The organism is Pantoea sp. Sc1 (genome assembly GCF_000255315.1).
In the GTDB taxonomy this organism is placed as follows: domain Bacteria; phylum Pseudomonadota; class Gammaproteobacteria; order Enterobacterales; family Enterobacteriaceae; genus Pantoea; species Pantoea anthophila.
Genome location: NZ_AJFP01000001.1, coordinates 3,446,679 through 3,503,042 on the forward strand (window position 1 = coordinate 3,446,679; position 56,364 = coordinate 3,503,042).

56 protein-coding genes, 3 tRNA genes and 2 pseudogenes (2 of these 61 running past the window's edge) are annotated in these 56,364 nt (G+C 57.9%); 35 read left to right on the plus strand and 26 right to left on the minus strand.

The genetic code is table 11. The features are described 5' to 3' along the window. From S7A_RS15985 to ettA, 8 genes are all read left to right on the plus strand, one after another. Nucleotides 1-565 carry the 3' portion of a GntR family transcriptional regulator gene (locus S7A_RS15985; protein WP_009092249.1) on the plus strand. Its footprint begins 137 nt before the window's first position, so only the last 565 of its 702 coding nucleotides appear in the window; the start codon falls outside the window, past its left edge; the stop codon is at nt 563-565. 27 nt (nt 566-592) lie between these two features. Further along, nucleotides 593-1,861, plus strand: coding sequence for an urea ABC transporter substrate-binding protein (gene urtA / locus S7A_RS15990; protein WP_009092250.1), 1,269 nt, complete (start codon nt 593-595; stop codon nt 1,859-1,861). A 91-nt stretch (nt 1,862-1,952) separates the two neighbouring features. Next, a complete protein-coding gene (gene urtB, locus S7A_RS15995) occupies nt 1,953-3,518 on the plus strand; it encodes an urea ABC transporter permease subunit UrtB (RefSeq protein WP_009092251.1) in 1,566 nt (521 codons plus the stop codon). Then, the gene (urtC, locus tag S7A_RS16000) at nt 3,518-4,591 is read left to right on the plus strand and encodes an urea ABC transporter permease subunit UrtC (protein WP_009092252.1); all 1,074 of its coding nucleotides are present in this window, start codon (nt 3,518-3,520) and stop codon (nt 4,589-4,591) included. The genes urtB and urtC overlap by 1 nt, the downstream gene beginning before the upstream one ends. After that, nucleotides 4,588-5,379 carry an urea ABC transporter ATP-binding protein UrtD gene (gene urtD, locus S7A_RS16005; RefSeq protein WP_009092253.1) on the plus strand — a complete coding sequence of 264 codons (792 nt, stop codon included), beginning with the start codon at nt 4,588-4,590 and terminating at the stop codon, nt 5,377-5,379. The genes urtC and urtD overlap by 4 nt, the downstream gene beginning before the upstream one ends. A 1-nt stretch (nt 5,380) precedes the next feature. Then, complete coding sequence (gene urtE, locus S7A_RS16010; RefSeq protein ID WP_009092254.1) at nt 5,381-6,079, plus strand: urea ABC transporter ATP-binding subunit UrtE; 699 nt, start codon at nt 5,381-5,383, stop codon at nt 6,077-6,079. 211 nt (nt 6,080-6,290) lie between these two features. Further along, the gene (gene deoR / locus S7A_RS16015) at nt 6,291-7,055 is read left to right on the plus strand and encodes a DNA-binding transcriptional repressor DeoR (RefSeq protein ID WP_009092255.1); all 765 of its coding nucleotides are present in this window, start codon (nt 6,291-6,293) and stop codon (nt 7,053-7,055) included. A 189-nt stretch (nt 7,056-7,244) separates the two neighbouring features. After that, the gene (gene ettA, locus S7A_RS16020) at nt 7,245-8,912 is read left to right on the plus strand and encodes an energy-dependent translational throttle protein EttA (protein WP_009092256.1); all 1,668 of its coding nucleotides are present in this window, start codon (nt 7,245-7,247) and stop codon (nt 8,910-8,912) included. 45 nt (nt 8,913-8,957) lie between these two features. Here ettA and S7A_RS16025 read toward each other — a convergent pair whose 3' ends face one another. After that, nucleotides 8,958-9,854: a LysR family transcriptional regulator gene (locus S7A_RS16025; protein WP_009092258.1), complete on the minus strand. Its 897-nt coding sequence runs from the start codon at nt 9,852-9,854 to the stop codon at nt 8,958-8,960. Between the two features lie 218 nt (nt 9,855-10,072). Between S7A_RS16025 and S7A_RS16030 the strand changes: the two genes are divergently transcribed. Beyond that, the gene (locus S7A_RS16030) at nt 10,073-11,074 is read left to right on the plus strand and encodes a zinc-binding alcohol dehydrogenase family protein (protein ID WP_009092259.1); all 1,002 of its coding nucleotides are present in this window, start codon (nt 10,073-10,075) and stop codon (nt 11,072-11,074) included. A gap of 94 nt (nt 11,075-11,168) precedes the next feature. Here the strand turns inward: S7A_RS16030 and nadR are convergent, their stop codons facing one another. From nadR to serB, 3 genes are all read right to left on the minus strand, one after another. Then, complete coding sequence (gene nadR / locus S7A_RS16035; RefSeq protein ID WP_009092260.1) at nt 11,169-12,410, minus strand: multifunctional transcriptional regulator/nicotinamide-nucleotide adenylyltransferase/ribosylnicotinamide kinase NadR; 1,242 nt, start codon at nt 12,408-12,410, stop codon at nt 11,169-11,171. 75 nt (nt 12,411-12,485) lie between these two features. Beyond that, a complete protein-coding gene (radA, locus tag S7A_RS16040; RefSeq protein ID WP_009092261.1) occupies nt 12,486-13,868 on the minus strand; it encodes a DNA repair protein RadA in 1,383 nt (460 codons plus the stop codon). Nucleotides 13,869-13,881: 13 nt separating this feature from the next. Next, nucleotides 13,882-14,859, minus strand: a complete 978-nt coding sequence (gene serB / locus S7A_RS16045) for a phosphoserine phosphatase (RefSeq protein WP_009092262.1) — start codon at nt 14,857-14,859, stop codon at nt 13,882-13,884. A 107-nt stretch (nt 14,860-14,966) separates the two neighbouring features. Here serB and S7A_RS16050 point away from each other — a divergent pair, with 107 nt between their 5' ends. Next, entirely contained in the window at nt 14,967-15,617 is a 651-nt protein-coding gene (locus tag S7A_RS16050; RefSeq protein ID WP_009092263.1) for a YtjB family periplasmic protein, read from the plus strand. 90 nt (nt 15,618-15,707) lie between these two features. Here the strand turns inward: S7A_RS16050 and yjjG are convergent, their stop codons facing one another. Genes yjjG through S7A_RS16065 form a run of 3 tightly spaced genes read right to left on the minus strand, consistent with a single transcriptional unit; the run spans nt 15,708 to nt 17,229 of the window. Beyond that, nucleotides 15,708-16,388, minus strand: a complete 681-nt coding sequence (yjjG, locus tag S7A_RS16055; RefSeq protein ID WP_009092264.1) for a pyrimidine 5'-nucleotidase — start codon at nt 16,386-16,388, stop codon at nt 15,708-15,710. An 18-nt stretch (nt 16,389-16,406) separates the two neighbouring features. Next, a complete protein-coding gene (gene rimI / locus S7A_RS16060) occupies nt 16,407-16,847 on the minus strand; it encodes a ribosomal protein S18-alanine N-acetyltransferase (RefSeq protein WP_009092266.1) in 441 nt (146 codons plus the stop codon). Continuing rightward, nucleotides 16,819-17,229 (minus strand): DNA polymerase III subunit psi, encoded by a 411-nt coding sequence (locus tag S7A_RS16065; RefSeq protein WP_033736409.1) that lies wholly within the window; start codon nt 17,227-17,229, stop codon nt 16,819-16,821. Before S7A_RS16065 ends, rimI begins: the two co-directional genes overlap by 29 nt. Nucleotides 17,230-17,334: 105 nt before the next feature. On the opposite strand from S7A_RS16065, the gene rsmC reads away from it, so the two are divergent. From rsmC to S7A_RS16085, 4 genes are all read left to right on the plus strand, one after another. Then, the gene (rsmC, locus tag S7A_RS16070) at nt 17,335-18,366 is read left to right on the plus strand and encodes a 16S rRNA (guanine(1207)-N(2))-methyltransferase RsmC (protein WP_009092268.1); all 1,032 of its coding nucleotides are present in this window, start codon (nt 17,335-17,337) and stop codon (nt 18,364-18,366) included. A gap of 151 nt (nt 18,367-18,517) precedes the next feature. Then, nucleotides 18,518-18,604 (plus strand) — tRNA-Leu (locus S7A_RS16075). Between the two features lie 30 nt (nt 18,605-18,634). Next, a tRNA-Leu gene (locus tag S7A_RS16080) sits at nt 18,635-18,721 on the plus strand. Nucleotides 18,722-18,749: 28 nt separating this feature from the next. Then, nucleotides 18,750-18,836, plus strand: a tRNA-Leu gene (locus S7A_RS16085). A 125-nt stretch (nt 18,837-18,961) separates the two neighbouring features. On the opposite strand, the gene S7A_RS16090 is transcribed toward S7A_RS16085, so the two are convergent. After that, the gene (locus S7A_RS16090; protein WP_009092269.1) at nt 18,962-19,246 is read right to left on the minus strand and encodes a DUF1435 domain-containing protein; all 285 of its coding nucleotides are present in this window, start codon (nt 19,244-19,246) and stop codon (nt 18,962-18,964) included. A gap of 232 nt (nt 19,247-19,478) precedes the next feature. On the opposite strand from S7A_RS16090, the gene S7A_RS16095 reads away from it, so the two are divergent. The 3 genes from S7A_RS16095 to S7A_RS16105 all read left to right on the plus strand — a co-directional run bounded on the left by S7A_RS16095 (nt 19,479) and on the right by S7A_RS16105 (nt 22,114). Then, entirely contained in the window at nt 19,479-20,576 is a 1,098-nt protein-coding gene (locus S7A_RS16095; protein WP_009092270.1) for a diguanylate cyclase, read from the plus strand. Between the two features lie 184 nt (nt 20,577-20,760). Beyond that, nucleotides 20,761-21,555, plus strand: a complete 795-nt coding sequence (fhuF, locus tag S7A_RS16100; protein ID WP_033736411.1) for a siderophore-iron reductase FhuF — start codon at nt 20,761-20,763, stop codon at nt 21,553-21,555. 94 nt (nt 21,556-21,649) lie between these two features. Beyond that, the gene (locus S7A_RS16105; RefSeq protein WP_009092273.1) at nt 21,650-22,114 is read left to right on the plus strand and encodes a YbaK/EbsC family protein; all 465 of its coding nucleotides are present in this window, start codon (nt 21,650-21,652) and stop codon (nt 22,112-22,114) included. 14 nt (nt 22,115-22,128) lie between these two features. Here the strand turns inward: S7A_RS16105 and S7A_RS16110 are convergent, their stop codons facing one another. From S7A_RS16110 to S7A_RS16120, 3 genes are all read right to left on the minus strand, one after another. Beyond that, on the minus strand, nt 22,129-23,115 hold the full coding sequence (locus S7A_RS16110) for a nucleoside hydrolase (RefSeq protein WP_009092274.1): 987 nt from the start codon (nt 23,113-23,115) through the stop codon (nt 22,129-22,131). 11 nt (nt 23,116-23,126) lie between these two features. Continuing rightward, complete coding sequence (locus tag S7A_RS16115) at nt 23,127-24,149, minus strand: LacI family DNA-binding transcriptional regulator (protein WP_009092276.1); 1,023 nt, start codon at nt 24,147-24,149, stop codon at nt 23,127-23,129. 65 nt (nt 24,150-24,214) lie between these two features. Next, a complete protein-coding gene (locus tag S7A_RS16120) occupies nt 24,215-25,606 on the minus strand; it encodes an MFS transporter (protein ID WP_009092278.1) in 1,392 nt (463 codons plus the stop codon). 581 nt (nt 25,607-26,187) lie between these two features. Here S7A_RS16120 and S7A_RS16125 point away from each other — a divergent pair. Then, on the plus strand, nt 26,188-26,742 hold the full coding sequence (locus S7A_RS16125; RefSeq protein ID WP_009092279.1) for a histidine phosphatase family protein: 555 nt from the start codon (nt 26,188-26,190) through the stop codon (nt 26,740-26,742). Here the strand turns inward: S7A_RS16125 and S7A_RS16130 are convergent. Beyond that, the gene (locus S7A_RS16130) at nt 26,724-27,689 is read right to left on the minus strand and encodes a hypothetical protein (RefSeq protein WP_009092280.1); all 966 of its coding nucleotides are present in this window, start codon (nt 27,687-27,689) and stop codon (nt 26,724-26,726) included. The genes S7A_RS16125 and S7A_RS16130 overlap by 19 nt on opposite strands. 493 nt (nt 27,690-28,182) lie before the next feature. Here S7A_RS16130 and S7A_RS16135 point away from each other — a divergent pair, with 493 nt between their 5' ends. Next, on the plus strand, nt 28,183-29,196 hold the full coding sequence (locus S7A_RS16135; protein ID WP_033736412.1) for a capsular polysaccharide synthesis protein: 1,014 nt from the start codon (nt 28,183-28,185) through the stop codon (nt 29,194-29,196). On the opposite strand, the gene S7A_RS16140 is transcribed toward S7A_RS16135, so the two are convergent. Next, complete coding sequence (locus tag S7A_RS16140; protein WP_033736620.1) at nt 29,173-30,090, minus strand: LysR family transcriptional regulator; 918 nt, start codon at nt 30,088-30,090, stop codon at nt 29,173-29,175. The two genes, S7A_RS16135 and S7A_RS16140, sit on opposite strands and share 24 nt — an antisense overlap. A 101-nt stretch (nt 30,091-30,191) precedes the next feature. On the opposite strand from S7A_RS16140, the gene S7A_RS16145 reads away from it, so the two are divergent. Then, nucleotides 30,192-30,581, plus strand: a complete 390-nt coding sequence (locus S7A_RS16145) for a tautomerase family protein (RefSeq protein WP_009092284.1) — start codon at nt 30,192-30,194, stop codon at nt 30,579-30,581. A gap of 223 nt (nt 30,582-30,804) precedes the next feature. After that, a complete protein-coding gene (opgB, locus tag S7A_RS16150; protein ID WP_009092285.1) occupies nt 30,805-33,096 on the plus strand; it encodes a phosphatidylglycerol--membrane-oligosaccharide glycerophosphotransferase in 2,292 nt (763 codons plus the stop codon). Nucleotides 33,097-33,159: 63 nt separating this feature from the next. Here the strand turns inward: opgB and S7A_RS16155 are convergent, their stop codons facing one another. After that, a complete protein-coding gene (locus S7A_RS16155) occupies nt 33,160-33,873 on the minus strand; it encodes a GNAT family N-acetyltransferase (protein WP_009092286.1) in 714 nt (237 codons plus the stop codon). A gap of 123 nt (nt 33,874-33,996) precedes the next feature. Further along, entirely contained in the window at nt 33,997-35,067 is a 1,071-nt protein-coding gene (locus S7A_RS16160) for a LacI family DNA-binding transcriptional regulator (protein ID WP_009092287.1), read from the minus strand. A gap of 193 nt (nt 35,068-35,260) precedes the next feature. Between S7A_RS16160 and S7A_RS16165 the strand changes: the two genes are divergently transcribed. The 4 genes from S7A_RS16165 (at nt 35,261) to S7A_RS16180 (ending at nt 38,821) form a co-directional block, all read left to right on the plus strand. Next, a complete protein-coding gene (locus tag S7A_RS16165; protein ID WP_009092288.1) occupies nt 35,261-36,073 on the plus strand; it encodes an ABC transporter substrate-binding protein in 813 nt (270 codons plus the stop codon). A 61-nt stretch (nt 36,074-36,134) separates the two neighbouring features. Next, nucleotides 36,135-36,944 carry an amino acid ABC transporter permease gene (locus S7A_RS16170; RefSeq protein ID WP_009092289.1) on the plus strand — a complete coding sequence of 270 codons (810 nt, stop codon included), beginning with the start codon at nt 36,135-36,137 and terminating at the stop codon, nt 36,942-36,944. Further along, nucleotides 36,937-37,689 carry an amino acid ABC transporter ATP-binding protein gene (locus S7A_RS16175; RefSeq protein ID WP_009092290.1) on the plus strand — a complete coding sequence of 251 codons (753 nt, stop codon included), beginning with the start codon at nt 36,937-36,939 and terminating at the stop codon, nt 37,687-37,689. Before S7A_RS16170 ends, S7A_RS16175 begins: the two co-directional genes overlap by 8 nt. 19 nt (nt 37,690-37,708) lie before the next feature. After that, a complete protein-coding gene (locus S7A_RS16180) occupies nt 37,709-38,821 on the plus strand; it encodes an FAD-binding oxidoreductase (protein WP_009092291.1) in 1,113 nt (370 codons plus the stop codon). A 33-nt stretch (nt 38,822-38,854) separates the two neighbouring features. Here S7A_RS16180 and S7A_RS16185 read toward each other — a convergent pair whose 3' ends face one another. Both S7A_RS16185 and S7A_RS16190 read right to left on the minus strand, forming a co-directional pair. Continuing rightward, entirely contained in the window at nt 38,855-39,367 is a 513-nt protein-coding gene (locus S7A_RS16185; protein ID WP_033736413.1) for an RcnB family protein, read from the minus strand. Between the two features lie 94 nt (nt 39,368-39,461). Continuing rightward, on the minus strand, nt 39,462-40,742 hold the full coding sequence (locus S7A_RS16190) for a serine hydrolase (RefSeq protein WP_009092294.1): 1,281 nt from the start codon (nt 40,740-40,742) through the stop codon (nt 39,462-39,464). Nucleotides 40,743-40,980: 238 nt separating this feature from the next. On the opposite strand from S7A_RS16190, the gene S7A_RS16195 reads away from it, so the two are divergent. From S7A_RS16195 to S7A_RS16235, 9 genes are all read left to right on the plus strand, one after another. Continuing rightward, the gene (locus S7A_RS16195; protein ID WP_009092295.1) at nt 40,981-41,649 is read left to right on the plus strand and encodes a YecA family protein; all 669 of its coding nucleotides are present in this window, start codon (nt 40,981-40,983) and stop codon (nt 41,647-41,649) included. A 181-nt stretch (nt 41,650-41,830) separates the two neighbouring features. Beyond that, complete coding sequence (gene uhpA / locus S7A_RS16200; protein ID WP_009092296.1) at nt 41,831-42,424, plus strand: transcriptional regulator UhpA; 594 nt, start codon at nt 41,831-41,833, stop codon at nt 42,422-42,424. Then, entirely contained in the window at nt 42,421-43,920 is a 1,500-nt protein-coding gene (gene uhpB / locus S7A_RS16205) for a signal transduction histidine-protein kinase/phosphatase UhpB (RefSeq protein WP_009092298.1), read from the plus strand. Before uhpA ends, uhpB begins: the two co-directional genes overlap by 4 nt. Nucleotides 43,921-43,929: 9 nt before the next feature. Beyond that, nucleotides 43,930-45,258: an MFS transporter gene (locus S7A_RS16210; RefSeq protein WP_009092300.1), complete on the plus strand. Its 1,329-nt coding sequence runs from the start codon at nt 43,930-43,932 to the stop codon at nt 45,256-45,258. A gap of 151 nt (nt 45,259-45,409) precedes the next feature. Then, entirely contained in the window at nt 45,410-46,801 is a 1,392-nt protein-coding gene (uhpT, locus tag S7A_RS16215; RefSeq protein WP_009092301.1) for a hexose-6-phosphate:phosphate antiporter, read from the plus strand. Nucleotides 46,802-47,178: 377 nt separating this feature from the next. Beyond that, nucleotides 47,179-48,690 (plus strand): transcription antiterminator, encoded by a 1,512-nt coding sequence (locus tag S7A_RS16220; RefSeq protein WP_255348912.1) that lies wholly within the window; start codon nt 47,179-47,181, stop codon nt 48,688-48,690. Nucleotides 48,691-48,705: 15 nt separating this feature from the next. Beyond that, complete coding sequence (locus tag S7A_RS16225) at nt 48,706-49,179, plus strand: PTS sugar transporter subunit IIA (protein WP_009092303.1); 474 nt, start codon at nt 48,706-48,708, stop codon at nt 49,177-49,179. 114 nt (nt 49,180-49,293) lie between these two features. Further along, entirely contained in the window at nt 49,294-50,718 is a 1,425-nt protein-coding gene (locus tag S7A_RS16230; protein WP_009092304.1) for a PTS fructose transporter subunit IIC, read from the plus strand. 5 nt (nt 50,719-50,723) lie between these two features. Next, nucleotides 50,724-51,584 (plus strand): ketose-bisphosphate aldolase, encoded by an 861-nt coding sequence (locus S7A_RS16235; protein ID WP_009092306.1) that lies wholly within the window; start codon nt 50,724-50,726, stop codon nt 51,582-51,584. A gap of 34 nt (nt 51,585-51,618) precedes the next feature. On the opposite strand, the gene S7A_RS16240 is transcribed toward S7A_RS16235, so the two are convergent. The 5 genes from S7A_RS16240 to S7A_RS20965 form a co-directional block, all read right to left on the minus strand. Continuing rightward, nucleotides 51,619-52,419, minus strand: coding sequence for a CDP-diacylglycerol diphosphatase (locus S7A_RS16240; RefSeq protein WP_009092307.1), 801 nt, complete (start codon nt 52,417-52,419; stop codon nt 51,619-51,621). Next, on the minus strand, nt 52,416-52,841 hold the full coding sequence (locus tag S7A_RS16245; protein ID WP_009092308.1) for a hypothetical protein: 426 nt from the start codon (nt 52,839-52,841) through the stop codon (nt 52,416-52,418). The genes S7A_RS16240 and S7A_RS16245 overlap by 4 nt, the downstream gene beginning before the upstream one ends. Before the next feature lie 131 nt (nt 52,842-52,972). Further along, a complete protein-coding gene (locus tag S7A_RS16250) occupies nt 52,973-53,329 on the minus strand; it encodes a putative T6SS immunity periplasmic lipoprotein (RefSeq protein WP_009092309.1) in 357 nt (118 codons plus the stop codon). Nucleotides 53,330-53,469: 140 nt separating this feature from the next. Then, nucleotides 53,470-53,730, minus strand: coding sequence for a hypothetical protein (locus tag S7A_RS16255; protein ID WP_009092310.1), 261 nt, complete (start codon nt 53,728-53,730; stop codon nt 53,470-53,472). After that, nucleotides 53,699-54,226, minus strand: a complete 528-nt coding sequence (locus S7A_RS20965) for a DUF2778 domain-containing protein (protein WP_071987819.1) — start codon at nt 54,224-54,226, stop codon at nt 53,699-53,701. The genes S7A_RS16255 and S7A_RS20965 overlap by 32 nt, the downstream gene beginning before the upstream one ends. 466 nt (nt 54,227-54,692) lie before the next feature. Between S7A_RS20965 and S7A_RS16260 the strand changes: the two genes are divergently transcribed. Further along, a complete protein-coding gene (locus tag S7A_RS16260) occupies nt 54,693-54,965 on the plus strand; it encodes a hypothetical protein (protein ID WP_009092314.1) in 273 nt (90 codons plus the stop codon). A 374-nt stretch (nt 54,966-55,339) separates the two neighbouring features. Here S7A_RS16260 and symE read toward each other — a convergent pair whose 3' ends face one another. The 4 genes and pseudogenes from symE to S7A_RS20585 all read right to left on the minus strand — a co-directional run. After that, nucleotides 55,340-55,669, minus strand: coding sequence for an endoribonuclease SymE (symE, locus tag S7A_RS16265; protein ID WP_009092316.1), 330 nt, complete (start codon nt 55,667-55,669; stop codon nt 55,340-55,342). A 164-nt stretch (nt 55,670-55,833) separates the two neighbouring features. Continuing rightward, nucleotides 55,834-55,968 (minus strand): annotated as a pseudogene (locus tag S7A_RS21830) (hypothetical protein); the annotation flags it as partial. Nucleotides 55,969-56,128: 160 nt separating this feature from the next. Then, a pseudogene (locus tag S7A_RS21670) lies at nt 56,129-56,323 on the minus strand (transcriptional regulator); the annotation flags it as partial. Further along, nucleotides 56,295-56,364: the end of a DDE-type integrase/transposase/recombinase gene (locus tag S7A_RS20585; RefSeq protein ID WP_009092317.1), read on the minus strand. 332 nt of this gene lie beyond the right edge of the window; only the last 70 of its 402 coding nucleotides appear in the window; its start codon lies off the right edge, out of view — the gene reads right to left on this strand; the stop codon is at nt 56,295-56,297. The pseudogene S7A_RS21670 and the gene S7A_RS20585, both read right to left, overlap by 29 nt.

Genomic DNA, 56,364 nt, shown 5'->3' on the forward strand with positions numbered 1-56,364 from the left:
GCTGGCGGTAAGCCGCACACCGGTGCGTCAGGCGTTGTTCCGGCTGGAGCGCGAAGGCTTTGTGGAAGTGTGGTTCCGCAGCGGCTGGCAGATCCGAAACTTCGATTTCGCCTGGTTTGAATCGCTCTATGACCTGCGCACCGTGCTGGAGTGCGAGGCGGTAAAACGCCTCTGCGCCCTGCCCGCCCCGCAGTGTACAGCCCTGTTAGCGGAGCTGAACCAGTTCTGGTGTGAGGCAGAGGCGCTCACCGAGGGGCTGGTGGTTTCGCAGCACGATGAGGCGTTTCACATGACGCTGGTGGCAGCAGCGGGCAACCCGGAGATGGCCCGCATCCATGCCGAACTCACGGAGAAGATCCGCATTATCCGGCGGCTCGACTTCACCCGCGACGACCGTATCTGCGCGACCTATCAGGAACATGCAGAGATTTTACAGGCGATTTTTCAGCAACAGACCACCGAAGCGCAACGCATGCTGACCGACCATATCGCCGTCAGCAAGGCGGAAGTCAGGAAGATCACGTTGCATCGCCTGCAGCAGGCCCGGCTCCAGACCATCGAATAACACAACAACCACTCAGGGGTTCAGATGATGAAAAGACGTTCGTTGATCAAAGCTTTTGCGCTCTCCGCCACCGTTGTCAGCATGGGATTTGCCTGGAGTGCGCAGGCGGCTGACACCATCAAAGTGGGGATCATGCATTCCCTCTCCGGCACCATGGCGATTTCTGAAACGCCGCTGAAAGATGTGGCGCTGATGACCATTGATGAGATCAATGCCAAAGGGGGCGTGCTGGGGAAAAAGCTGGAGCCGGTGGTGGTAGACCCCGCCTCTAACTGGCCGCTGTTTGCCGAGAAGGCGCGGCAGCTGCTGACGCAGGACAAAGCGGCGGTGGTGTTTGGCTGCTGGACCTCAGTGTCACGTAAATCGGTGCTGCCGGTATTTGAAGAGCTGAACGGCCTGCTCTTCTATCCGGTGCAGTATGAAGGCGAAGAGATGTCGCCTAACGTCTTCTACACCGGTGCGGCGCCAAACCAGCAGGCGATCCCGGCGGTGGAGTATCTGATGAGCGAAGATGGCGGCAGTGCTAAACGCTTCTTCCTGCTGGGCACCGACTATGTCTATCCACGCACCACCAACAAGATCCTGCGCGCCTTCCTGCACAGCAAAGGCGTGGCGGACAAGGATATCGAAGAGGTCTATACGCCGTTTGGTTACAGCGACTACCAGACCATCGTGTCGAATATCAAAAAGTTTGCGGCTGGCGGCAAAACTGCGGTGGTCTCGACCATCAACGGCGACTCCAACGTGCCGTTCTACAAAGAGCTGGCCAACCAGGGGATCAAAGCCACCGACATTCCGGTGGTCGCCTTCTCGGTGGGTGAAGAGGAGCTGCGCGGCATTGATACCAAACCGCTGGTCGGCCAGTTAGCCGCCTGGAACTACTTCGAGTCGATCGACAACCCGACCAACGCGAAGTTTGTCGCGGACTACCGCGCCTACGCCAAAGCGCACAATCTGCCGAACGCCGCCACTGTGGTCACCAACGACCCGATGGAAGCGACCTATGTGGGCATCCATATGTGGGCCCAGGCGGTGGAAAAAGCGGGCACCACCGATGTCGACAAAGTGCGGGCCGCAATGGCCGGTCAGACCTTTAACGCCCCGGATGGCTTTACCCTGACCATGGACAAAACCAATCACCATCTGCACAAGCCGGTGATGATTGGCGAAGTGGAAGAGAACGGCCAGTTCAGCGTGGTGTGGCAGACCGACAAGCCTGTGCGCGCGCAGCCGTGGAGCCAGTACATTGCCGGTAACGACAAAAAGCCCGATTACCCGGTAAAAACCGCGCAGTAAGCGCGCGGCAGACAGGCAGCGTCCATCGCTGCGAAGCGGCAGCACGGCTGTGTAATCCGCCGTGCTGCCTCCCCCTGACGAGGCTCTCTTTATGACTCTATGCCGCTGCTTATTCAGCCTGCTGCTGCTGATGCCGCTGCTGGCCAGCGCCGGACCGGCGGCTGACTTTGCCGCCGCCAGCCGCAGCCAGCAGGCCACCCTGCTGCAGCAATGGGCCGCCGCGCCGGACAGCCTGCGCCTGCCGCTGCTGGAAGCGCTGCACGCCGAAACGGTCGTCATCGACCAGAACAAACAGCCCTTCAGCCAGCAGGGTACACAGCTGACACCGCTGGAGGGTGCGGCCCGGCCCGCCGGTAACCTGAAAAAACTCTTTATGAACAACCGGCTGCGCGTGCTGGTCAACAATGCGCTGGCCGCCCACCAGCTGGTGAGCAGTGATGCCGCGCTGCGCCTGCGTGCCGCGCAGCAGTTGCAGAATGGGGGGGTTGCCGACCAGCTGCCGCTGCTGACGCAGCGCCTCGCCGCCGAGCAGGATAGCCGGGTTCATGCTGCCTTAGCGCTGGCGCTGGCCAACCTGCAACTGGCAGACAGCAATCCGATGGTGCGCCTGCGTGCGGTCAATCTGCTGGGCGAGTCCAGCGATCCCGACACCCAGGCCAGCCTGCAACGCCTGACTCAGCCCGCGAATGAACCGGATGCCACGGTGCGGGCCGCGGCGGCGGACAGCCTGCAACAGATTCAGCAGCGGCTGAGATGGGGCGATCTGCTGGGTCAGGCCTTCAGCGGCCTGTCGCTGGGATCGATCCTGCTGCTGGCCGCGCTGGGTCTGGCGATCACCTATGGCCTGCTCGGGGTGATCAATATGGCACACGGCGAAATGCTGATGCTCGGCGCGTACGCCACCTGGTGGGTACAGAGCCTGTTTCAGCAGTTTGCGCCGCACTACCTGGCCTGGTATCCGCTGCTGGCGCTGCCGGTCGCCTTCCTGGTCACCGCCGCCGTCGGTATGGCGCTGGAGCGCACGGTGATCCGCCATCTCTATGGCCGCCCCCTGGAGACGCTGCTCGCCACCTGGGGGATCAGCCTGATGCTGATTCAGCTGGTGCGGGTGCTGTTCGGGGCGCAAAACCTGGAGGTGGCGAACCCGTCATGGCTGTCAGGAGGATTACAGGTGCTGCCTAATCTGGTGCTGCCGTGGAACCGCATCGCGGTGATCCTGTTCGTGGTATTTGTGCTGGCGCTCACCTGGCTGCTGCTGAACCGCACCCGCCTGGGCATGAACGTGCGCGCCGTGACGCAGAATCGCGCCATGGCGGAGTGCTGCGGCGTGCCGACCGGCCGCGTCGATATGCTGGCATTCGGGCTCGGCTCCGGCATTGCCGGGCTGGGCGGCGTGGCACTGTCGCAGCTGGGCAACGTCGGCCCGGAACTGGGTCAGGGCTATATCATCGACTCGTTTCTGGTGGTGGTGCTAGGTGGCGTCGGCCAGCTGGCGGGCACCGTGGTCGCCGCCTTCAGTCTGGGCATTCTGAACAAAGTGCTGGAGCCGCAGATTGGCGCGGTCCTGGGCAAGATCCTGATTCTGGTGCTCATCGTACTGTTCATTCAGAAACGTCCGCAGGGGCTGTTTGCGGTGAAAGGAAGGGTGACTGACTGATGACGCAACCTATCACGCTTCGCGTGGCGCGCACCGCCCCACGCGTGACCCTTACCCTTGGCCTGGTCATCACCGTGGCGCTGCTGCTGATGCCGTTTCTGGCGCTGCTGCCCGCTACACATCCGCTGGCGATCTCCACCTATACCCTGACGCTGGTCGGCAAAATCCTCTGCTATGCGGTGGTCGCCGTGGCGCTGGATCTGGTGTGGGGCTACGCCGGCCTGCTGTCGCTGGGCCACGGCCTCTTTTTTGCCCTGGGCGGCTACGCCATGGGCATGTACCTGATGCGCCAGGCCGCCGGGGAAGGCTTGCCCGCCTTTATGTCCTTTCTCTCCTGGCGTGAGCTGCCCTGGTTCTGGGCCGGCACCGACTCCTTCGCGTGGGCGCTCTGTCTCAGCATGCTGGTGCCAGGCCTGCTGGCGCTGCTGTTTGGCTTTTTCGCCTTTCGCTCAAAAATCAAAGGCGTCTACTTTTCGATTATGACCCAGGCGCTGACCTACGCGGGCATGCTGCTCTTCTTCCGTAACGAAACCGGTTTTGGCGGCAACAATGGCTTTACCGGCTTCACCACTCTGCTCGGCTTTTCGGTGACGGCGACCCCGACCCGTATCGGACTGTTCGTCGCCACGGTATTGCTGCTGCTGCTGAGCCTGGCGATCGGCTTCGCCCTGGCGCGCAGCAAATTCGGCCGGGTGCTGACCGCCGTGCGGGATGCGGAGAACCGCCTGACCTTCTGCGGTTACGATCCGCGCGGCTTCAAGCTGTTTGTCTGGACGCTCTCCGCGGTGCTGTGCGGCCTGGCCGGGGCGCTCTATGTGCCGCAGGTCGGCATCATCAACCCTGGCGAGATGTCCCCTGCCAACTCGATCGAAGCGGCGATCTGGGTGGCGCTGGGCGGACGCGGCACGCTGATTGGCCCGCTGCTGGGCGCAGCGATCGTTAACGGCGCACGCAGCTTCTTCACCGTCGCCTTCCCGGAATACTGGCTCTTTTTCCTGGGCCTGATGTTTATCCTGGTCACGCTGTTTCTGCCGCACGGCGTGATTGGCCTGCTGCGCCGGAGAAAAAAATGAGTGATGCCCTGTTTACCCAACCCCAGTTAGCGGATCGCCACCGGGTGCAGCGCGATCCGGTGCTGCAGCTCGATAAGATCAGCGTCTCCTTTGAAGGCTTCCGGGCGCTGACCGATCTCTCGCTGCAAATCGGCGTCGGTGAGCTGCGCTGCGTGATCGGCCCCAACGGCGCGGGCAAAACCACGCTGATGGATGTGATCACCGGTAAAACCCGGCCGGATGCGGGCCGGGTGATCTACGACCAGGACAGCGATCTGACCCGTCTGTCTCCGGTGGCGATCGCCCGCGCCGGGATTGGCCGTAAGTTCCAGAAACCCACGGTTTTTGAAGCGCTGACCGTGTTCGAGAATCTTGAGATCGCCCTCAGGGCCGACAAATCGGTGTGGGCCTGCCTGCGCGCCCGCCTCAACAGCGAGCAGCGCGACCGGATTGATGAGGTGCTGAAGCTGCTGCGGCTGGGCGGCGAGCGCCAGCGCCGGGCGGGTCTGCTGTCGCACGGCCAGAAGCAGTTTCTGGAGATTGGCATGCTGCTGGTGCAGGAGCCGCATCTGCTGCTGCTGGATGAACCGGCGGCGGGCATGACCGATGCGGAAACGGCCTACACCGCCGAGCTGTTTCGCAGTCTGGCGGGGAAACATTCACTGATGGTGGTGGAGCACGACATGGGCTTTGTGGAGACCATCGCCGACCACGTTACGGTGCTTCATCAGGGACAGGTGCTGGCGGAGGGATCGCTGCGCGAGGTGCAGGCTAACGAGCAGGTTATCGACGTTTATCTGGGGCGCTGAGATGTTACAGGTTACTGAACTGAATCAATACTATGGCGGCAGTCACATCCTGCGCGGCCTCTCGTTTGAGGTCAGGATTGGCGAAATCACCTGCCTGCTGGGGCGCAACGGCGTGGGAAAAACCACGCTGCTGAAGTGCCTGATGGGCCTAATCCCGGCGAAGTCGGGGGAGATTCACTGGCAGCAGCAGCGGATGAATGGCCGCAAACCGCATCAGCGGGTGCAGGCTGGCATCGCGTATGTGCCGCAGGGGCGGGAAATTTTTCCGCGCCTGACGGTGGAGGAGAATCTGCTGATGGGCCTGTCACGCTTTCCGGCGGCAGAGGCACGGGCCGTCCCGGAGGAGATCTATCAGCTCTTCCCGGTGCTGCAGGCGATGAAGTCACGCCGGGGCGGCGACCTCTCTGGCGGCCAGCAGCAGCAGCTGGCGATCGGCCGGGCGCTGGCCTGTCGGCCGCAGCTGCTGATCCTGGATGAGCCGACCGAAGGGATCCAGCCATCGGTGATCAAAGAGATCGGCGCGGTGATCCGCCAGCTGGCGCAGCGAGGCGATATGGCGATCCTGCTGGTTGAGCAGTTTTATGATTTCGCGGCCGAACTGGCGGACAGCTATCTGGTGATGTCCCGCGGTGAAATTGTGCAGCGAGGCCGCGGCGACGCCATGGAGGCAGAAGGCGTGCGCGGCCTGGTGGCGATTTAACGCCCGGCTTACAGTAAGCCAGTCTCTACTGAGCAGTGGCGCGATTCCCCCGCGCGCCAGAGGTTTGCGGCCCTCACGGATTGCGGGTAAGATTGAGTGCCAGCCTGGCGGATGAGACGCAACTCATTCAAATCTGTGAGGTTTGTCGCGTATCGACGCCGATTCCGGCGTCCTTCCTCCGCACTGCAGGATAGGGAACAGAGAGATGACCATGGAAACCCGGCGCGATGAACGCATCCAGAAACTGACGCAGGCGCTCAAACGCACCGATAAACTCCATCTGAAAGATGCGGCCCGGCTGCTGGGCGTCTCTGAGATGACGGTTCGCCGCGATCTGACCGAGCCGGGCTCCAGCGTAGTGCTGCTGGGCGGCTATATCGTCAGCGATCCCAAAAGTCATGCCGGTCACTATTTTGTCAGCGACCAGCACGGGCAGAACGCCGCCAGAAAGCAGCGGCTGGCTCAGGTGGCCGCCAGCCTGGTCAGCGAGAACGACACGGTCTTTTTTGACTGTGGCACCACCCTGCCCTATATCATTGATGCCCTCCCCGACACGCTCTCTTTTACCGCCATCTGCTGCGCCATGAACACGTTTCTGGCTCTGAAAGAGAAACCGGCCTGTCACGTGATCCTGAGCGGCGGGGAGTTTCATGCCGACAATGCGCTCTTTACGCCGGTGGGTGTGCACACCCTTCTCGACGATCTCTGCCCGACGCTCGCCTTTATCTCTGCGGCCGGGATCGACAAAGATCAGGGCGCAACCTGCTACAACACTAACGAGCTGACGATGAAACATCACGCCATGCTGCGCGCCCGTCAGTCGGTGCTGGTGGCGGACAGCAGCAAATATGGCAAAGTGCTGCCCGCCCGCATCGGCGACCTGCAGCGCTTCGATCTGCTGGTCAGCGACAGTGCCCCCGATCAGGCCCTGCAGACCTGGCTGACGCAGCAGGCTATTCCCCTGCGTCTGCCCTGAGGCCGGAGGCCAGCCGGTCTCTGCCCGCCTTTTCATATGGCTCGCCGGTGAGCCGGACAAATCAGCGTCTTATGCCTGACCGCCCCCGGCCCGCGAATATTCGCCGCCCCCCGGCTGGGATTAAGGGGTGAAAAAGGCTAAACTTCGACATCATTCCAACGACCAACAGACCCAGAGGCTCAAACCAACGTGGCTCAATTCGTCTATAGCATGCATCGCGTCGGCAAAGTGGTTCCGCCGAAGCGACATATCCTGAAGAACATCTCGCTCAGCTTCTTCCCTGGCGCCAAAATCGGCGTACTCGGCCTGAATGGCGCGGGTAAATCGACCCTGCTGCGCATTATGGCCGGCATCGATAAAGATATTGAAGGGGAAGCGCGTCCGCAGCCAGGCATCAAGATTGGCTACCTGCCGCAGGAGCCGCAGCTCAACCCTGAACACACCGTGCGTGAGTCGATTGAAGAAGCGCTGTCGGAAGTGGTTGGCGCACTGAAACGCCTTGATGAAGTTTACGCACTCTATGCTGAAGAGGATGCTGATTTCGACAAGCTGGCCGCTGAACAGGGTCGTCTGGAAGAGATTATCCAGGCGCACGACGGCCACAACCTGAATACCCAGCTGGAACGTGCAGCCGATGCGCTGCGTCTGCCAGACTGGGATGCGAAAGTCGCGACCCTTTCCGGTGGTGAACGTCGCCGTGTTGCCCTCTGCCGCCTGCTGCTGGAAAAACCAGACATGCTGCTGCTGGACGAACCGACTAACCACCTGGATGCGGAATCTGTCGCCTGGCTGGAACGCTTCCTGCACGACTTCGAAGGCACGGTCGTCGCCATTACGCATGACCGTTACTTCCTGGATAACGTGGCAGGCTGGATCCTGGAGCTGGACCGTGGCGAAGGCATTCCATGGGAAGGCAACTACTCCTCCTGGCTGGAGCAGAAAGATGCGCGTCTGGCGCAGGAAGCCTCTTCTGAAGCTGCCCGTCGCAAGTCGATTGAGAAAGAGCTGGAGTGGGTTCGCAAAGGACCAAAAGGCCAGCAGTCTAAGGGCAAAGCCCGTCTGGCACGCTTTGAAGAGCTGAACAATACCGACTACCAGAAGCGTAACGAAACCAACGAACTGTTCATTCCACCAGGTGCCCGTCTGGGTGACAAAGTGCTGGAAGTCAGCAACCTGCGTAAGTCCTATGGCGACCGTTTGCTGATTGACGATCTCTCCTTCTCCGTGCCGAAAGGCGCGATTGTCGGGATTATCGGTCCGAACGGCGCGGGTAAATCGACGCTGTTCCGCATGATGTCCGGTCAGGAACAGCCTGATTCCGGCAGCATCGTGCTGGGCGACACCGTCAAGCTGGCCGCGGTGGATCAGTTCCGCGACAGCATGGACAACTCGAAAACCGTGTGGGAAGAAGTTTCTGGCGGTCAGGATATTATGCGCATCGGTAACACTGAGATGCCAAGCCGCGCCTATGTCGGACGCTTTAACTTTAAAGGCGTCGATCAGGGCAAACGCGTGGGCGAACTCTCAGGCGGTGAGCGTGGTCGTCTGCACCTTGCGAAGCTGCTGCAGGTTGGCGGCAACATGCTGCTGCTCGATGAACCGACGAACGACCTGGATATCGAAACCCTGCGCGCACTGGAAAACGCCCTGCTGGAGTTCCCGGGCTGTGCCATGGTGATCTCGCATGACCGCTGGTTCCTGGACCGTATCGCCACCCATATTCTGGATTACCAGGATGAGGGCAAAATTGAATTCTTCGAAGGTAACTTTACCGAATACGAAGAGTACAAGAAGCGTACCCTCGGCGCAGATGCGCTGGAGCCGAAGCGCATCAAGTACAAGCGTATGACGAAGTAAAGATATAAACGGGCGGCTGCGATGCCGCCCTTTTTTTTAACTCAGTCAGCGATAAAAATCCCTGAACACCGGGGATTGCAGCGCGAACTCGATAAAGCGAGCCAGCGCCGGAGAGTGCAGTTTGCGCCCCGGATAGACCAGCCAGAGTTCATTCCCTTCAATCTCCCATTCCGGCAGGACGGGCACCAGACGCGGGTCCGCCATCGCGCCATCGGTCAGAAAGTGCGGCAGCAGCGTGATACCGGCATCCCCCAGCGCGCATTCACGGGCGTAGAGCAGATTATCGGTGAGGTGGCCTGGCGGCAGCAGCCAGCGGTAGAACTCATCATCGCGCTGCAATACCCACTCATTCCAGGCGCGATGGGCAATACAGCGGTGCGCAGAGAGTTGCTGCGGATGAACCAGCGGCGGATGCTGATCGAGATAGTCCTGCGAGGCGACCAGCAGTCGCGGGCAGTTACCGATCCGGCGGCCAATCAGCGACGACTCGTGCGGCTGACCGGTGCGCAGCGCCACATCGAATCCCTCCTGCACCAGATCGCGCATCTCGTCGGAGATCGACACATCCAGCGTCACATCGGGGTAGAGGCGTAAAAATGCCGCGTTACAGCGTGCCAGCAGCGTCGCGCCGATCCCCGCCGGGCTGGTGATGCGCAGACGACCGCTGGGATTTTCACGCAGGCTGGCGATCGCCTGATCCGCGCGTTCACTCGCCTGCATCATCTCCTGACAATGCAGCAGATAGCGCTCACCGGCAAAGGTCAGATTGAGCTGGCGGGTTGTGCGGTTCAGCAACCGAATCCCTACCCGCTGCTCCAGCTGGCTGATGCGCTGACTGACGCTCGATTTCGGCAGTCCCGCCCGCTCTGCCGCGCCGGTAAAGCTGCCGCACTCCGCTACCAGCGCAAAGAGCGCCATATCCTGCCACTGCCGGAAGGCCATTGTTCACCTTAGACGAACACTCTATGAAAGATTGTCCATCTTATCACCGCTAAAACCAGGTTCTACACTTAAAGCCTGTTCCAGATCGTGACGCCAGTCTGCCACGGACAGCGCATCACCCGCCGGGCGGCCTCTTCACCGGCTGGCGTGCACTGCCCAGGGCCAGAATGGCAACTGACACTCTCCAGGCTTTGAGCCTGACTTAACAGGAAAATGCTATGTCTATTCGCGCTATCGCTATTAATCCGGAAAGTCCTGAAAACTTCACAGAAATCTTCCCTGAAACCCCGACGCCCGGTGAGTATGACCTGCGGGTCAGCGTCAAAGCCGCCTCGGTCAACCCGGTCGACACCAAAGTCCACAAAGGGGCGATCAAAAACGGCTTACAGGTGCCGCGTGTTCTCGGCTGGGATGCCAGCGGCGTCGTGCTGGAAGTCGGCAGCAAAGTCAGCAACTTTAAACCTGGCGATGAGGTCTTTTACGCTGGCGACCTGACCCGTCCTGGCAGTAACAGCACCGAGCAGCTGGTGGATGCGCGCATCACCGGACACAAGCCCGAAAGCCTGGACTGGGCGCAGTCGGCGGCCATTCCCCTGACGGCGCTGACCGCCTGGGAAGGCCTGTTTGAGCGGCTGAACCTGGAGACGGCAACCGAGGATCAGACACTGCTGATCGTCGGCGGCGCTGGCGGTGTCGGATCGCTGGCGATCCCGCTGGCGAAGCTGCGCAGCAAGGTTCAGATCATCGCCACCGCCTCCCGCGAGGACTCCGCGCAGTGGTGCCGCGATCGGGGCGCCGACAAGGTGATCAACTATAAAGATATGATCGGTGAGCTGGAGAAAGAGGGCATTAAACAGGTGGACTACATCTTTTGCCTGAATGATACCGACGGTCACTGGGAGACGATGGCAAAACTGATCGCCCCGCAGGGCCATATCTGCACCATCGTGGAAAATGAGCATCCGCTGTCGATGGATCAGCTGAAGCTGAAGAGTGCCGCTCTGCACTTCGAGCTGATGTACACCCGCAGCATGTTTAAAACGCCCGATATGGCGCGCCAGGGCGAGATTCTGGATGCCGTTTCGGCACTGCTGGATGAAGGTAAACTGCAAACCACACTGAGCGAGACGCTGCACGGCTTGAGCGTTGAGACCTTAACCGCTGCCCATCAGCGTGTGCTGGAAGGTCACATGCGCGGCAAAGTGGTTATGGTCTATTAATCCGGCTGTTCTGCGGCGGCGGTGAAAAGCAACAGCCGCCGCGCTGAGGATGTATGTATGACGTAGCCCGGTGCAGACCGGGCTATGACGGAGCTTACGGCTGAACGTTCTTCTCGCCCAGCACCCCTTTGACCAGTTCAATACAGCGCAGGAAACGGGTGTCGTAGTCATCTTCCTGGACATGGACGAAGTCGATGTTGTTTTCCCGCAGCATCGTGACCAGCATGGACTGAAACTCCCGCCGATCCACCGAGCTGCCCAGGCTGCGTAAGCCATCCGCCACCCAGGGCACGTTGTTCTCCAGCAGAATCACCAGATCAAAGCGATACTCATCGATCAGCGCCTGCACAAACGGATGCTCACGCCCTTCATACTTCAGACAGAACGCCTGAGTCGTCACGAAGTCAGTGTCGATAAACGCCACTTTATTGGCATATTTCACCGCAAAATCGATGTACTGCGCCTGTCCCAGCGCGATCTTGTCGTAATCAGAATATTGCAGCGCCATTTCGTCACCACCCAGATGGGAAAAGACATAGTCGCGGCCATATTCCCAGGCACTGGTGGTGTTGAAGATGTTGGCGAGTTTGTTCACCAGCGTCGATTTACCGCTCGACTCGCCGCCGAGGATCGCCACGGTGCGCACAAAGAAGGGTTTGACTTCTGTCGGGATGTACTCCCAGAAGCGGAACGGATCCTGACGGATCTGCCCGCCGCTGATGCTCATAAAGGATCGGTTGGGATCGACCAGCACGGTCTGAATGCCCAGGTGCTGCTGATACATCTCCGCATCCGGCGCTTCGCTGGTGTAGATACAGTCCGCAGCAATGCCGTGCTCGCTGAGGAAAGCGCTGACGCCCTCACTCCAGACATCCCAGCCATGCGGATAGGGTTCAATCCCCTCCTCGTTGAAGGCGTGAATGCGGATGTTTTTCTGGTACTTAAAGGTCTGCAGTAGCCAGCGCAGGCGATCGCTGACCGTCGGCTGCTGGGACATGGCGCTGTTCTCAAACAGCTCGCGGTCACGCGGCTCATCGTAGCCCATGATGATGTGCAGCTCATCCACCTGACTGCATGCGCGCTGGATCAGATAGATATGGCCGGTATGCAGCGGATAGAACTTACCGAATACCACGCCCACCCTTTTATCACGGCGCGGAAATTCCAGCCCCAGAAAGCGGTGCAGCGCTTCCAGCTTCTGCGCGCTGGGACTTTTGATTTTGGCATTGAGCAACTGGCTCAGATAGCCTTTGGTCATGCCGCTGGCGTCAGCGACCTGTTGCAGCGTGTGCCCCTGCTGGCGAATGGCCGTTTTCAGATACTCAAACGACGACATGTCGTGCCTCCTGCATCAATGCGGTTAAGGTGGGTGCCGCCTGCCCGTGGTTTTTCCGGGCAGGCGTCAGGCGCGTTACAGATCGTCCAGAATCGCCAGCGCATCGGCCAGCTTTTTCGCGCTGAAAACCTGCATCCCGGCAATCGGTTTTTTCGGCGCATTTCCTGCCGGAACGATGGCACGTTTGAAGCCGTGCTTCGCCGCTTCCGAGATGCGCTCCTGACCGCTGGGCACCGGGCGGATCTCACCGGCCAGTCCTACTTCGCCGAAGATCACCAGATCCTGCGGCAGCGGACGATCGCGCAGGCTCGACACCATCGACAGCATCAGCGCCAGATCGGCGCTGGTTTCGGTGACTTTGACGCCGCCCACGACGTTGACGAACACATCCTGATCCGCCATCTGCAATCCGCCGTGACGGTGCAGCACCGCCAGCAGTATGGCCAGGCGGTTCTGCTCCAGCCCGACCGCAACGCGACGCGGGTTGCCCATCATCGAGTGATCGACCAGCGCCTGAATCTCCACCAGCAGCGGTCGCGTTCCCTCCCAGAGCACCATAACCGAGCTGCCTGAGGTTATCTCTTCACCGCGCGACAGGAAGATCGCTGACGGGTTGCTGACTTCGCGCATGCCCTGCTCGGTCATGGCAAACACCCCCAGCTCATTGACCGCACCGAAGCGGTTTTTATGACTGCGCAGGGTGCGGAAGCGGGAGTCGGCATCGCCATCCAGCAGTACCGAACAGTCGATGCAGTGCTCCAGCACTTTCGGACCGGCCAGCGAGCCATCTTTCGTGACGTGCCCCACCATGATGATCGCCACGCCGCGCGTTTTGGCGAAGCGTGTCAGGTAGGCGGCGGTTTCCCGCACCTGGGCGACGCTGCCCGGCGAGGACTGGATCTCCGCCATGTGCATCACCTGGATCGAGTCGATCACCATCAGCTGCGGCTGCTCCTGCTCGGCGATCAGGCAGATCTGCTCAATGCTGGTTTCCGACAGCATGTTCACATTTTCGGTGGGCAATCCCAGACGATGGGCGCGCATCGCCACCTGTTGCAGGGACTCTTCACCGGTGACGTACAGGGTTTTCATCCCTTCCGACAACCGGCACATCACCTGCAACAGCAGCGTGGATTTACCGGCGCCGGGGCTGCCGCCAATCAGAATCGCACTGCCCGGCACCACGCCGCCGCCCAGCACCCGATCAAACTCTTTAAAGGTGGTGGAGAAGCGCGGGAGTGCCTCCAGGCTGATTTCTGAGAGTTTCTGCACCCGGCTGGTGCCGGCGCTGCCGGCATAGCCGCTCAGGCGCTCGTTGCGCGCAGCCGCCGGTGAGGCGGCAATGCGCACCTCGGTGATGGTGTTCCAGGCGTGACAGGCGCTGCACTGCCCCTGCCAGCGTGGGTAATCTGCGCCGCATTCGTTACAGACAAATGCGCGTTTTGCCGCTTTGGCCAAATCAATTCCTCAGTTAACGCTCTTCGTGGATCAGGCTGCCGGTCAGGATGCAGAACACCCCCATGAGATCGGCATGGCGAATGGTGACCGCAGTCTGCTCATTCACCTTAGGTTTAGCATGGAACGCAATGCCCAGCGCGGAGGCTTTGATCATCAGCAGGTCATTGGCTCCGTCGCCGATCGCGACCGTCTGTTCCGGCGCGATATCAAAACGCTGCGCCAGCTTCTTCAGCGTATCGGCTTTATATTGTGCGTCGACAATCGGGCCCAGCACGTTGCCGGTCAGTTTGCCGTCGCGGATTTCCAGTTCGTTGGCGACCACGGCCGACAGATGCAGCTTATCGCGCAGGTATTCGGCGTAGTAGGTGAAGCCGCCGGAGGCGATAGCCACCTGCCAGCCCAGCGCCTGCAGCTTCTGCGTCAGGGTGGTTAAGCCCGGCATTAAAGGCAGCTCATCACGCACCTGTTTCAGAATATTGGCGTCTGCGCCCTGCAGGGTGGCAACGCGCTGACGCAGGCTGGCGCTGAAGTCGAGTTCACCGCGCATCGCGCGCTCTGTCACTTCTGCTACCTGCTCTCCGCTGCCTGCCAGTTTAGCGATCTCGTCGATACATTCGATCTGAATCGCGGTGGAGTCCATATCCATCACCAGCAGACCGGGGGCCTTGAGGTAGGGGATTTTACCCAGCGGCGCCACGTCCAGCCCGGCATCGTGCGCTAGTTTAGTCGCAAACGGCGTCAGCGAGCCTGCCAGGCGGATCACCTGATACTCATCGACGTTCCAGGCGCTGACAATCACCATCGCTGCACCCAGCTGATGCTGATAATCGGTCAGCCGTTGCTTATCCAGCCCGCGGCCATACAGCAGCCAGCCGGTGCGGCCAGCGCGATAATCCAGCGGCATCACTTCATCACCGCTAAGAGAAAGGGGCAAACCCGGCCAGAGAGAGACATCGGCGGGAAGATCGCACCAGGTTAAACGATTTGGCATCAGAGCTCCTGTAGGGACAACAAAACCACGCAAGAGGCTACCCTGTCTGCGTCGCTTCTGGCAACATAATCTCCAGGCTTTCTGTTGTGACATGACCCGGATGAGTAATGGCTAAAACCGCGCTGAAATTTCGCTTACATCGTACCGTGATCGTTCTCATCTCGATGACGCTGCTGGTCGCCCTGATGCAGGGCGTCTCCTGGTTCAGTACCGGTCATCAGATGGCGCGTTCTGAACAGGTCGAAGAGCTGGCTCATACGCTGACCAGTCAGGTGGCGTTCAGCCTTAAGCCGTTGATGGACAACAGTGAAAACAACCGTAATCAGATAGAAGCGATTCTGAATCAGATGACGGCGAACAGCCGCATTCTGGATGCGTCGGTGTATGACGGCGACGGCAGTCTGGTGGCGCACAGCGGAGAAAACATCAACGTGCGCGACAGGCTCGCTCTCGACGGGCAGCGTGCAGGCAGCTATTTCAACCATCAGATTGTGCAGCCCCTGGCCGGAAACGATGGCCCGCTGGGCTTTCTGCGCGTGACGCTGGACACCCATGTGCTGGTCACCGACTCACATCAGGTCGACAACACCACCAATATTCTGCGCCTGATGATGCTGCTGGCGCTGGCCATCGGCATTATCCTCTCCCGTACCCTGCTGCGCCACCGCCGTACCCGCTGGCAGCAGTCACCGTTCCTGCTCACCGCCAGCACGCCGGTGCAGGAGGATCGGGATGAAGATGACCCGAAGAAAGAGTAATGTCCGGCTCTGCTGAGAGGATAAAACGAGAAAGGCCCGCTCTGCGGGCCTTTTTTATGGGAACGTTGCGGATTTGCGAGATAGCTTCCCTTAGCCGATCAGCAGCGCTTCCAGCTCAGCCAGCGATTTGACCTGCCAGGTCGGTTTGATATGTTCCGGCAGCGGCCGGGTGCCATGATCGAGCCAGCAGGTTTTCACCCCGGCATTCATGCCGCCGAGAATATCGGATTCCGGCGTATCCCCGACCATCAGCACCCGCTGACGATCCGGATTGCCCATCAGGTTCAGCGCATAATCAAAAATCTCCACCGCCGGTTTTGGCACCCCGACCTGCTCAGAGATCACCAGCGCCGAAAAGTAGTCGCGGAAACCGGTGCGCTCCAGCCGCGTCTGCTGCAGCGCGGTAAAGCCGTTGGTGATGATGCCCATCTTTACCCGACCGTGCAGCTGCTTCATCAGGCTCACCGCGCCTGGCAGCGGCGTACAGATCTCGCCCATGGCGGTCAGGAAGCCGCTGTTGAGGATCTCCGGCGCGACGCTGAGCTTTTCGCTCCAGTGATTGAAACGCTGGGTCTGTAACTGCAACGCGGTAATCGTGCCGTTCTGATAATCGACCCAGAGCGGCTTGTTAACCGCCTGATAGTCGCTGTAATCCTGGTCGGAGAACTGCACGTCATAACCGGCGAACAGCCGCTGCAACCCGGCATAAGCATCGAAATGAAAAAGGGTATCGTCCGCATCAAACAGGATGCAATCCCACTGTTCTGACATTAAAGCTCCTTAGCACCGCTACAGCGTCAGCGCCATCATCAGGGCATCTTCACGCCCGCTGGCGGTGGGATAGTAGTTGGAACGACGGCTCACCTGGTTGAATCCCATCTGCTCATAAAGCGCAATGGCGGGCAGATTGGACGCCCGTACTTCCAGCCACAGCGTCAGCACATCGCGTTTTATTAACTCGTCGATCAGATGCTGCAACAGCTGACGGCCAAATCCCCGGCGCTGCCAGGCGGGATCGACCGCGATGTTAAACAGCGACGCTTCATCCAGCACCACCTGGGTAATGGCAAAGGCGGCCATTTTTCCTTCGGCATCCAGCCGTAAATTGAGGAAGCGCTCGCCCTGATTGCTGGCAAACGTCTGTTCACTCCAGGGAAACGCGTGACTGCGACGCTCGATGGCAAAGGCCTCGGCCCGATCGTCAGGGGTGAGTAAAGAGATGGCTGTCATGGTTACACATCTGTTGCCAGAGCGCGCGTCTGGCGACGCCGCTGCTGATCAGTTCATTGAAAGCGGCGCTGGTCAGTGCCACGCCATTAAAAGTCTGTGCACTCTCAACCCCAAGCAGCCAGCCGGCGCAGTTCAGCGTTTCCGGCAGCATCTGGAGTTGATCCGGCGTCACGGTCATCACCTGGGCGGGTTGAAGATTGAGCGTCTGCAGCACGTCGCGCATCAGCGGTTCATCCAGCCCGGGGGGCACGTCAGCGACAATGATTAACTGCGTGTCCGGCGCCAGCGTGACGGCAATTTCGCCCTGAAGCACGCGCGGGCGGCGCAGTTGATACTGCGTAATTCCCATTTGCTGTAAAAGCCAGTCGCGCCTGGACGTCATGGTGTTACCTGTTGGCTGCCTGAATGCGACGCTATGCTAGCAAACCCATCGAACATGCGCCAACAAACCACTATAATCCCCGCTCAGATCTTACAGGAGCTCTACATGTCTGCTTTTACCCCGGCCAGCGAAGTCATTCTGCGCCACAGTGATGAATTTACCGCCCGCCACGTTTTATTTGCTGGCGATTTGCAGGATGACCTGCCCGCTCAGCTGGAAACCGCCTCGTCGCGCGTACACACCCAGCAATATCATCACTGGCAAAACCTGAGCCGCCGTATGGGCGAACAGGCGCGTTATGGACTGGTTGCGCAGGCGGAAGATGTGCAGGGCTGCGATACGCTGGTGTATTTCTGGACCAAAAATAAGCCGGAAGTGCAGTTCCAGCTGCAGAATCTGCTGTCGCTGCTGCCGGTGGGCTGCGACGTGTTCGTGGTCGGTGAAAACCGCAGCGGCGTGCGCAGTGCAGAAGGCATGCTGGAGTCCTGGGTAACGCTGGAGAAGATCGACAGCGCGCGCCGCTGTGGTCTCTATCACGGTCGCCTCGACGCACAGCCTGACTTTGATGCCGGCGCCTTTGGTCAGCAGTATCAGATGGATGACCTGACGATTCACACCCTGCCAGGCGTCTTCAGCCGCGATGGTCTGGACAGCGGCAGTGCCCTGCTGCTCTCCACCTTTACGCCACACACCAAGGGAAAAGTGCTGGATATGGGCTGTGGCGCAGGCGTCATTGCCGCCTCACTGCATGCCCGTTCGCCTAAAGTACGCCTGTGGCTGTGTGACGTTCACGCGGCGGCGATTGAAGCGAGTAAGGCGACGCTGGCCGCCAACGGCATTGAGGGCGAGGTCTTCCCCAGCAACGTTTTCTCTGACGTCACCGGACGTTTCGACATGATTATCTCTAACCCGCCGTTCCATGAAGGCACGCAGACCAGCCTCGATGCGGCACAGGCATTAATTCGTGGCGCGGTGAAGCATCTGAACACCGGCGGCGAACTGCGTATCGTTGCCAATGCCTTCCTGCCCTATCCGCAGGCGCTGGATGAGGCGTTCGGCAGCCATGAAGTGATTGCACAGACTGGCCGCTTTAAGGTTTACCGTGCCGTCTATGGTCGCGGTGCGAAAACCCGTTAATCCTTTTTTCCGCTGCTGACCGCGTTGCCGGGCTGAAAATGTTGCTTTTTAGAGCGATCGTTTCAGCCCGACGAAATAGTTGTTGACGCAAAGAGTAAAATCTCTAGAATGCGCCTCCGTGGTTGTAACATTCTCAGGGTGTTACGGGTATGCGAAGGTGGCGGAATTGGTAGACGCGCTAGCTTCAGGTGTTAGTGTCTTAACGGACGTGAGGGTTCAAGTCCCTCTCTTCGCACCAAAATCACATGTTTCATATCGCGAGCACTGCGCGAAGGTGGCGGAATTGGTAGACGCGCTAGCTTCAGGTGTTAGTGTCTTAACGGACGTGAGGGTTCAAGTCCCTCTCTTCGCACCATTGCGGTGATATGAAAAGACAACAAGATGCGAAGGTGGCGGAATTGGTAGACGCGCTAGCTTCAGGTGTTAGTGTCTTAACGGACGTGAGGGTTCAAGTCCCTCTCTTCGCACCAACGTTGTCATCCTCCGGCTTTATTCATGTTTTCTTCCAGTTCTGACCGTTTCTTTGCCGTTTCAGGCTCGCCTTCTGATTTTTACACCTTCTCTGTTACGCCAGCATGACGCCTCTGCGCTGTTGCTAATTCAGATGAAAATTCACGGAAACCGCCGCCAGTCCGGTCGCTAATGCCAGGCAGGATGGCAGCAGCAGATAGTGACGCAGGCGCTGATGAAAGAGCATCACCACCGTCAGCAACAGCGCAACGATCATCACCATTCGCCACTGACTGAATCCCGGCTCCCACAGGGCAAACAGCGGCAGCGCTATGCACGGCAGCAGAACCCCCCACACACTATCCAGTTTTTTACCCAGTGCCCAGCTGATTCCCCACAGGCCGCAGGCCGCTACAATCGCTATCCCCATGACGCCAACCTCAAATGATAAGCATTCCCATTATCATATGACAGTTTTTCCCGTTCTGCAGCCTGTTTTTGGCTGGCCCGGCGCTGAAGATGACAGATCATCTGGAAAATGCTAGATTGCGGCCGATAACACCTTTAATAACAGCACTAGCAATATTTGCTCATTGTCCTGCAGCCCCCTCCTTTCTGCTGGCTTGCGCTTTGGTATTTCAGGGTCGTCACGAGTATTTATAATGAAATTACAATCATATGAAGAACTGAAGCAGAGTAAATACCGGCTTTCAGTGATGCTTTTCCTGTTTTTAAATATCGCCGTTTCCCTCTTTTATCTGCTGCCAATAATGAGCACGGAAAAAAGTGAGACGACGCTGCCGGTTATGTGTGTCGCCGCCTTTAGCTCCCTCACGTTAATTGCCCATTTAATCTGGCCCAAAGTTAAACTCCCCCTGTTAAATCCTGTTGCGCTGCTATTAGGGATCTTCTGGGCCTGGCATATTAATTATCGTTTCCATCTGGTGTTCTATTTTGATGGTGGCTTTCTGATTATCAGCCTGATCAGCGTGTTATTTATCAGCGCCATCGCCCTGAGCGATTATCTGGTGGCTTTTTGTCTGCACGTCGCCCCGCCCGTTCTGACCGTATTGCTGCTCGACAATGGTCAGCATCTGCCGCTTATTCTGCTGACCATCTCCCTGCCGCTGATCGGTTTTTCATTGCAGCACCTGATGCGCCGCCGGGCCGACAACTTTACCCTGCGTCTGATGCATCAGCTTTACGAAGAGAAAGAGACCTTCAGCGACCTCAGCATGCTCGATCCGCTGACCGGGCTGTATAACCGCCGTGGTCTGAAGAACCGGCTCGACAATATTCTGGAAAACCACGCCGGCAGCCATTTTGTGCTGTTGCTGGATATCGATTACTTCAAGGCCTACAACGACAATTATGGTCATGCGATGGGCGATCAGGCGCTGGCGCGGGTCTCTGTGGCGATCCGTGATGCGGTGCGTTCGCGCGATGTCGTTACCCGCTATGGCGGTGAAGAGTTCCTCGTGCTGATGACCAACGTGAACAGCTCCATTGCGATGAAGCTGGCAGAGCGCATCCGTCAGTATGTGGTGGATTTAGAGATCCCCCATCTGTTCAATGAGACTGTGTCAACGCACGTCACCATCAGCGCGGGGATTGCGCCGATTTACGACAACGAGTTCGACCAGGCCGTCGCCAATGCCGACAGTGCTCTCTACGTCGCGAAGAACCAGGGCCGGAATACCATTCTCGCCTGGGAAGATTTACCCAGAGAGGCACCTCGCACCGCAGAAGAGCCCGTATAACACGCTGATAACCGGCATCCGCCCCTGTTGATCTGACCGATCTGTCGCGGTCATCGCCGGGCTGATTTCTCCTCTCCTCCCCTGCTGTTTTTACCGCCAGCAACCGCACGCTTTTACGCCGCTTGTAGAGTTAATCAATAACGATTATCATTTGCTTTCTTATCTACACTTTTCGCGAGTCGTCATGGCAACCGCTTCAGCTCAGGAACAGCGTTTCAGCGCTCAGTCGATGATCTTCCGGCAGAATGACCGTCCACTGGCGGAAAGTCTGTATGAACGGCTGCAACAGCAGCGCAGCTATCTGCTGGATTCGACCAGGCTCAGCCAGTCAGCCCCGCGTGATGCGCAGACCCTTGCCGTCTGGTCACACGCTGACGCCTTCGCCCCGCTTATCCGGCGCTACAGTGACTACCTCTATCGCGATCATCCCGATGCGGTGCGTGAAGCGAAACCCGTGCTCTCACTCTGGGCGCAGTGGTATTTCGGCCTGCTGATCCCGCCGCTGCTGATGGCCCTGCTGCAGGAGTCCCGCGCGCTCGACTGCTCGCCTGAACACATTCGTGTCGGTTTTCATGAGCATGGCCATCCGGCCACCTTCTGGATTGATGTGCAGGAGGATGAAGAGGCGCGCTATCTCAACCCGCTGCAGCGCATCGACCGCCTGATTCAGCAGCATCTCATCCCGGCCGTAAATGGCATTACGCAGCATGGTGACATCAACGCCCGCCTGATCTGGAACAACATGGGGTTCACCTTCCAGTGGTTCCTGGGTGAGCTGAAAAGCCAGATAGATGAGACGCTGGTCCTGCAGCTGGAACAGGCGCTGTTCTTTAACCAGCGGCTGCTGGATGGCAGCGACAATCCCCTCTATCGCACCATGATCCCGCGTGACGGTGAACTGGTGCGGCGCAGCTGTTGCCAGCGCTATCGCATTCCCGATGTTCAGCAATGCGGCAACTGCACCCTGAGCAGCAGCTAAACAGACCCGATTCCCGCGAATTCTCCGTTTATCCCGTTTACAGGCACAAAGGCTTGTGGCAATTTTTACGCCTTCGATCAGCCTGGAGAGAAAGATGAGTCTGGAGTCTGTGCGCCAGTTCTTCGCCGAACACGCCCCTGAAATTGAAATTATTGAACTGGCAGAGAGCACCGCAACGGTCGGGATGGCCGCTCGCGCCCACGGCGTGACGCCAGGCGAAATAGCAAAAACCCTGTCGCTGAAAGTGAAAAACGAGGTGGTACTGATTGTGACGCGAGGCGATGCCCGGCTGGACAATCGCAAGCTGAAAGCGGCGCTGGGCGCGAAAGCGCGCATGCTGAGCGTTGACGAGGTGATTAACTGGACCGGCCACCCGGTAGGCGGCGTCTGCCCTTTCGGTCTGGAAAATCCCCTGACCGTTTACTGTGATGTTTCACTGCGCAGTTTTGAAGAAGTCTTACCTGCCGCTGGCGCTATCCATAGCGCCGTCCGCATTTCGCCGCAGCAGATGGCTGAACTGACGAATGCCCGCTGGATTGATGTCTGCGAAGCGACCTGACCCTTTACCTCTGCTCAGCTAATCAGGCGTCTGAAAGCCTGCTCAAGGATCGATAACAGCAGCGTGTTATCGACGCGATGCAGGACATGCACCGAGGCGCCGCACTGCTCGGGCACACCCACAGAGAGCCGGAGCGGCTGCCGATAACGCCAGCTTTTGCCGCGCGTGGCACCGGGACGCAGCTCAATGTCGACCCGGTAATCGATCCCTGAGGCGACCCGCTGATTCAGCAGCCAGGCGACCACCAGCGCATCGTGGATCCAGCATCCCGCCAGCTGACGGGTCTGCATCGAATAGTCGATCCACGGACGCAGCGTGTCGCGCACAAAGTCGGCCAGCGGATGATCGACGGCGGTCAGCCGGGTCAGATCCTGCTGGGTCAGCAGCGTCTGCGTGGTGACATCCATCGGCACCAGCGTTACCGCAGCACCACTGTGCAGCACCTGGTGCGCCGCTTCCGGGTCCAGGCCGAAGTTGGTGTCTTTGATATAGTCATCCAGCGCAAAGACGCCTCCCATGACCACAATCTCTGCCACCGATTCGGCCATCGCGGGATAGCGCTGCATCGCCAGCGCCACGTTCGTCAGCGGGCCAATCGCCACCAGCGTAATCTCGCCCGGATTGTCGCAAATCAGCCTGCCGATAGCGTCAGCCGCGTCAAATCCGTCCGCGCTGACATCGGCTGGCTGACGGACATCCTGCCAGAGATCGGCCAGCGCCAGCTGATTAACCCGGTTATCGAGCGTCTCGCGCCACGGCGCCGGATCTTCCTGCAGCGCCTGTGTCGCCCCCTGCACCACCGGGATGGTGAGTCCCAGCCGGGCTATCAGATCTTTCGCCACGCGCGCGCCCACCTCACTCGGCGTATTACCCGCCACGGTGGTGATTAATTCCAGCGACAGGCCGGGTGAGGCTAAGGCCAGCGCAATCGCCAGGCCATCATCGGTGTTGGCACCTGCAATCCCATTACCGGGATCGCAATCAATAATGATTCTTTTCATCTTCTTATACGTTAACTCTGAGATTGCGGCGTGCAGCCGCAGGATTCACCGATTTCAAGATAGTGTGGAAACTCCTTTAACTGGGCTTCGCTCTGCCCTTCTTTCAGCATGTGGATCGCCGCACGCGCCATCTCGCGCAGTGGCTGACGCACGGTGGTTAATGTCGGAACATGAAACGATGACTGATTGGTGCCGTTAAAGCAGACCAGCGCGACATCCTGTGGCACCCGGATCTGATGCTCCGAAAAGGCCCGCACTGCGCCAATCGCCTGACCTTCGTTGCTGGTGAACAGCGCGCGGGGCACGCAGCCACGGGCGATCATCGTCTGCACCGCTTCATATCCCCCCTGTGGGGTGTAGCTGGCGGGAAACATCAGCGATTCATCAATCGGCAGGCCGCGCTCCTGCATGGCATCTCGCCAGCCCTGAATACGATCCTGCGCGTTAAGCATATCGACCGGACCGGTGATGATGCCGACCTGCTGATAGCCGTGGCTCAGCAGATGTGCCGTGACCTGCCAGGCCGCCTGGCGCTCATTGACACGCAGCATGTTCACGCCCGGCTGAGGTTCCACCCGTTCCAGCATCACCAGAGGCGTGCCGCTCGCCTTAATCAGGTCAATGTAAGGATGGCGATCGACGCTGTTATAAAACAGGCCATCGACCTGCCGGTTGAGCAGCCCCTGAATAAGCTCCAGTTCGCGCCGGCGATCGTCACCGGCATCGCCCAGCAGCATGACATGACCGTGGTTCATCGACTCCTGCAACAGCACGTGCGCCATGGAGGCGACAAACGGATTGCCGATGTTCGGCACGACCAGACCAAAGGTTTTGGTGTTGCCGGACGCCAGCGCCCGTGCAGCCGCATTGGGCCGGTAACCGGTCGCTTTAATCGCCTCCAGCACCCGCTGCCGGGTCGCCTCGGCGACCGGACGCGGCCCGTTGTTAATGACATAACTGACAACTGCCACTGAGGTGCCTGCCGCTTTCGCCACTTCACTGCGGGTCACTTTTCCCGTTAACGACTTAGGCACATCACTTTCCTCCCTAAAAAAACAGGCCGCTTTACACGGCCTGCTGCTTATTTCGTTTTGCCCTGTCAGATGGCGTCATCAGGCAGATTGAGATCCCGCCCTCGCGTCTCAGGCGCAACAAAGGTGGTAAAGAATCCAATCGCGGCCATCGCCGAGAAGTAGACCGCAATCGGCCACCAGTGTCCGGTATAAGAGAGCATAGCAGCCGCAATCAGCGGTGCCGTGCCGCCGGAGAGAATCGAACCCAGCTCCTTCGCCACCGCCATTTTGGTGTAGCGATGATGCACGCCGAACATCTCCACGCCCCAGGCGGCCTGCACACCAAAAATACCCAGCGACGCCAGCCCCATGCCCACCACAATCACCGGAATGACCAGCATCGGTTCACGCGTATCCAGCAGCGTAAAAGCGGGCCAGGCGTAGAGCATCAGCAGCAGACAGAAGACGCGATACACGATCCGGCGACCAAAACGGTCAGAGAGCCAGCCCGCAAAAGGGATGATCAGGAAACCCAGCAGCGACGCAAGGAACACCGCCGTGGTCGGGACCGATTTATCCACCAGCAGAACCTTCGCGACATAGCCGACGATGAAGCCCTGCGACAGATAAGAGGGGCCGTTTTCACCGATGCGCAGCCCCACCATCGTCCAGAAGGCGCGGGTGCGCTGGAAGAACGGCCGCGTATCCTTCACCGGCGGGGTCGCCAGCACACCGGCGCGCGCCGCTTCCATCTCCGCTTTTCTGCGCTCAAAAACCGGGGTTTCGCGCAGATGACGCCGGATCCACAATGCCACCAGCGCTATCAGCGCACTGCTGAGAAAAGGAATACGCCAGCCCCACGCCAGCAGGCTCTGCTGATCCATCTGCACCACCAGCAGCCAGACCAGCGACGCCAGCAGTGTGCCGCTGTTAGAGCCCAGCGCGATAACGGAAGCGACCAGCCCGCGACGCTCTGCGGGCGCATACTCGCCCAGCATGACCGTACCGCCAGAGAGCTCTGCACCCGCGCCGAACCCCTGCGTGAAGCGCAGCAGGACCAGACAGGCGGGTGCCCAGACGCCAATCGTGGCATAGCTGGGGATTAAGCCGATAAAGGTGGTGGAGGCCCCCATCAGAATGATGGTGGTGATCATGACCGCCTTTCGCCCTTTGCGGTCGCCGAGCCAGCCGAAGAAAAGTGCGCCGATAGGCCGGGCAACGAAGCCGACTGACCAGGTGGCAAAGCTGGAGAGCAGCGCCATGGCCGGTGTCGATTCGGGAAAGAAGACATCGCCGAAGATGATACCGGCAGCCAGACCATAGAGCGCAAAATCCGCGTACTCCATCGCCGTTCCGAGCCAGCATGAGAATGTGGCGCGCCAGAAATCTTTGCGGCCTGAGGGGGTGTTAAACCGCGCATCGGCGGCTGAAGTGGATGACAGTGATGCCTGCTGCTTAACGGAATTGTGTGCCGTCATAACCCTATCCCTGAATGCGTATGCAGATCGATAAACGCCCGTCCATGGGTCGATTCCCTGATAAAAGCGGAATTCCCCGGTGGCGACGTTCAGTTGACTAACCATGATGAAAGGTTAAAGGATTCCCTGGTGTTGGAATCATCTGCCTCGCCCGTTTTCGCCGATCTTTTTTAACCGGTCACTTAAACTGAGCGAATGTAACTTAACAATCGATGGAGCCGACTGTGCATCGAGCACCGTGAGCAATCACTGGGGACCTAGTGTATCTACGCGCGTAGATAAATCAAGCGATCCCGCCGCAAAATGTTAGTCAGACTTCACTATCACAGTGCGTCATCATGGTTTTTTATCGCAAATTCAGCCAGTTAACAGCGCCTCACTTTGCACAAAAAAAAGTCATCACTCGCGTTAAGTCAGCACTTTCTCTAATCATTAAGCATGATAAACAGGCGGGGCTGCTTTCATCGGGCTCTGTTGTCGCACAGCTCTGTGACCGCAGGATGACACTCAGGCTCAGGCTGAAAAATCGCTGCGCGCGCAAATAATGCGTTACCCTGAAAAAAAGGCCAGGCAGAGAATGTATGACCATTATTCTGATGCGACACGGTAAACCCGATCATCAGGCCGCAGGCCGTCTGAGCGTGCAGGCGCTGGCAGACTGGTGCGAAGCCTACGATCGGTCACAGGTCAGTGACGGGCCGCCGCCGCGCACTGTCCACATTGCCCGTCAGGCGGCGGTTGTTGTCTGCAGTCCCCTGCCCCGCGCGCAGTCCTCCCTGAGTCAGCTTGGTCTGCAGCCGCATGAGGTGAATGCTCTGTTTAGTGAAGTTGCCGTGCCGATGCTGCGAATGGGCGCGATGCAGCTGCCGATTCTCTGCTGGCTGGCGCTGCTGCGGCTGCTCTGGTTCTGCGGATATGCGGGTGATGCGGAGTCCCTGCCTCATGCGCGCCAGCGCGCCGCGGCGGCGGCAGAAAAGTTAATCGGGTACTCCGCTCAGGGCACCGTGCTGCTGCTGGGCCACGGCATCATGAATAAGATGATTGCCCGGGAATTACGCAAACGCGGCTGGCAGGCGGAGAAGCATGCCAGCAGCCGCCACTGGAGTTCCGCGATCTATCATCGCCCGTTTATCTGATCGAGCGAAAAATAGCCCAGCACTTCACACCCCGTTCCCACGCGCGGCGTGGCAATCACTTTACGCTGCGCCAGATCGATCACGCTCAGCGTGCCATCATCCTGATTGGCAATCAGCAGCTGCTTTTTGTCGGGGGTAAAACAGCCATCCATCGGCATGTTACCCACCCCGATGTCACCCAGCGAGTTTAGTAAATCGTCAAACAGCGTGACCAGGGGTTCCTGATCCCCTATTGCCACCAGCTGTTCGCCATCGTCGCTGAAGCGCACTACCTGGCAGGGCTGCTGATGGCCCGGCAGCGTCAGGCGCTGACGGATGCGGTGGCTTTGCCGATCGATCACATAGAGCAGCGGCGCGTCAGCCGCGCTGGCAACCAGATAAGGGTGTTTCGGTGAGGCCGCGATACCGGCAATCGGGCCAGGCAGCAGAATGGTGTCGATGACCCGCCCCTCCGCCTCACACAGATCCACCACCGTGATGGTGGCATCCTCTTCGTTATCGGTGAAGAGCTTGCGGCCGCTGGGAGAGAGCGTCAGGCGATGCGCATTGTGCGAAGGGATCGGAATAACTTTTTCGACCTTATCACTCTGTGGATCGATCACCGCTACGGCGGCGCTCTCCTCACAGCAGAGGTAGACTTTACCGTCGCGCCCCAGCTGACCGCTGTGGGGTGCCCGCAGCGGCGAGAGATCGATAAAGCCGCTGATCGTCCGACGCGCTAAATCAATGACCGCCACTTTATGACCCGGATGGGGATTGTCGCCATGCACGCCGTCGCCATAGACCGGCACATAGGCTTTACCCCAGGGGGCCAGCATCAGGAGTTCATGCGGGCGCGGTGGAAAGGCGTTCAGTTCCCGCTCAACCGCGAACGTCTCCGGATTAAGAAACAGGACGCGATTGCCCCGCTTATCGACCGCCAGCAAACCCCATGATTCACTCTGCATGTGCGCTCCTTTCTCAGTAAGTTCTTCTTAAGCGTAGACAATGCGCTTCAGGCTGTCTGATTCGGCGGATTGATGAGCCGGGCTTACGTCACACATTAAGCGCAATCACGCCCGCCCCCGCATTCCCGTAAGCACCACGGTCTCGCGATTCAGATATTCCTGAATAACGGCGCGTGCCGGGATGAAATAAATGATTAATGACGGGAACACGTTTATTTTTATTTCATGCCCGTCCTGATTCCGTTTTATCCTAAAGTCAAAAAAAGGCATAGCTAATCAGTAAATAATGTTTTATTAAAAAGGTGCAGTGCAATTCCAGATAGCCGTGAGGAAACTACCGCGCGCTCAGGCACTGCGTCGCCACCAGGGAAACCCTTTCAATAATTCCCGCACGCATCGGGGTTGCAGCCAGTCTGTAATGCCGCCTGTTTCCGCCATATGCGAACAGGCAGAGTCTGCACTATGACGGGAAAATAAAAATAACAGGTATATCATGACTGCATATCGCCAACGTCCAGCGCATAAAATCTGGCGCAACTGGAAAAGAATATCGTTCAGCAGCCAGATGTTATGGAATAAAAAACAGCAAAGACTCTGTCGGGCGCCGGAATATGATCCGGGTCAGGAAGATAATGTCGTTTTAATCGCTCAGCAGAAAGAGCTGCCGGAGATTCCAAAGATTGTCTGGATGGTCTGGCATAATGAACAGCTGCCTGCCTCGATGGCGCTCAATATCAGCAAAATACGGCGGGATAATCCCGATCACCAGGTTTATCTGGTGACGCAGCGCACCCTGTCGCAATGGCTGCCCGACCTCCGCTTTATCTCGGCCGATCTGACGCTGGCGCATAAAAGTGAGATCATCCGGCTGGAACTGCTTCACCGTTACGGCGGCATCGGCATTGACTGCAGCACCCTGCTGTTCGAGGATCTCGCCTGGGTGCATCGCGTTCACGAGGCGCGGTCTCTGGATCTGATCGGCTACTACCGTGAGCAGTCAACGCTGAACCTGCTTGCGCCGGTCATTGAAAGCTGGTTTCTGGCCGCCCCGGCGCAGAACCCTTTTATCCGTGAATGGCTGAAACAGCTGGCGCCGGTTAAAAATGTCGGCATCCGCAACTATTTCCATGAGCTGCAGAAGCGCGATGACTTTCCGCTGCTTGTGCAGAATATGGATAACCCGTCCCGTCATCTGCTCTCACTGGCGCAGCAGGTGGCGATGCGTGAATACCGGCGGGCCAATCTCTATCTGCGTAAAGGTGAAGCCAGCGCCTGGTATTATCAGCGCCTGCACGCCGACAGTAGTAGCGCCTTTGCGCAGTCAGTGCTGTTTCAGCAACGTCCCCAGACGCCGCCACCGATTATTAAATTAACCGGCAATGAGCGGCTGCATCTCGACTTCAATCTGCGCATCGGCCTCTATAACCGCAGCAGCCTGATTGGAGAGATGATGCATACCCGTTCGCCGGGACTGGCACTGCCCTCAGTGGTCAAAGCGGGCGCGTAACCAGTGTGTAAAGGTGGTGACCGCGCGCGGCACCTGCGCCGCCCAGGGTCGCACGATCCACAGACGGGCGGCAAAAGCGCCGACCGGCTGCCACTCCGGCAATACCCGCTGTAACGATCCCGCTGACAGCGCCTCACGGGCGCTGAAGTCGGGCAGCATGGCAATGCCCAGACCCTGCAGGGCCGCATCGCGGATCGATTCACTGTTGTTGGTGGCAAAACTGCCCTGAATCTGCACCTGAACCGTTTCGCTCTCCCCCGGCGCGACAAACCGCCAGCGCGGTGACTCGACGCCGCGCGGGTAGTAAAGGCAGTTGTGCTGCGCCAGCGCCTGCGGACTCTCCGGCACGCCCTGCGCCCTGAGATAGGCTGGTGAGGCCACCAGCACGGTCTGCGTGTCGCACAGTGGCAGCGCCACGTGCGTTTCCGGCAGCGTGTCACAGTGGCGAATCGCCAGATCAAACCCCTCGCTGCTCAGCGAGACAAGGCGATCCGTCACATCCAGCTGCAGGCGTACCTGCGGATAGTCACGCAGAAACTCGCCGATAAGCGGCACCAGTTGCTGGCGGGCAAACGCCACGGGTGCGGTGATGCGCACCAGACCCCGCACCGGCCCGGCGGTATCCCGCACGCTGAAAAAACTCTGTTCGATGCGGGCAAAAGGCTCGCGCAGCTCCTCCACCAGCTTCTCACCGGCGGAGGTAAGCCGCACGCTGCGCGTGGTGCGCTGCACCAGCATCAGACCCGCTCTCTCCTCCAGCTCTTTGATCTTCTGGCTCATCGCCGCTTTGCTGACATCCAGCCGCGCTGCCGCGCGGGTGAAACTGCCCTGCTCTGCCAGTACCGTCAGCCAGTGCAGATGCTCCCACAGGGTGTCCGTCTTCATCTCTTTCATCAGCATTGTTCACAATAATGAATAATCATTTCAGGCTACGCGCTTTTTCCCGCCGGATAAAGCCGTCACCATAGGCCTCTTATTTCTTGGGAGAAACCGCTATGCCACTGCTGCAATTTGATGTTATTGAGGGTCGTTCAGAATCAGAGCTGCGTACGTTACTGGATGCCGCGCACCGGGCCGTGCTGACCGCCTTTAACGTGCCGGAACGGGATCGCTATCAGATTGTTCATGAAAACAAACGCTATCAGATGGTGTTTCAGGACACCGGGCTGGGATTCAGCCGCAGCGATAATCTGGTGATGGTGCGGGTCTTTACCAGTCCGCGCAGCAGCGAACAGAAACAGCGGTTTATGGCGGAGCTGGCGCGCGAACTGCGTGAGCATTGTGGCGTGCAGGGCAACGATCTGATGATCAGCTTTATCACCAATGACAAAGGCGACTGGAGTTTTGCCGACGGCGAAGCGCAGTATCTGACCGGCAAACTCTGAAAAGCGGCCCGGACGCCTGCTCTGCTGACGGTGCGCGCCAGCCACCGTCACGTCTGCTGAACGCCCGGCAGGCACGACACAAAATCCCTCTGCGCTTCCTCGCACAAATCCGCCGGATATGTTGCAGCCCGATGACAGCCAATATAGATTGTCGAAAAACCATCCCCCGACGATGGCCGGTTGCGTGACGCCCCGCGCCCCCCTGCAGAGAGAGGATTTCCCGTTGTCCGAATTTGTGTCAGTCGTGCTGTTTCTGGCTGCTATTGCTATCTATTCCTGTAAAGCCGGGCGTAACAGATTCTGGTTTGTGCTTGTTCTTGTTCTGCTGGTGATATTTGTGGTGCTGAACGCCACCCTTTACGCCAGTAACTATTTCACCGGCGACGGCATTAACGATGCGGTGATCTATACCCTGACCAACAGCCTGACCGGGGCGGGCGTCAGTAAATATGTGGTGCCGGCCATCGGGCTGATCATCGTGCTGTTTCTGCTGTTCTGCCTGCTCTCCTGGGTGCTGCGGCGGCGTAAGCGTCCCCACCATCTGGGCTGGTCGCTGCTGGCGGCCGCCTGCGCGATCGGCTCGGTGCAGACTACCCCCGCCTTTCGTCAGGTCGCGACGCTGATCGTGTCGCATACCCAGCTGGCCGATTCTGACTTCGACACCTTCTATAAAGTGCCGCGTAACCGCATTGAACAGCCGCGCCTCAACGTGGTTTATATCTATGGCGAGAGTTTAGAGCGCACCTATTTTGATCCGATTGCCTTCCCCGGCCTGGCACCTGAGCTGAGCCGTCAGAAAGAGCAGAGTATCGATTTCAGCCAGACCGAACAGCTGCCGGGCACCGATTACACGATCGCGGGCATGGTCGCCTCACAGTGCGGCATTCCGCTGTTTGCCCCGTTTGACGGCAATGCGTCGGCATCACTCTCCAGCTTCTATCCGCAAAATGTCTGTCTGGGCGACATCCTGAAAAACTCCGGCTATGAGAACTGGTTTATTCAGGGTGCCGATCTGCGTTTTGCCGGTAAGGATGTCTTCCTGAAATCGCACGGCTTCGATCCTGCCAACCTCTATGGTTCGCAGGAGCTGAAAAGCCGCGTCGCCGATCCCAGCTACCGTAATAACTGGGGCTATTATGACGACACGGTGCTCGACGAAGTCTTTGAGAAGTATCAGGCGCTCTCCCGGGCCGGTAAACCTTTTGCGCTGTTTACGCTGACCGTCGACACCCACCATCCTGACGGATTTATCTCGCGCAGCTGTCAGCGCCGAAGCTACAGCATTGAGGGGAAACCAAACCAGTCCTTCAGCGCGGTCGCCTGTTCACAGGAGCACGTCGCGCGGCTGATCGATCGCATCAAAGCGTCACCGTGGTTTAAAAATACCGTAATCGTGGTGAGTTCCGATCATCTGGCGATGAACAACACCGCGCATCCCTGGCTGATCAAACAGCCGCGTCGCAATCTCTTTATGGTGATCCGCGGGGATAAACCGCAGGCGGAGCTACTGGAGGCAAAGCGCAGCACGCTGGATAATGGCGCTACGCTGCTGGATATTCTCGGCGGCGATAATGCGATAGGTCTGGGCCGCAGCAGCCTCTCTTCGCTGTCGCTCTCAACGAAGTTTGACGATATGAAGAGCAAGGTCATGAGCTGGAAGCCCGATATTATCCAGCTCTGGAACTTCCCGAATAAGATGGAGAACTTTACCGTCGATCAGACGAAGAATACCTTCAGCTTCTCCGGGACCACTTTTAAGCTGCCGATTCTGTTCCGCATCAGCGACAAACACGTTGAGCCGATGCCGGAAGGGGAATATTCGGCACCGCTGCGCTATCAGCTGGCCGATTTCGCGGCAGCCGATAAATTCGTCTGGGTTGATCGCTGTTTTAAAATGGCGCGACTCTGGCAGCCGTCGCTGGCCCTCTCCGGCGATCTCTGTGTGGCGATGGGGCAAACCGGCGGCACACCGTCCGTTACCCACATCGACAAACCGCAATGGAAAGGCCGGGTGCAGTTCCCGGACGGGCCGATCAGCGATGCACGTTATCAGCAGAATCTGGCGCAGATCCGTATCGAAGATAACAATATCCGCTACAGCGCTGACAGCTTCCGGCTTGATATCCCTGGCGCGCCGCTGAGTGTGAAAAGCTTCAGCGGCATCTCACGCCCGGAGAGCTGGGGACGCTGGTCAAATGCCAATCTCGCGCCTGAGGTACATATCGACTACGTCGAAGCCCTGCCCGCGAAGTTCGATCTGGTGATCACGGCGCGGGCTTACGGCGCGAATGTGCACCGGCCAATTCCGGTTCGCGTGGGCAATCAACAGCAGCTGCTGTCGCTGGGCGAAGCGATCTCGACCCATACCCTGCATTTTGATAACCCGGACGCCAGCCATCAGCTGGTGATCGCCCCGCCTGAACCTCAGCTGAGCAACACCGGCAATATCACGGGGCAGGACCCGCGCAAACTGGGCATTGGCATGGTCGAACTTAAAATCGTGCCCCAGCCTTAATCCCCTCTTTTCTCTTCAGGCCTCTGCGTTTTTGCAGAGGCCTCTTACTTTGTCGCCACCGGTTTAGGACCTGCCGCGCAGCGCCTCCAGCTTCTCACGCTGCTGACCATCGGCGGTAAAATTCTCCTCCGCCAGCCAGCGCTGCAACCCCCTTTTCACCTGCGGCCACTCGCGATCGATTATCGAAAACCAGCTGGTGTCGCGTGAGCGACCTTTGTAAACAATGGCCTGCCGGAAATCACCTTCATACTGAAAACCGAGGCGTGCCGCGGCTCTGCGAGAAGGCGCATTGCAGCTGTCGCATTTCCACTCATACCGGCGGTAACCCAGGGTGTCAAAGGCGTACTGCATCAGCAGGAAATGCGCCTCTGTTGCCATGCGCGTCTGCTTCAGTCGGGGCGAAAAAGTGACATGACCGACTTCCATCACCCCATGTTCAGGCTGGATACGCATTAACGACAGGCTGCCCACCGCCTCTCCGGTGGCAAGGTCGATCACGGCGAAATGCAGCGGGTCGCGGCTGGCCTCCAGTTGCCGGATATAATCCTGCCACGCCTGGGGATCATCGAACGGCCCCATAAACATATAGGTCCAGTCGCGCCCATCTTCCGCCAGCGCCCAGGCGTCAGACAGGGCCTCTCCATGCCGCGCGGCGCTGAAGGGCTCCAGCCGACACGACTGACCGGCGAAAACCTGATGTTGTGGCAGAGGACGCGCCTGCCAGTCTGGCAAAGGCTGACCGACTGGCTGGCCGTACTGATTAGAGTGTTGTGACATATCGCCTCCCGGCTGCAGATAATGTCAGCAGAGTGCCACGTTCCCGGCCGCTTAAAAAGCCTGGCCCTCAGGCAACATCCCGGATGCCTTGCCCGCAAACAGACTGACGCGCCGGGCTGCTCTTCAGCAGGCCGGCGCAGCAATCGAGTGGCGAATCATCAGATGGGCATCGAAGCGCGGCACGGGGCCGGGGGCCTCACCGCGGATGGCGGCGATCAGACGTCGTGCGGCTTCACGGCCCATTTCATAGACCGGTTGCGCAATGACCGTCAGCGGTGGCGTCACAATCTCACTCCACGGGAAATTGTCATACATCACAAAAGAGAGATCGGCCGGGATACGCAGCCCGCGCTGCGTCACTTCGCGCAGCAGCCACATGGCGACCACGCTGTCTGACGCCACCAGCGCGGTGGGCGGCTGCGGACGCTGCCACAGCGCCGCGACGATACGGCTAATCGATGCCTCGTCCAGCGCGTTCACCTGCACCAGCGACGGATCAAACGGCACGCCTGCGTCAGCAAAGGCCTGCATCATGCCGCCCACACGCTGGGCAACCGGCGTCAGGCCAAAATCGTCTGGCGTGCTGTAGTCAGCGGTCAGCGCCATGCTGGTGATATAGGCGATATGGCGATGACCTGCGGCCAGCAACCGGGCCGTGACGTCTGCGGCCACGTCGGTAAATTCACAGCAGACCGCGTCCACATCAAGACCGGTTACCGCGCGATCGAACAGCGTCAGCGCTCTGCCCTCTTCCTGCACCTGAATCAGATGCGCGTTCTGCTCCAGGGCTGAACAGCAGGGCGCAACGATAATGCCATCGACCCGCTTTTCCAGCATCACCCGCACCGCATCCTGCTCCGCCTGCAGCTTTTCATCACTGTTGCTCAGCAGCAGATGGTAACCCGCCGTGCGCGCCACGTCCGCCATGCCACGCAGGGCCAGACCAAAGTGAGGATTCTCAATATCGCCGACAATCACCCCGATAGTATTGGAGCGGCCGGTGTTCATACTGCGCGCCAGCGCATTGAGCCGGTAGCCCAGCGCGGAGGCGGCGCTGTTGACCCGCTCCTGCACCTCATCGCTGACCGCGCCGTAGCCACCCAGCGCGCGCGCCGCCTGGGCTTTGGAAACATTTGCTGCGCGCGCCACATCTGCCACGGTCGGCGCTTTGGATCGTCTGTTCTGGCTGGTCATAATTATTTCGAATCACAGGTTGATGACAGGAATATTGACGCCGAAAAAAGGCTGTGCTTAAACTCATTGTAACTCCTTGAGACCGGTCTCACAATGTTTCTGTCTTAAGGTGCCACCTGCGTTGAGACCGGTCTCAATCAGAATTACTGGCTCAACAGTCTCTGATGTTTAAACCTGCAAAAACGGATGAGCTATGAAATCGCAAATCACACTGGGCAAACTGCTCGGCACCGCACTCGCACTCTGTTCACTGTCGTTCTCTGTTCTGGCCGCCAGCGACAACAATCCCTATGGGCTGATCGAACCGGGTCAGCTTCGCATCGCCAGCGTCGGCGACTCAAAGCCTTACACCTTCACCGACGCCAGCGGTCAGTTCACCGGCTTTGACGTCGAATTTTTCAGAAATGTCGCCCACCGCATGGGCATCGATAAGGTCGATTTTATCGGTCAGGACTTCTCGGCCATCATGCCCGCGGTCGCCAACGGTCAGTACGATGCGGCGGTGGCGGCGATTGGCATCACCCCGGCGCGGGAAAAAACGGTCGATTTCTCCACCGGCTATCTGGCCGGATTCCTCACCGTCCTGACCCGCCATGACAGCGGCGTGAAAGATGTCGCCACGCTGGCCAAGCACCGGCTCGGCGTGGTTCAGGGCACGCTCCAGGAGAACTATGCCGTGGAGCAATTCCCGCAGACCGATCTGGTGCGCTTCCCGGATAACAACAGTGCGGTCTCTGCTCTCAACAACGGCACGCTCGACGCCGTCTTCCTCGACTACGAGGCGGCCAAAAGCTACGCCGAACGCTTTAAGCTGGTCTCGGCCGCCGATATCCCCTCTTTTGATGCACCGGCCGGCATTGCCATTGCCAAAGGTAAACCCGCTTTCAAGGCCGCGCTGGATAACGCCATCAAGGCTGCGATGCAGGATGGCACCTGGCAACGGCTCTATCAGAAGTGGTTCCCCGGATCGCCGATGCCAAAACAGTATCTGCCTGGCGGTCAGTAAAGAGGTGGACGTTTACGTCCTGAGTTAACCGGGGGATGCCCCGCTCTGCAAGGAGACGGCGATGGAGCTGCTCACGATTCTTTCCCGCACCTTCTTTGATTTTTCATCAATGAGGGAAGTACTGCCGCAGATGCTGACCACCGGGCTGGTCAACACGGTGATTATCTCACTGGCGGCGACGCTGCTCGGCACGCTGTTTGGCCTGCTGCTGGCGCTGATGGGCATCTCGCCCTCGCGCTGGCTGCGGGTGCCTGCCCGGCTCTATACCGATCTGTTTCGCGGTCTGCCTTCCATTCTGACCATTCTGCTGATTGGTCAGGGTCTGGCGCGCTTCAGTTATCAGCTGTTCGGGCCGACACCCTATCCGCTGGGGATCTTCGCCCTCAGCCTGATCGCCAGCGCCTACATGGGCGAGATTTTTCGCGCCGGTATCCAGAGCGTGGAACGCGGCCAGCTGGAAGCGTGCCGTGCGCTGGGGATGAGCTATGGCCGGGCCATGCGACGGGTCATCATCCCACAGGGGATCCGTCGCGTGCTGCCCGCCATCGTTAACCAGTTCATCGCCATCATCAAGGATTCGTCGCTGGTCTATCTGCTCGGCCTGATGACGCAGCAGCGTGAGCTGTTTCGCGTGGGTCAGGATGCGGCGGTACTGACCGGCAACCTGTCGCCCCTGATGCTGGCAGGACTCTTCTATCTGATGATCACGGTGCCGCTGACGCACATGGTCAACTATGTCGATGTGCGCTACCGCACCGGACGCCGTCGTCTGACGGCCCCGCAAAGCGGTCTGAAAGAGGTGGATGAGGTCAGACCGTCCGGCGGCGCCGTTCTGGTCACTCACCCCCGGATGGGAGGCAATCATGAATAATCTGAATGGCGCGAGCTGGCGCGGCGCCAGCCTGGAGCTGCGCAATCTGACCCTCGCCTATGGCCCGATTGAAGTGCTGCGTAAGGTCTCACTGCAGGTGGCCCCCGGCACCACCACCTGCATCATCGGGCCATCAGGATCGGGTAAATCGACCCTGCTGCGCGGTATCAACCGGCTGCACGAACCGCAGTCGGGGGATGTTTTGCTGGCCGACCGCTCCGTGCTGCGCGACAAGCCTGATGCGCTGCGGCTGCGGATTGGCATGGTGTTTCAGCACTTCAATCTCTTCCCCGATCACACTGCACTGGAGAACGTCGCCCTCGCCCCCTGGTGTGTCAAAGGCCTGCCCAAAGCACAGGCGATGGCGATTGCGCGTCAGCGGCTGGAAGAGGTCGGTCTGGGTCAGCGCGCCGATCACCGGCCGCGCGATCTCTCCGGCGGCCAGCAGCAGCGGGTCGCGATAGCCCGGGCGCTGGCGATGGACCCGGAGGTGATGCTGTTCGACGAGGCCACCTCCGCGCTTGACCCCGAACTGGTGAAAGGAGTCCTGACGCTGATGGCGGATCTCTGTCGTCGCGGCATGACGATGGTGGTGGTGACACATGAAATGGGCTTTGCGCGCAAAGTGGCGGATCAGGTGGTGTTTATGGACGAAGGCGAGATTGTGGAAGCCGGGCCGCCAGACGCCATTTTTGACGCGCCGCAGTCGCCGCGCCTGCAACGTTTTCTCTCTGAAGTGCTGTAACTGAGCAAGGAACCTGACAATGGCGGTAAAAACTGAAATGAAGGTGGTGGTACTGGGCGGCGGCGTGCTGGGCGTTTCGACGGCGCTGGAGCTGACAAAACGCGGGGCGGCGGTGACGCTGGTGACCGAGGCGGAGGTCTGTTCCGGCGCATCGGGACGTTCACTCTCCTGGCTCAATTCGGCAGGCGAGCGCTCCCGGCCCTATCATGCGCTGCGCATGGCGGGCATCGATCGCTATCGCACGCTGTTTGCGCAGCACCCTGATCTCGACTGGCTGCGTTTTGATGGCGGCCTTTGCTGGTTCAGCAACGATGCGGCCGGGACGCAGGCGCGACACGCCTATGAGAAGGCGCACGGCTACGACTCTCAGCTCATGAGTGCCGATAACGTGGCGCTGGCAGATGCGACGGTCGATCCCGATGCGCTGCCGTCGCAGGCGATCTTTAATCCGGGTGAAGGCTGGGTCAGCCTGCCGCACCTGGTGGATTATCTGCTGAACCAGTTCCGGTCACGCGGCGGCGAAGTGATCGAGCACGCCGGTAAAGCCGCCGTGATCACCGATCAGGGCCGGGCCTGCGGCATTCGCAGTGACAAGGGGGAGATGCGGGCGGATGCGGTAGTGGTCGCCTGCGGCCCCTGGACCCCGGACGTGGTCGCCCCGCTGGGCGTGACGATCCCCAATGGTTCGCCGGTCTCGATGCTGGTGATCACGGAACCGGCCGGGCATCAGCTGAAAGCGGTGCTCAACACCCCGCGCGCCGCCATCAGACCGAATCCCGGCAACCGCTACGCGCTGGATCATGACTGGTATGAGGCGGATATCCAGCCGCTGGCCGACGGCGATTACCATATTGATGAACATGTCGTGGCCACGCTGGCCGCGGAGGCGAGCCGGCTGTTACGCGGCGACGAGCCGCTCAGCGTGCAGAGCTGGAAGATTGGCCTGAAGCCGATTCCGGGCGATGGCGATCCGGTGCTGGGTGAACTGCAGAAGGTGCCGGGCTGTTATGTGGCCTTCACCCATTCGGGTGCCACGCTGGCGCTGATTGTCGGCGAGCTGCTGGCGGAGGAGATCGTGACCGGTGAGAAGCATCCGATGCTGGCCAGCTTTGGGGCTGAGCGCTTCGGCTGAAAAAAAGCCGGTCATCACGACCGGCTGATTATCTTAGCCACGGAAGAAGATATCACCCGATTTCCCCATGACGATTTTGCCGGTGTCATTGGTAATCAGGATGTAGTTGGCGTTGATGTAGGCCCAGTGGGTGTTCTCCTGCGGGGCCGGCAGATTGCGTTTCTGCCACTCAACGATGGTGTAGGTTTTATCCGTGTACTTCTCTGGCACCGTGTCACCGATGTTGTACTGTTTGTAGTCGATGATGATGGTGCTGAGATCGTAATTCGGGCGCGCACTGTTGGCCGTTGACGGCGTGGTAGGCGTCGTCGGCGTAATGCCATCGTTAGACGGTGAGCTGGTCGGTGCCTGGCTCTGCGCGGCACCGTTGTCCGGCTGGGCGCTGCCTGCACCAGACTGCGGCTGGGCATCCGGGTTAGCGGGCTGGATCTGCGGCGGAGGCGGAACGCTGTCGGTGGCTTCGCCAGCCGCCTGAACAGCAGGGATCAGGCTCAGTGAGCCAACCAGTAATCCCATTGATAAAAGTACACGTTGAGTCCTGCGCATAATGATTTCCACGTTGAATTTTGACAGTCAGGCTAAATTTATCGCACTTCAGTTCCGGCGCGATGACGCTATGTGCCAGGCAACACAGCGCAATTCACTTTATGGCGCCCTGGTCAGCGGTAACGGATCGCTGTGCGACCACTTTATCCTGAGTTGCCAGATCGACCAACAGCGCAATGCCTAAATAGTTACTCCAGTTAAAACCGTTCTGCAGCACCACAATCGCGTTACCGTGACCTTTATCGTAGCCGATAAAACTCGCGTAGCCGCCGATGTAGCCCACCTGATAGGTGATCGGCTGCCCGTCTATCGTCTCGGTGACCCAGGCGATATTCTGCGTTTGTGCGCCCTGCCGGTACCAGGCACGGTTCACCGCCGCAAACGCCCTGTCCCGTTCTGCATCACCGGTAGCCGTAAGGTGCGCGCGCAGATAGCGACTCAGATCGCGCGCGCTGCTGTAAAGGCTGGCCGCCGCCACCATGTTGCCGTGAAAATGCCAGTCAGGCGTTAGCGCCCCGCGGCGGATAAATTTTGGCTGATCGCCGGCGTGGCCCAGCGCGCGCCACGGATAGCCCGCCAGCGTTTCCGGCTCAAAACTGCTCTTATCCATCTTCAACGGGGCGAAGATAAGCCGGGACGCCAGCGTCTGGATATCCTGATGAAAGCGCTCGCGCAGAATGAAGCCCAGCAGCGCATAGCCGAGATTGGAGTAGCAAGGCCTGCGAACCGCCGGAGCAGAGAAATCCGCCAGGTAACTCAGCACGCTATCGCTGTCCAGATTGCCGTAGAAGTTCTCGCCCGTGCCGAGATAGCGGATGAACTGGTGCAGCATCGGCAGATCCATGTCCTGCCGCGGCAGACCGGAGGTATGCGTCACCAGCTGCAGCAGCGTGATGCGGCGTGCGTCACGACTCAGCGGCACGCCCGCGGGCAGCAGATCGGCCAGCGTGTCGCTCCAGTGCAGTTTGCCCTGATCCACCAGCTGAATAATCACCTCGGCCGTCACGCCCTTACTCAGCGATCCCAGCGCAAACAGGGTGTCCGGGGTCACCGGATAGCGATGCACCCGATCGGTGACGCCAAATGAATAGTAGTGCGTTGGCTCGTCATGATGGATGACGGCAATGCTGATGCCGGGAACCTGCTTCTGCTGCATGTAGTGCTGCACGATGTCATCGACATTTTCGTTGAAGGTGGCATGCGTCAGGTAGACACGATCGCTGACCGGGGCGGAGGTTTGCGACAGGGTGCCACAGCCGGTCAGCAGGACGATCGCCGCAGCGATCCCGCAGGGTCTGCCGATCCGCTGAGCGACCAGAGCCAGCCGTCTGAGGCAGAGCGCAGCGATCCGGCTGCCAGAAAATTCCTTTTTCATAGAGTAATCATTTAGTTAAGTAGAGTTATCGCGCAGCAGGCTGGCCGTAGCGCAAAAAGGTACCATAAAGTGCGGCGGGCTATCGCCTGCATAATGGGGTAAAAGGGGGGTTAAACGCAGGTTAACCCTGCTGATGCCGGACAGCGTTAGCTGTGTTGCTGCCCGCAAGGGTGTACACTGCTGCGGTTTTAAGGCTCAACGCCGCGCTGAAATTTAGATATGCCCGGGAGGCAACCGCATGAAAGAAGGCCCACTGACCGAAAAAGAGCTGCAATGGCTGGAAGATATGCTGGAAAAGTATGGCAGCGAAGCGTCGATTCTCGATGTCTCCGAACTCGATGGTCTGCTGACGGCGATCCTCTCCGGTCCCGTAACCGTGGAACCGAGCCAGTGGCTGGTGGCCCTGTGGGGTGGCGAGAAACAGATTCCGAAATGGAGCAATGAGCGCGAAATGACGCGCTTTATGTCGCTTTGCTTCCAGCATATGAATGACGTGGCAGACCGCTTAGCGGAATTCCCGGAGCAGTTCGAACCGCTGTTTGGCATCCGTGAGATGGAAGGACTGGAGTTTACCGTGGTGGAAGAGTGGTGCTTCGGCTATATGCGTGGCGTCGCACTGACCGACTGGTCGGCGCTGCCCGCGGAATTGCAGCCTGCGCTGGACGCTATCGCCCTGCATGGCACCGAAGAGAACCTCGAAAAGCTCGACGCCATGACACCGGAAGAGATGGAAGCCAGCATCGAAGCTATCCGCCCCGCTGCGCTGGCGCTGCACGATCACTGGATCTCACAGCCCGAGGCGGTGCCGGTGCCGCAACAGCCGGTGACCGTCGATAAGCAGCCTGGCCGCAACGATCCCTGCCCGTGTGGCAGCGGCAAAAAATATAAGCAGTGCTGTCTGCATTGATCGAACGGAGTGCGTTCTGATCGGCCGGGTGGGGTTCTGCCCGGCAGATTTAATCTGCCGATCGCCAGCGATCTGACCGCTGTCACCCCGCCCGCCCCCGCAATCCTGTAAAGTGCTCACGACTTGAACAGCTTCACGCTTATCGCTAAGGTAAGCGCGATTTTACCTGCCAGGAAACGCCATGATTACCCTCGCACTGATTGACGATCACCTTATCGTCCGTTCCGGTTTTGCCCAGTTGCTCGCCCTGGAACCTGATTTTCAGGTGGTGGCGGAGTTCGGCTCCGGCCGTGAGGCGCTGGCAGGGTTACCAGGCCGGGGCGTCCAGGTCTGCATCTGCGATATTTCCATGCCGGACCTCTCCGGGCTGGCGTTACTGAGCCAGCTTCCGGCGGGGCTGGCCACGATCATGCTCTCTGTACACGACAGCCCGGCACTGGTTGAACAGGCGCTGAATGCCGGTGCACGTGGCTTTCTCTCCAAACGCTGTCGCCCCGATGAGCTGATCGCGGCGGTGCGCGCCGTCTCCACCGGCGGCTGTTATCTGACGCCAGAGATTGCGGTTAAGCTGGCCGCCGGACGTCAGGACCCGCTGACCCGTCGCGAACGTGAGGTCGCAGAGAGGCTCTCTCAGGGCATGGCGGTCAAAGAGATCGCGGCTGAACTCGGCCTGTCACCAAAAACCGTGCATGTCCATCGCGCCAACCTGATGGAGAAGCTCGGCGTCAGCAACGATGTGGAGCTGGCGCGCCGCATGTTTGATGGCTGGCAATGAGCCCTCTCTTCTCCCGGCTGATCTCAGTGGTCGCCAGCTTCTTCCTCTTCTCGGCAGCCTGGTTCTGCCTGTGGAGTATCAGCCTGCACCTGGTTGAACGCCCGGAGCTGGCGGTGCTGCTCTTCCCGTTTGGCCTGCGTCTGGGGCTGATGCTGCAATGTCCGCGCAGTTACTGGCCGGTGCTGCTGGCGGCAGAGTGGGTCATGCTGCTCTGGCTGGCGAAGGCCGTTTCCCTGGCGCATCTGCCGCTGTTGATGGCGGGCGGCGTGCTGACGCTGCTGCCGGTGGCGCTGATCTCCCGTTTCCGCCACCAGCGTGACTGGCGCACGCTGCTGAGTCAGGGCGCGGCGCTGATCGCCGCAGCGCTGCTGCAGTCTCTGCCCTGGGCCGGTCAGGCGGAGATGCTCAACACCCTGCTGCTGACGCTGACCGGCGGCCTGACGCTGGCCCCGACCTGCCTGGTCTTCTGGCACTACCTCACCCGAACCCGCTGGCAGCCGCTGGGTCCGTCGCTGATTTCGCAGCCGGTCAACTGGCGCGCCCGGCATCTTGTCTGGTATCTGCTGCTGTTTGTCATCAGCCTCTGGTTGCAGCTTGGCCTGCCTGCGGAGCTGTCACGCTTTACCCCTTTCTGTCTGGCGCTGCCCATCATTGCGCTGGCCTGGCACTACGGCTGGCAGGGCGCACTGATCGCCACGCTGATGAATGCCATCGCGCTGATCGCCAGCCAGACCTGGCATGATCATCCCGTCGATCTGCTGCTCTCCCTGCTGGCCCAAAGCCTGACCGGGCTGCTGCTGGGTGCCGGTATCCAGCGGCTGCGCGAGCTGAACCACTCCCTGCAGAGTGAGCTGGCGCGCAACCGGCGTCTGGCGGAACGCCTGGTGGAGACGGAGGAGAGCGTGCGTCAGGAAGTGGCGCGTGAACTGCACGATGATATCGGGCAGACGATCACGGCGATCCGCACACAGGCGGGCATTGTGCAGCGCGTGGCGCCGGACAACAGCCGGGTGATCCAGAGTGGCGTCCACATTGAACAACTCTCGCTGGGCGTGTATGACGCGGTACGGCGACTGCTGGGGCGTCTGCGGCCGCGGCAGCTGGATGACCTTTCGCTGGAGCAGGCGATCCGTTCTCTGATGCGGGAGATGGAGCTGGAAGATGCCGGCATCGTCAGTCATCTTCACTGGCGCATTAATGAGACGCTGCTGAGTGAAGCGCAACGCGTCACGCTGTTTCGCATCTGCCAGGAGGCGCTGAACAACGTTGTTAAACATGCCAGCGCCAGCGCCGTGATACTCAAAGGCTGGCAGCAGGATGATCGCCTGCTGCTGGTGATTGAAGATGATGGCTGCGGTCTGCCGCCAGGCTCCGGTCAGCAGCGCTTTGGGCTGGTCGGGATGCGCGAACGCGTCACCGCGCTGGGCGGGTCGCTGACCCTCTCCTGCACCCATGGAACCCGCGTCAGCGTCCATCTGCCGCTGCGGGCTGTCTGAGGAACTGCCGTGTTTACCTTTCTGAAAACGCCTCCTGACGCGGCGCCGCTGCAGGATAAACGTGAGATTGACAGCCGCTATCGCTACTGGCGCCGCCACATCATGGCGACCATCTGGATCGGCTATGCGCTGTTCTACTTTACCCGCAAGAGCTTCAACGCGGCAGCGCCGGAAGTGATCGCCAGCGGTGTCATGCTGCGAACCGATATCGGCCTGCTGGCGACGCTGTTTTACATCACCTACGGCCTGTCGAAGTTTTTCTCCGGCATCGTCAGCGACCGCTCGGATGCGCGCTACTTTATGGGGCTGGGCCTGATCGCCACTGGCGTGGTCAATATCCTGTTTGGCTTCTCCACCTCGCTGTGGGCCTTTGCGCTGCTCTGGACCCTCAACGCCTTTTTCCAGGGCTGGGGAGCGCCGGTCTGCGCCCGCCTGCTCACCAGCTGGTATTCGCGTAACGAACGGGGCGGCTGGTGGGCACTCTGGAACACCGCTCACAACGTGGGCGGCGCGCTCATCCCAATCATTATCGGCGCGGTGGCGCTGCAGTATGGCTGGCGAACCGGGATGATGATTGCGGGCTGTCTGGCGATCCTTGCCGGGCTGTTTCTCTGCTGGCGTCTGCGCGACCGGCCTCAGACCGTGGGCCTGCCTGCCGTGGGCGACTGGCGACAGGATGAGATGGAGATGGCGCAGCAGCAGGAAGGTGCGGGCCTGAGCCGCCGGGCGATCCTGACGCGCTACGTGCTGCTCAACCCCTACATCTGGCTGCTGTCACTCTGCTACGTGCTGGTCTATGTCGTCCGTGCCGCGCTTAATGACTGGGGCAACCTCTACATTTCGGAGACGCTGGGCGTCGACCTGGTGACGGCGAACTCCGCCATTACGCTGTTCGAACTGGGCGGCGTGATGGGCGCACTGGTGGCCGGCTGGGGATCGGACAGGCTGTTTAACGGCAATCGCGGCCCGATGAACCTGATTTTCGCCGCTGGCATTCTGCTTTCCGTGGGTTCACTCTGGCTGATGCCCTTTACCAGCTATGTGATGCAGGCAGCGTGCTTCTTCACGACCGGATTCTTTGTCTTCGGCCCGCAGATGCTGATCGGCATGGCGGCGGCGGAGTGTTCACACAAAGACGCGGCGGGCGCGGCAACCGGCTTTGTCGGCCTGTTTGCCTACCTTGGCGCGTCGCTCTCCGGCTGGCCGCTGGCGTGGGTGATCGACGTCTGGCACTGGAGCGGCTTCTTTGCGGTGATTGCCACGGCTGCAGGGATCTCTGCCCTGCTGCTGCTGCCGTTTCTGAATGCGCAGGCGCCGCGCCCCCAACCTGAAGCGTGATACGCCTCTCTTTTTTGCCCTGAGTCGGGCAAAACTAAGACATTTTCCTGGTTTCGCCTGGACGCTGTCTCAGGCCGGTCTGGTCAGCGGTTTTTACAATGCCAGCCATTCGCTGCCGATGGCAGTTTTCCAACCAGGAGAATCCCCTTCCATGCTGGCCTTTCTCAAACAGGTGCGCAGACCCACGCTGGATCTGCCAATCGAACTGCGGCGCAAAATGTGGTTCAAGCCCTTTATGCAGTCCTATCTGGTGGTCTTTATCGGCTACCTGACCATGTATCTGATCCGCAAAAACTTCAATATCGCGCAGAACGATATGATCACCACCTACGGGCTGAGCATGACCCAGCTTGGGATGATTGGTCTGGGCTTTTCCATCACCTATGGCGTCGGGAAAACCCTGGTCTCCTATTATGCGGACGGTAAAAACACCAAGCAGTTTCTGCCGTTTATGCTGATCCTTTCGGCCATCTGTATGCTGGGGTTCAGCGCCAGCATGGGCAGCGGTTCGATCAGCCTGTTTCTGATGATCGCGTTTTACGCCCTGAGCGGCTTCTTCCAGAGCACCGGCGGCTCCTGTAGCTACTCCACCATCACCAAATGGACACCGCGCCGTAAGCGAGGCTCCTACCTTGGCATGTGGAACATCTCTCACAACCTTGGCGGAGCCGGTGCCGCGGGCGTCGCGCTGTTTGGTGCCAATGTGCTGTTCGACGGTCACGTGGTCGGAATGTTTATCTTCCCGTCGATCATCGCGCTGATTGTCGGCTTTATCGGCCTGCGCTACGGCAGCGACTCGCCGGAGTCCTATGGTCTGGGCAAAGCCGAAGAGCTGTTCGGCGAGGAGCTGAGCGAAGAGGATAAAGAGGCCGAAGATGAGTCGATGACCAAATGGCAGATCTTTGTTGAATACGTACTGAAGAATAAGGTGATCTGGCTGCTCTGCTTCGCCAACATCTTCCTCTATGTGGTGCGCATCGGTATCGATCAGTGGTCAACGGTTTATGCTTTTCAGGAACTGAAGCTCTCAAAAGAGATCGCGATTCAGGGCTTTACTCTGTTTGAAGCGGGTGCGCTGGTGGGGACGCTGCTGTGGGGCTGGTTATCCGATCTGGCCAATGGCCGTCGTGCGCTGGTGGCCTGCGTCGCGTTAGCGCTGATTATCGCCACGCTGGGGATCTATCAGCATGCCAGCAACCAGTATGTCTATCTGGCTTCGCTGTTTGCGCTGGGCTTTCTGGTGTTTGGCCCGCAGTTACTGATCGGCGTGGCCGCCGTGGGCTTCGTCCCGAAAAAAGCGATTAGCGCCGCCGACGGTATTAAAGGCACCTTCGCCTACCTGATTGGCGACAGCTTTGCCAAGCTGGGCCTGGGCATGATCGCAGACGGCACCCCGATCTTCGGCCTGACCGGCTGGGCAGGTACCTTTGCCGCACTCGATACCGCCGCTATCGCCTGTATCTGTCTGATGGCGATGGTCGCCGTAATGGAGGAGCGCAAGATTCGCCGCGAGAAGCGACTGCAGCGGCTGAAGATGGCGTAAAGATGTTATCGGGCCCGGCGGATGCCGGGCTTTTTCGGCGTTCGTGCACAGCGTTTAAATAGTGACAATAACCGGTCAGTGAGCAGTCATATAACCTTCTCTCACAAGTCTGCTTTATTCTGTCATCCGCTAAAAAATAAAGCTTCAGCCCCCCCTGCATGCCATCAGCAGCAACCTGACATCTTTAATCATTGCATCACACCCAATCAGCCTTCTCCCTGACCGTTCATCTCGTCTCTGTTATTCCAGAACCCGCGGTCAGGTGGTCAGCCAGACCCCCGGGTTGTGGCCATGTTTTAATATTTACAGGGTCTGGTGCCTTTGCTTAGATGATAACTCCCAAAGGCGAATAACTGATTAAGCGGAACCTGAAGATGATGAAGGCGCTGACAGAACGGCAACTGACCATTATGCGACAGCTTATTTCTCATAACAGTTATGTGAGCCTGCGCGCTATTTCAGAAAAAACGGCCATCACGCCAAGAACGTTACGCCGCGACATTGCCGATATTAATGAAAAACTCGCAGACCAGGGGATCACACTGAGTGGTAAAAGTGGGAGAGGCATCACAATTAAATTTGCTGACGCCACATCCGAAATAGCGGCCCGACGGATTTTTTCTGCGGAGGTGGACGATTTCAGCAGTAACGTCAGAATGCTGAAAATAGCCTCCGATCTGTTAATGCTGTCACCCCGAAGTTCGTCAATCAGTGAGCTGGCCGATAAATATTTTATCAGCCGCGCATCAATAGTGAATGATTTAAAAACATTAGACACCTGGTTACATCAGTTTAATTTAACCTTATTAAAAAGTCGTACCGGCACCAGCATTAAAGGCAGTGACCAGAATATTCGCCTGGCGATGAAAGCGCTGGTCTTAAAATCGATCTACAACCGTCAGGACATGATGGAGAGCCGCCTGGATGAAAGCACGCTGCAGGAGCTTTCAGAGAAGTTTGGTCAGCAGGCTGTCCATTTCACCCTGCAGCTCATCAATTTTATTGAACAGCAGCTGCACTATACGATAAGCGATCCTTACTACATTAATCTGTTCACCCACGTTCTGGTGCTGATTCACCGCAGCCACTCACCGATGCACAGCCCGGACGCCCGCGCCGTGGTCATGAACCGGGTCAGCGATCCGCACGCCTGGCAGGTTTCACTGGCGGTCATAGAGCGCATCGAGACGGCTTACAACACGCTACTGGTCGCAGAGGAGGCGCACTCCATCTATCAATACCTGGTGTCGTCCGGTAAGGCGGGCGGCGATGCTGATATGTACGATGACGCGCTGATTTCAGAACGGGAAACCCGCTTTGCGGCGGCGCTGATCGACCGGGTGGCGCAGCGGATCAACATCGCCATCACCACCGATCCGAAGCTGCAGGCTTCGCTGACTTCACACATCAAGCCGATGCTGAACCGCCTCAGATATCACATCCGGATTAAAAATCCGCTGCTGCACGATATCCAGACCGAACTGGGCACCGTGTTCGCCGCCGTCAAAGCGGTGATCCGGGAGCTGACGCAGGAGTATCAGCTGGATGAAATCAGTGACGATGAGGTGGCCTATCTGACCGTGCATATTCAGGCGGCCATCGAAAACAGCATTAAGGTAAAGCGGGTGCTGCTGGTCTGCTCCAGCGGCCTGGGTACCTCGCAGTTGCTTTACGGACGGATCCTGCGCGCCTTTCCTGACTGGCAGATTATCGACATTGTGCCCGGTAAAAACATCGCGGACTCCCTGAAGCGACAGGCGTGCGACGTGGTGATCTCGACTATCCGGCTGGAACCGCTGGAAAAGCCGGTGGTGTATGTCTCCGCCCTCTTTTCGGCGAAAGATATCGCCAGGGTTACCGAATGTCTGGTATCGAACTCAATTAATTAATGATGGAGAAATAAAATGACGACAGCCGTGGCGATTAATGAAGTGCTTAAAGAAGAGTGCATTATTCTCGATGTCGATTGCCAGACCAAAGAGCAGATTATTTCTCAGCTGACCGACCTGCTCTGCCAGACCGGGGCGGTCACGGATAAAGCCGCTTTTCTGAAAGATGTTTATCTGCGTGAAGAGTTAGGCTCAACCGGATTTGAAAACCATATTGCTATTCCGCACGGTAAATCGGCTGCCGTCGTTAAAACCCGGATTGCCGTCGGACGCCTGCGCCAGGATATTCCCTGGGAGACCATCGACGGAACCCGGGTGCGGCTGGTGATCCTCTTCGCGGTTAAAGAGTCCGATAAAGATGTCGGCCATATAAAAATGCTCGCCAGAATATCCATTGCCCTCGGTGATGAAGAGGTGGTTGAACAATTACTGAATACAGAACACCGCGAAGAGATGTTTCATTTACTCCTGTCCCGCTCGGGAGCCTGAATAACAGGGAGAACGTGAAAAAATAAAACAGTAAGGAGGTTTTCAGACAGTCGCCATCCATCCGTCGTTAAAAAGATAAAAAATAAAATCGTTTCCTTTTACCGGAGAACGTTTATGAACATTATTGCCATTACCGCCTGTCCTACAGGTGTTGCCCACACCTACCTTGCCGAAAGTAATTTAAAAAAAGCGGCGAAAAAACTGGGGCTGAATGTATTAGTGGAAACCCAGGGTGCCATAGAAAGCGAATATATTCTCAGCGACGACGATATTCATCAGGCTGACGTCGTATTGATTGCCGCAGATAAAAAAGTCGAGATGGCACGTTTTCAGCATAAAAACGTGATTGAAGTGCCCGTCACCCGTGCGGCGAAAGATGCGGAAGGTCTATTAAGCGCCATCGTGAATGGCGAGCTGGCACCGAAGCTGGTCGAATCTGCGTCACCGACCGGCGCTGCTGAACCGGCTTCCGCGGTCAGAGAGGCGTCGGCTTCCCGCTCCTGGGCATCGGAGATTTATGTTCACCTCATCACCGGTGTAAACCTGATGATCCCGTTTGTGGTGGCGGGCGGCATTCTGATCGCGCTGAGTTTTTCTTTCGGGATTACGGCGGCCACACCAGGGGACGCACATTTCAGCCCGATAGCGAAGATGCTTTCTGACATCGGCGGCGGCTCCGCCTTTGCCCTGATGCTGCCGATTCTTGCGCTGGGCATCAGCCAGTCGATTAGCGGTAAAGCGGGCATCGTGGCGGGGGCCGTGGGCGGGATGATGGCGATCCACACCGGCTCCGGCTTTCTTGGTGCGCTGATTGCCGGCTTCCTGGCGGGCTATATCACGCTGCTCATCAACAACCATATCCACCTGCCCAAAGCGGTTGCCGGGCTGAAGCCCATTTTAATCGTGCCGCTGCTGAGCGTGCTGCTGACCGGCGCACTGATGGTGCTGCTGATTGGTGAGCCGATCAAGATGCTGCTCGGCTGGCTGACCGCCTTCCTCAGTTCGCTGGGTAACACCAATGCGGCCATTCTGGGCCTGCTGTTCGGCATGATGGTGGCTTTTGATATGGGCGGCCCGCTGAACAAAACCGTCTGTATGTTTGCGATTGGCCTGATGTCGAGCGGCATTTATGGCCCGATTGCCGCCTGTATGGCGGCGGGCATGGTGCCGCCGCTGGGCATCGCGCTGGCGACCACCCTCTTCCGCCGCAAGTTTACTGAGCAGGAGCGGGAAACCGGCAAGGTAACCTATATCCTCGGCCTCTCCTTCATTACCGAAGGCGCCATCCCGTACGCGGTCGCCGATCCGCTGCGCGTCATCCCGGCGATTGTCGCGGGCTCCGGCTTAGCGGGCGCGCTGTCGATGATGCTGGGCTGCGCGTCCCGCGCTCCGCATGGCGGCATCTTCGTCATCTTCATTCCTAACGTGATCAGCAACGTCATGGGTTATCTGTTTGCGATTGCCGCAGGCAGTCTGCTGACGGCGCTAATCCTGTTGTTCCTGAAAAAAGATATCTCTCTTCCTGCAAAACAAGGATAAAACCTATGCTTTACAACATGAAAGACCTGCTCAGCGTGGCCCGTCAGCATCAGTTTGGCGTGGGTGCGTTTAACATCGCCAGCGCTGAGTTTGGACGCGTCGCGGTTGAGACGGCCGAGCGACTGGATTCACCGCTGATTCTGGAGATCCACCCTGATGAGATGGCGTTTACCGGCCCGGAGTTCATCGGCTATCTGCGGACGCTGGCGATTCAGGCGCGGGTGCCGGTGGTGATCCATCTGGACCATGGCCGCACGCTCGAAGAGGTGATGAAAGCGATCTACGCCGGTTTTACCTCGGTGATGATGGATGCCTCCTCGCACCCTTTTGAGCAGAACATTGCGCTGACGAAGAAGATTGTGGAGATCGCCCACGCAGTGAATGTCTCCGTGGAAGCGGAACTCGGCACCATCGGGGTGGCAGAAGGCAGTGGCGAAGGCGGCAGTAATGAGATTCTCTATACCGATCCGCAGCAGGCGGAGACCTTTGTGCGCGAGACCGGCACCGACACGCTGGCAGTCGCTATCGGCACATCGCACGGCCTCTACCCCAAAGGGAAGCAGCCGAAACTGGATATCGAGCGTCTGCAGCAGATCCGCAAGGTGGTGGATATCCCGCTGGTGCTGCATGGCGGTTCGGGTAATAAAGACAGCGAGGTGGCGGAGTCGATTCGTTATGGCGTCGGTAAGATCAACATCTCCAGCGATATGAAGAAGGCGTTTTTTGTGGCGCTGGAGCAGGAGCTGAAACAGGGCGGGCATGAACCCAATGCGCTGTTTGTAAAACCGATGCAGGCGGCGGGTGAAGTGGTCGCGGCGAAGATGGCGCTGTTCAGTTCGGTGGGGAAAGCGGCACTGTACCGGTAAGGGTTTTGCGGTGGATGGCTGGGATGAGGTTTAGTTACTCTGCGGCTGAATCGTCAGCGGGCGGCGCGGAGAGAATAGCGCAGCGTTTATCCAGTAGCGACTCAACGGACGCCCGATTGCCCTTATCCCAGCCGCGCCGGGTAGTTAGCAGGATAAACCCTTTTTCTCCCGAGAACGTCGTCGGGATGAGCGCCACGCCAGACTCCGCCAGCTGTGGCGAGGAGAGATGGAAATGGCGTGCCACGGAGGAGACAGGATAGATCCCCATCGCCGTTGGCTGCATAACGCGACGGGCATAGTAGGTGTGATTCAGCAAACGATCGGGTAAGGGTCGCCAGTCATCATGAATAAAGGGGCGCTCGGCCTGAAGCTGACGATAGACATCTTCCCGCAGGCAGGTCAGATGAATATGCAGTTGGTTCTGGCTGCGGCCATAAGCGGAATTGAGCGCCATGCCGAGCCGATCTTCAGGCACGGTAGCCCCATAGGCCGCCATCAGACGATAACGCATTAACCAGGCGTAGCCGAAATAATCGGGTCGTCCGGGGCGTGATAGCGCGATGCTCTCGATGCCTGACATCGCTACCGTGGGCACCAGAATAAAGTGCAGCCTGTGGCGGGGATTCTGGATGATGCTGTAGCCCTGAGTGTTGCCCTGCGGCAGATAGATTTGCTGGCAGGGTGCCGGATCGCGACGGTAGTGGTAGTTATTCATGCAGAGGTCACGCGTGACCGTCCACAGCGCGTCAGAGCGGGCGCATCCTGTGAGCAGTAGCGCGATGACCAGCGACAGAGGCCGGCAGCGCCACAATAATTTTTTGTTCAGGCGCCTCAATTATTCAAAACCCTGGTCAGCTCAATCTCGTGGGTTGTAGGGTTAAAGTAAAGATAGAACAGATCACCATCGACCTGATCAGGCTTCGCCCATATTTCCTTCTCACCCAGACTTCGCTTTTGCTTCACGTATCCCAGCTTTTCGAGATAAGCGTGAAGCGCAGCCGTATCTGTAGCGCCCTTGAATATGATGCTATTTGAAGGGGAATAGCCGTCTCCGGGGTGTGCCTCAAAATAGTAATTGTCCGTTATTCGCGGGGCGTTTTCGATATCTTTGTGAGTGAGCGTGTGAAGGCTGAAGAAATCCTTTTCCGTGTAAACAGTTGTTTTATCAGAGCCTGAAGCTACGAGCCAGACAAATAACCCCAGGAGAATAAGGACGGTAGCAACCACTAATGCAAGCCACTTAAAGACATTTTTCATTGCTTCGTCCCTATGAATGAAAGTGATATCTCATGATTACTGAGCCCCTGACTAACACAGATGTAAAATCGTTAAGCCTGGCTTGATGGCATAGGTATAATGAACTGACGCAGAGCGGGCGTTCTGCTCACTTATCCTTTGGGATAAGAGAATTCAGCGGTGACTAAATACGATCCTGATTTATCAGACTGAACATCATAAGCGAAGTAGTAATGTTCTCCCGCTGTGAACTTAAAGCCGAATAGTGGCAGGCACTCACCTTTTGGAACATAAACAGGCTTTTCATCAAAAATCTTATGGAGGGAGTCGCTTTTTTCGCTGTTGATTTGAATGGCAGTGATCCTTTCCTGTGGCACCAGTGGCGACACCACACAAACCTGATTATCTTTTAGAAATGCCGTCGCAGATTCACGCTCTACCATTCGATCTCCCGGCCCGGGGCATCCCGTTAAGAGAAATATAGCTCCCAGCCACATTCTTTTTTTCATGTTTACCGCTCCTTCCCTGTTACGATTTTCTGATAAAGGGAGATGTTGCTACGTAAGCCCACTTCATGGATCAAAATAGAGTTATCTTTGCTGAAAACAGAATATTGTGGTTACCATAATGGTTTTAGTCATCAGAAAAATCATCTCTTATTAACTCTCTTCTCAATCACTCTGACGATGATCTGATAACCGATGAGCGTTACCACTGTACAGATGATTAATAGCGCCACCCCCACAAACCCCTCAATATCACGCTGATTGAATAGCTTTGCTAACGCTGTCCAAAACTGCTGCTCTCCTTCTGAAGAGGGATCTGATGGCCTTGCAATAAGAAAAGTAATGACAAACAAGGACACTGCGATAAGGATTCTAAACCCTGCCGGGACACGTTTTGCTTCCATTTAAAACCACCTCAATTTTTCCATAAGTCATTAGCCCATTAGGTAATTTTACTTGTGGTGTATAGAGTAAAGCCTGCCGAATCGCGATGAAATCAGTTCTGTGCTGCAATGTGATGCAGCCTAAAGAGACACCCAGTGGGCCGCGAGGATGTAGCCTGAAGTTACCTCGCTTTACGTTATTTACCCACGTATGATCATCTATCTTTCCATCATCACGATACAAAGCAAACCATTCATACCTGATGACTGGCGTTGATCCCGGCCAAGAGTAGAAATCGTGCATGTCTGTCCTGATTATGCCTTTCCAGCCACCCGTAGGGCGTTTAACGATGTGATATACCCCCTCAGGTATCGGCCCATTGTCCGGGACTGCAATACATCCTGCACGATTGCGATATTCCCTGTTACCAGAAAACGCCATAAACGTGCCTATTCCATAGATGAGTAAAGGGGAGTAATCTGCATCATTAACAGTGAACTTTCCTTTTAATGCCATTTCTGGCTCCTTTTGTTTTAATGAATTTATCCAAGAATGTGATTTATCATAATGCCTCGTCATGAAAAGAAATTGATCTTCCTTCGATATTCTACACAATCATAAGTTAGTGATATCCTTTTTAAACACTGTCTTCCTGATTCGCTAAAGTGCTATAACCGCCAATGGGAATCTATAAATTAGCGCTGCATGTAAGTGAAACCCTTTATAATCCTTCTGACAGATTATCTGTTTCAGGAGCAGGCAGGCTAAAAAACATCGCAAAAGGAGAAGCGCCCCCTAAACAAGTGAATTCAAACTACTACACTCACGAATGTCGGTAATATCAGCATTACTGTAATCTGGGATGGGAGGCAGGTGAACCATACGGTGTTGCAGATTATGATATGTGGAACAATGCCCATACGGCAACGCTGTAAGATTTTAAACTTAAAGACGGTGATTTATTCCACCCGGATGCACTGAAATGGAGATAACGAATACCGAACTTAATGTATTGAAAGTCATGGCAGAAAAAGACATAGACTGGACATGGATGATACTGGATCGCACTCTTGCTACAAGGGATATTCCAGGGTTTAGCAATGTTGCGAACATAGTAACCAACCTGATGAATGAGGGGATGGTCGATGCTGTTCATAACGAAAGCTCATCGAGACCACGTTATCGCGTATCAGAGCAAGGTCATCAGTTGTTGGGACAAATGACCGGGGATACAAGGCATTTCGATATCTCATGATTTTTTGCGAAACGCTGCGCTATGATTAAGTTAAAAGACCGCCATAACGCCTATTGATCCTTCAAAAGGAAGGTGGTCTGTGCGCCAGCTAGTCTTCCACATCATCATGCATAAGTTGATGATAATCTTCGAGGATGATCAGACAAGGAAGGTTCACTTCGATTAAGAAACTTACTTATGACGCGTTAACTTTGTATCAAAGCGGAATAATTTTTAAGCCAGTGATGAATTTTTTCACGAAAGTAGTATGGCGCTGGCCTGCAAGGGGAAATATGGCCAACAGTGAAGAAAGCCCGGCAATCAATGTGTTGGTGGAGGTTATCGCGGTCTGATAGTTAATCGCTCCCGATACAATATCGGGAGCGGTTTCTCACTCAGAGGGCTTTCTGTTTACCAGTAATGACCTTAATAAACTCCTGCACCTGCTTTTGTTTCCGCGCCGACAGCTTGCACACCTGGCGCAGCGACTGTATCAGTTCGCTCTCCTGTAGGGCTGTGAGAACAATACAACCTTCCATGACCTTTACGTCTACTATTGAGCCTGTGGCAAAATCGGCAGCTTCCAGCCATTGCCCTTTCATGGTGATGGCGGGGATCCGGCTGTAATCCGGATAGCGGCTTGCATAGCCAACTGTTAATTGCCGGTTATTTGCCGGGGAGACTTCTGGTTCAGACGGTTGTGCAATAGAATGGGCGTCAGTCATGATTACTATTCCTTTTAAATAGTGATTGTGATTAGCGGCGCGGGTGTGTTGGCGCACATCTGTGCCGCGCTAAATACCTGTATATATCATCAGGTAAGAGAGGGCGAGCCCAGCTTTAAATAAGCCATTTATAAAATAATTTGAATATTAAAATTAAAGTTTATCTAACAAAAAAACAATAAGAAGCGCACCAGCAAGGCGCGCAATAAAATAAGGTTCAGGATTTTTCCAAGACGCTTTTTACCTGAACTGGCTGCACGTTCACATTTGATTTTTTCCAGCAACGCGGCGGCGCTGTTGGCTGCCGGTCAGGTCGACACTGAGCTTATCTCCCTGAAATAACCGACCCAAAAACAAGCCAATAAAACAACATTAAATTAACTCTTTAAAACTATTTCTCTACACCAAAAAAAGCATTTTCAGCAATAATCCACTTGGGCGCTGTACACTACTTTCCTATTTATGCATCGTTGAGAGCTTGGTATTCAGGTAGCCAGCAAAATAAAGCTAGCTGACGTTCAGCCTCCCGTGCAACGTCTTAATGTCTATGGGTTGAAGCTCATCTACATTGTTGAGGTGCGCCTTATAATAGTTGCGCATCGTTTCCTGTGGGATAGCATCGGTGCTAAATAATCCAGAAGCTGCGCTGTGGATGGCCGGTACGTCCGTTTAAACCATTCGATAAAGGTGTTCTG

Bases quoted from the DNA above. Each gene is read 5' to 3' on its own strand.
- uhpA (WP_009092296.1), top strand. From the start codon at position 41,831: ATGATTACCCTCGCACTGATTGACGATCACCTTATCGTCCGTTCCGGT.
- uhpT (WP_009092301.1), top strand. From the start codon at position 45,410: ATGCTGGCCTTTCTCAAACAGGTGCGCAGACCCACGCTGGATCTGCCA.
- urtA (WP_009092250.1), top strand. From the start codon at position 593: ATGAAAAGACGTTCGTTGATCAAAGCTTTTGCGCTCTCCGCCACCGTT.
- S7A_RS16190 (WP_009092294.1), bottom strand. From the start codon at position 40,742: ATGAAAAAGGAATTTTCTGGCAGCCGGATCGCTGCGCTCTGCCTCAGA.
- S7A_RS16135 (WP_033736412.1), top strand. From the start codon at position 28,183: ATGACTGCATATCGCCAACGTCCAGCGCATAAAATCTGGCGCAACTGG.
- S7A_RS16140 (WP_033736620.1), bottom strand. From the start codon at position 30,090: ATGAAAGAGATGAAGACGGACACCCTGTGGGAGCATCTGCACTGGCTG.
- fhuF (WP_033736411.1), top strand. From the start codon at position 20,761: ATGGCAACCGCTTCAGCTCAGGAACAGCGTTTCAGCGCTCAGTCGATG.
- serB (WP_009092262.1), bottom strand. From the start codon at position 14,859: ATGCCAAATCGTTTAACCTGGTGCGATCTTCCCGCCGATGTCTCTCTC.
- deoR (WP_009092255.1), top strand. From the start codon at position 6,291: ATGGAAACCCGGCGCGATGAACGCATCCAGAAACTGACGCAGGCGCTC.
- S7A_RS16160 (WP_009092287.1), bottom strand. From the start codon at position 35,067: ATGACCAGCCAGAACAGACGATCCAAAGCGCCGACCGTGGCAGATGTG.
- urtB (WP_009092251.1), top strand. From the start codon at position 1,953: ATGACTCTATGCCGCTGCTTATTCAGCCTGCTGCTGCTGATGCCGCTG.
- S7A_RS16165 (WP_009092288.1), top strand. From the start codon at position 35,261: ATGAAATCGCAAATCACACTGGGCAAACTGCTCGGCACCGCACTCGCA.
- S7A_RS16195 (WP_009092295.1), top strand. From the start codon at position 40,981: ATGAAAGAAGGCCCACTGACCGAAAAAGAGCTGCAATGGCTGGAAGAT.
- S7A_RS16120 (WP_009092278.1), bottom strand. From the start codon at position 25,606: ATGACGGCACACAATTCCGTTAAGCAGCAGGCATCACTGTCATCCACT.
- S7A_RS16260 (WP_009092314.1), top strand. From the start codon at position 54,693: ATGGAGATAACGAATACCGAACTTAATGTATTGAAAGTCATGGCAGAA.
- symE (WP_009092316.1), bottom strand. From the start codon at position 55,669: ATGACTGACGCCCATTCTATTGCACAACCGTCTGAACCAGAAGTCTCC.
- S7A_RS16110 (WP_009092274.1), bottom strand. From the start codon at position 23,115: ATGAAAAGAATCATTATTGATTGCGATCCCGGTAATGGGATTGCAGGT.
- S7A_RS16030 (WP_009092259.1), top strand. From the start codon at position 10,073: ATGTCTATTCGCGCTATCGCTATTAATCCGGAAAGTCCTGAAAACTTC.
- S7A_RS16090 (WP_009092269.1), bottom strand. From the start codon at position 19,246: ATGGGGATAGCGATTGTAGCGGCCTGCGGCCTGTGGGGAATCAGCTGG.
- S7A_RS16105 (WP_009092273.1), top strand. From the start codon at position 21,650: ATGAGTCTGGAGTCTGTGCGCCAGTTCTTCGCCGAACACGCCCCTGAA.
- S7A_RS16125 (WP_009092279.1), top strand. From the start codon at position 26,188: ATGACCATTATTCTGATGCGACACGGTAAACCCGATCATCAGGCCGCA.
- S7A_RS16235 (WP_009092306.1), top strand. From the start codon at position 50,724: ATGCTTTACAACATGAAAGACCTGCTCAGCGTGGCCCGTCAGCATCAG.
- S7A_RS16250 (WP_009092309.1), bottom strand. From the start codon at position 53,329: ATGAAAAAAAGAATGTGGCTGGGAGCTATATTTCTCTTAACGGGATGC.
- urtC (WP_009092252.1), top strand. From the start codon at position 3,518: ATGACGCAACCTATCACGCTTCGCGTGGCGCGCACCGCCCCACGCGTG.
- rimI (WP_009092266.1), bottom strand. From the start codon at position 16,847: ATGACAGCCATCTCTTTACTCACCCCTGACGATCGGGCCGAGGCCTTT.
- urtD (WP_009092253.1), top strand. From the start codon at position 4,588: ATGAGTGATGCCCTGTTTACCCAACCCCAGTTAGCGGATCGCCACCGG.
- S7A_RS16175 (WP_009092290.1), top strand. From the start codon at position 36,937: ATGAATAATCTGAATGGCGCGAGCTGGCGCGGCGCCAGCCTGGAGCTG.
- yjjG (WP_009092264.1), bottom strand. From the start codon at position 16,388: ATGTCAGAACAGTGGGATTGCATCCTGTTTGATGCGGACGATACCCTT.
- S7A_RS16225 (WP_009092303.1), top strand. From the start codon at position 48,706: ATGACGACAGCCGTGGCGATTAATGAAGTGCTTAAAGAAGAGTGCATT.
- S7A_RS16255 (WP_009092310.1), bottom strand. From the start codon at position 53,730: ATGGAAGCAAAACGTGTCCCGGCAGGGTTTAGAATCCTTATCGCAGTG.
- S7A_RS16130 (WP_009092280.1), bottom strand. From the start codon at position 27,689: ATGCAGAGTGAATCATGGGGTTTGCTGGCGGTCGATAAGCGGGGCAAT.
- S7A_RS16170 (WP_009092289.1), top strand. From the start codon at position 36,135: ATGGAGCTGCTCACGATTCTTTCCCGCACCTTCTTTGATTTTTCATCA.
- S7A_RS16050 (WP_009092263.1), top strand. From the start codon at position 14,967: ATGGCTAAAACCGCGCTGAAATTTCGCTTACATCGTACCGTGATCGTT.
- S7A_RS16095 (WP_009092270.1), top strand. From the start codon at position 19,479: ATGAAATTACAATCATATGAAGAACTGAAGCAGAGTAAATACCGGCTT.
- S7A_RS16145 (WP_009092284.1), top strand. From the start codon at position 30,192: ATGCCACTGCTGCAATTTGATGTTATTGAGGGTCGTTCAGAATCAGAG.
- uhpB (WP_009092298.1), top strand. From the start codon at position 42,421: ATGAGCCCTCTCTTCTCCCGGCTGATCTCAGTGGTCGCCAGCTTCTTC.
- rsmC (WP_009092268.1), top strand. From the start codon at position 17,335: ATGTCTGCTTTTACCCCGGCCAGCGAAGTCATTCTGCGCCACAGTGAT.
- S7A_RS16025 (WP_009092258.1), bottom strand. From the start codon at position 9,854: ATGGCCTTCCGGCAGTGGCAGGATATGGCGCTCTTTGCGCTGGTAGCG.
- S7A_RS16230 (WP_009092304.1), top strand. From the start codon at position 49,294: ATGAACATTATTGCCATTACCGCCTGTCCTACAGGTGTTGCCCACACC.
- S7A_RS20965 (WP_071987819.1), bottom strand. From the start codon at position 54,226: ATGGCATTAAAAGGAAAGTTCACTGTTAATGATGCAGATTACTCCCCT.
- S7A_RS16245 (WP_009092308.1), bottom strand. From the start codon at position 52,841: ATGAAAAATGTCTTTAAGTGGCTTGCATTAGTGGTTGCTACCGTCCTT.
- S7A_RS16065 (WP_033736409.1), bottom strand. From the start codon at position 17,229: ATGACGTCCAGGCGCGACTGGCTTTTACAGCAAATGGGAATTACGCAG.
- S7A_RS16185 (WP_033736413.1), bottom strand. From the start codon at position 39,367: ATGCGCAGGACTCAACGTGTACTTTTATCAATGGGATTACTGGTTGGC.
- urtE (WP_009092254.1), top strand. From the start codon at position 5,381: ATGTTACAGGTTACTGAACTGAATCAATACTATGGCGGCAGTCACATC.
- S7A_RS16180 (WP_009092291.1), top strand. From the start codon at position 37,709: ATGGCGGTAAAAACTGAAATGAAGGTGGTGGTACTGGGCGGCGGCGTG.
- S7A_RS16220 (WP_255348912.1), top strand. From the start codon at position 47,179: ATGAAGGCGCTGACAGAACGGCAACTGACCATTATGCGACAGCTTATT.
- S7A_RS16155 (WP_009092286.1), bottom strand. From the start codon at position 33,873: ATGTCACAACACTCTAATCAGTACGGCCAGCCAGTCGGTCAGCCTTTG.
- nadR (WP_009092260.1), bottom strand. From the start codon at position 12,410: ATGTCGTCGTTTGAGTATCTGAAAACGGCCATTCGCCAGCAGGGGCAC.